General features: G+C 62.8%; 41 protein-coding genes and 1 tRNA gene (1 of these 42 running past the window's edge). 21 read left to right on the top strand and 21 right to left on the bottom strand.

Going from position 1 to position 56,742, the window contains the following annotated elements:
• The 4 genes from P0D68_RS27310 to P0D68_RS27295 all read right to left on the bottom strand — a co-directional run.
• The coding region (locus P0D68_RS27310) for a dihydroxy-acid dehydratase domain-containing protein (RefSeq protein WP_408301676.1) at positions 1–516 on the bottom strand (516 nt) is incomplete at its 3' end.
• A gap of 50 nt (positions 517–566) precedes the next feature.
• Complete coding sequence (locus P0D68_RS27305; protein ID WP_408301678.1) at positions 567–1,283, bottom strand: FadR/GntR family transcriptional regulator; 717 nt, start codon at positions 1,281–1,283, stop codon at positions 567–569.
• A 392-nt stretch (positions 1,284–1,675) separates the two neighbouring features.
• Positions 1,676–1,984 (bottom strand): EthD family reductase, encoded by a 309-nt coding sequence (locus P0D68_RS27300; RefSeq protein ID WP_408301680.1) that lies wholly within the window; start codon positions 1,982–1,984, stop codon positions 1,676–1,678.
• A gap of 207 nt (positions 1,985–2,191) precedes the next feature.
• Complete coding sequence (locus P0D68_RS27295; RefSeq protein ID WP_408301681.1) at positions 2,192–3,604, bottom strand: aminotransferase-like domain-containing protein; 1,413 nt, start codon at positions 3,602–3,604, stop codon at positions 2,192–2,194.
• A gap of 343 nt (positions 3,605–3,947) precedes the next feature.
• Between P0D68_RS27295 and P0D68_RS27290 the strand changes: the two genes are divergently transcribed.
• From P0D68_RS27290 to P0D68_RS27280, 3 genes are all read left to right on the top strand, one after another.
• Positions 3,948–5,195, top strand: coding sequence for an NAD(P)/FAD-dependent oxidoreductase (locus P0D68_RS27290; RefSeq protein WP_408301683.1), 1,248 nt, complete (start codon positions 3,948–3,950; stop codon positions 5,193–5,195).
• A 124-nt stretch (positions 5,196–5,319) separates the two neighbouring features.
• Positions 5,320–6,471 carry a branched-chain amino acid ABC transporter substrate-binding protein gene (locus P0D68_RS27285; RefSeq protein ID WP_091792846.1) on the top strand — a complete coding sequence of 384 codons (1,152 nt, stop codon included), beginning with the start codon at positions 5,320–5,322 and terminating at the stop codon, positions 6,469–6,471.
• 102 nt (positions 6,472–6,573) lie between these two features.
• Positions 6,574–7,107: a hypothetical protein gene (locus tag P0D68_RS27280; RefSeq protein WP_091792847.1), complete on the top strand. Its 534-nt coding sequence runs from the start codon at positions 6,574–6,576 to the stop codon at positions 7,105–7,107.
• Positions 7,108–7,248: 141 nt separating this feature from the next.
• Here P0D68_RS27280 and P0D68_RS27275 read toward each other — a convergent pair whose 3' ends face one another.
• Positions 7,249–7,464 (bottom strand): hypothetical protein, encoded by a 216-nt coding sequence (locus tag P0D68_RS27275; RefSeq protein WP_091792848.1) that lies wholly within the window; start codon positions 7,462–7,464, stop codon positions 7,249–7,251.
• Positions 7,465–7,691: 227 nt separating this feature from the next.
• Positions 7,692–10,112: a glucose/quinate/shikimate family membrane-bound PQQ-dependent dehydrogenase gene (locus P0D68_RS27270; protein WP_408187241.1), complete on the bottom strand. Its 2,421-nt coding sequence runs from the start codon at positions 10,110–10,112 to the stop codon at positions 7,692–7,694.
• A gap of 502 nt (positions 10,113–10,614) precedes the next feature.
• Between P0D68_RS27270 and P0D68_RS27265 the strand changes: the two genes are divergently transcribed.
• The 4 genes from P0D68_RS27265 (at position 10,615) to P0D68_RS27250 (ending at position 13,212) form a co-directional block, all read left to right on the top strand.
• The gene (locus P0D68_RS27265) at positions 10,615–11,157 is read left to right on the top strand and encodes a helix-turn-helix domain-containing protein (RefSeq protein ID WP_408301686.1); all 543 of its coding nucleotides are present in this window, start codon (positions 10,615–10,617) and stop codon (positions 11,155–11,157) included.
• Entirely contained in the window at positions 11,154–11,570 is a 417-nt protein-coding gene (locus P0D68_RS27260) for a VOC family protein (RefSeq protein ID WP_091792851.1), read from the top strand. Before P0D68_RS27265 ends, P0D68_RS27260 begins: the two co-directional genes overlap by 4 nt.
• A 206-nt stretch (positions 11,571–11,776) precedes the next feature.
• Positions 11,777–12,586, top strand: coding sequence for a hypothetical protein (locus P0D68_RS27255; RefSeq protein WP_408301688.1), 810 nt, complete (start codon positions 11,777–11,779; stop codon positions 12,584–12,586).
• A gap of 137 nt (positions 12,587–12,723) precedes the next feature.
• Positions 12,724–13,212, top strand: a complete 489-nt coding sequence (locus P0D68_RS27250; protein WP_408301690.1) for a metallophosphoesterase family protein — start codon at positions 12,724–12,726, stop codon at positions 13,210–13,212.
• 72 nt (positions 13,213–13,284) lie between these two features.
• On the opposite strand, the gene proP is transcribed toward P0D68_RS27250, so the two are convergent.
• The 3 genes from proP to argA all read right to left on the bottom strand — a co-directional run bounded on the left by proP (position 13,285) and on the right by argA (position 17,285).
• Positions 13,285–14,787, bottom strand: a complete 1,503-nt coding sequence (gene proP / locus P0D68_RS27245; RefSeq protein WP_286162033.1) for a glycine betaine/L-proline transporter ProP — start codon at positions 14,785–14,787, stop codon at positions 13,285–13,287.
• A 727-nt stretch (positions 14,788–15,514) separates the two neighbouring features.
• Positions 15,515–15,787, bottom strand: a complete 273-nt coding sequence (locus P0D68_RS27240; RefSeq protein WP_007181244.1) for an oxidative damage protection protein — start codon at positions 15,785–15,787, stop codon at positions 15,515–15,517.
• A gap of 109 nt (positions 15,788–15,896) precedes the next feature.
• A complete protein-coding gene (argA, locus tag P0D68_RS27235; protein ID WP_408301692.1) occupies positions 15,897–17,285 on the bottom strand; it encodes an amino-acid N-acetyltransferase in 1,389 nt (462 codons plus the stop codon).
• A 23-nt stretch (positions 17,286–17,308) separates the two neighbouring features.
• Between argA and hrpA the strand changes: the two genes are divergently transcribed.
• Positions 17,309–21,703 (top strand): ATP-dependent RNA helicase HrpA, encoded by a 4,395-nt coding sequence (hrpA, locus tag P0D68_RS27230; RefSeq protein ID WP_408301694.1) that lies wholly within the window; start codon positions 17,309–17,311, stop codon positions 21,701–21,703.
• A gap of 260 nt (positions 21,704–21,963) precedes the next feature.
• Here the strand turns inward: hrpA and P0D68_RS27225 are convergent, their stop codons facing one another.
• A complete protein-coding gene (locus P0D68_RS27225) occupies positions 21,964–24,819 on the bottom strand; it encodes a YadA-like family protein (RefSeq protein WP_408301696.1) in 2,856 nt (951 codons plus the stop codon).
• Between the two features lie 592 nt (positions 24,820–25,411).
• Here P0D68_RS27225 and P0D68_RS27220 point away from each other — a divergent pair.
• From P0D68_RS27220 to P0D68_RS27205, 4 genes are all read left to right on the top strand, one after another.
• Positions 25,412–26,431 (top strand): YVTN family beta-propeller repeat protein, encoded by a 1,020-nt coding sequence (locus P0D68_RS27220; RefSeq protein ID WP_408301698.1) that lies wholly within the window; start codon positions 25,412–25,414, stop codon positions 26,429–26,431.
• Between the two features lie 58 nt (positions 26,432–26,489).
• Positions 26,490–27,488, top strand: a complete 999-nt coding sequence (locus P0D68_RS27215; RefSeq protein ID WP_091792857.1) for a sterol desaturase family protein — start codon at positions 26,490–26,492, stop codon at positions 27,486–27,488.
• A gap of 201 nt (positions 27,489–27,689) precedes the next feature.
• Complete coding sequence (locus P0D68_RS27210) at positions 27,690–28,523, top strand: EI24 domain-containing protein (RefSeq protein WP_091792858.1); 834 nt, start codon at positions 27,690–27,692, stop codon at positions 28,521–28,523.
• Positions 28,524–28,553: 30 nt separating this feature from the next.
• Positions 28,554–29,390: a competence/damage-inducible protein A gene (locus tag P0D68_RS27205; protein ID WP_408187248.1), complete on the top strand. Its 837-nt coding sequence runs from the start codon at positions 28,554–28,556 to the stop codon at positions 29,388–29,390.
• Between the two features lie 263 nt (positions 29,391–29,653).
• Here P0D68_RS27205 and P0D68_RS27200 read toward each other — a convergent pair whose 3' ends face one another.
• Complete coding sequence (locus P0D68_RS27200) at positions 29,654–30,118, bottom strand: rhodanese-like domain-containing protein (RefSeq protein WP_091792860.1); 465 nt, start codon at positions 30,116–30,118, stop codon at positions 29,654–29,656.
• A gap of 441 nt (positions 30,119–30,559) precedes the next feature.
• Between P0D68_RS27200 and glnA the strand changes: the two genes are divergently transcribed.
• The 4 genes from glnA to P0D68_RS27180 all read left to right on the top strand — a co-directional run bounded on the left by glnA (position 30,560) and on the right by P0D68_RS27180 (position 37,103).
• On the top strand, positions 30,560–31,975 hold the full coding sequence (gene glnA / locus P0D68_RS27195) for a type I glutamate--ammonia ligase (RefSeq protein ID WP_091792861.1): 1,416 nt from the start codon (positions 30,560–30,562) through the stop codon (positions 31,973–31,975).
• 199 nt (positions 31,976–32,174) lie between these two features.
• Positions 32,175–33,317, top strand: a complete 1,143-nt coding sequence (gene glnL / locus P0D68_RS27190; RefSeq protein ID WP_091792862.1) for a nitrogen regulation protein NR(II) — start codon at positions 32,175–32,177, stop codon at positions 33,315–33,317.
• Positions 33,318–33,352: 35 nt separating this feature from the next.
• Positions 33,353–34,867, top strand: a complete 1,515-nt coding sequence (gene ntrC, locus P0D68_RS27185) for a nitrogen regulation protein NR(I) (protein ID WP_091792863.1) — start codon at positions 33,353–33,355, stop codon at positions 34,865–34,867.
• A gap of 154 nt (positions 34,868–35,021) precedes the next feature.
• On the top strand, positions 35,022–37,103 hold the full coding sequence (locus P0D68_RS27180) for a prolyl oligopeptidase family serine peptidase (RefSeq protein WP_408301702.1): 2,082 nt from the start codon (positions 35,022–35,024) through the stop codon (positions 37,101–37,103).
• Positions 37,104–37,148: 45 nt separating this feature from the next.
• On the opposite strand, the gene xth is transcribed toward P0D68_RS27180, so the two are convergent.
• Entirely contained in the window at positions 37,149–37,925 is a 777-nt protein-coding gene (xth, locus tag P0D68_RS27175) for an exodeoxyribonuclease III (RefSeq protein WP_408301704.1), read from the bottom strand.
• A 171-nt stretch (positions 37,926–38,096) separates the two neighbouring features.
• Between xth and P0D68_RS27170 the strand changes: the two genes are divergently transcribed.
• On the top strand, positions 38,097–38,384 hold the full coding sequence (locus P0D68_RS27170; RefSeq protein WP_091792866.1) for a hypothetical protein: 288 nt from the start codon (positions 38,097–38,099) through the stop codon (positions 38,382–38,384).
• Positions 38,385–38,462: 78 nt separating this feature from the next.
• Positions 38,463–38,539: transfer RNA gene (locus P0D68_RS27165), tRNA-Met, on the top strand.
• 383 nt (positions 38,540–38,922) lie between these two features.
• Here the strand turns inward: P0D68_RS27165 and P0D68_RS27160 are convergent.
• The 4 genes from P0D68_RS27160 to tssF all read right to left on the bottom strand — a co-directional run bounded on the left by P0D68_RS27160 (position 38,923) and on the right by tssF (position 45,826).
• Positions 38,923–39,669, bottom strand: coding sequence for a hypothetical protein (locus P0D68_RS27160; protein WP_408301706.1), 747 nt, complete (start codon positions 39,667–39,669; stop codon positions 38,923–38,925).
• Positions 39,653–41,053, bottom strand: coding sequence for an N-acetylmuramidase family protein (locus P0D68_RS27155; protein ID WP_408301708.1), 1,401 nt, complete (start codon positions 41,051–41,053; stop codon positions 39,653–39,655). The genes P0D68_RS27160 and P0D68_RS27155 overlap by 17 nt, the downstream gene beginning before the upstream one ends.
• Positions 41,054–41,091: 38 nt before the next feature.
• A complete protein-coding gene (locus P0D68_RS27150; protein ID WP_408301710.1) occupies positions 41,092–43,851 on the bottom strand; it encodes a type VI secretion system Vgr family protein in 2,760 nt (919 codons plus the stop codon).
• An 88-nt stretch (positions 43,852–43,939) separates the two neighbouring features.
• Complete coding sequence (gene tssF, locus P0D68_RS27145) at positions 43,940–45,826, bottom strand: type VI secretion system baseplate subunit TssF (RefSeq protein ID WP_408301712.1); 1,887 nt, start codon at positions 45,824–45,826, stop codon at positions 43,940–43,942.
• A gap of 871 nt (positions 45,827–46,697) precedes the next feature.
• Here tssF and P0D68_RS27140 point away from each other — a divergent pair.
• Complete coding sequence (locus tag P0D68_RS27140) at positions 46,698–48,083, top strand: hypothetical protein (RefSeq protein WP_408301714.1); 1,386 nt, start codon at positions 46,698–46,700, stop codon at positions 48,081–48,083.
• Positions 48,084–48,271: 188 nt separating this feature from the next.
• Here the strand turns inward: P0D68_RS27140 and P0D68_RS27135 are convergent, their stop codons facing one another.
• Positions 48,272–48,970 carry an aspartate/glutamate racemase family protein gene (locus P0D68_RS27135; RefSeq protein WP_408301716.1) on the bottom strand — a complete coding sequence of 233 codons (699 nt, stop codon included), beginning with the start codon at positions 48,968–48,970 and terminating at the stop codon, positions 48,272–48,274.
• Positions 48,971–49,183: 213 nt separating this feature from the next.
• Between P0D68_RS27135 and P0D68_RS27130 the strand changes: the two genes are divergently transcribed.
• Positions 49,184–50,476 carry an amidohydrolase family protein gene (locus P0D68_RS27130; RefSeq protein WP_408301718.1) on the top strand — a complete coding sequence of 431 codons (1,293 nt, stop codon included), beginning with the start codon at positions 49,184–49,186 and terminating at the stop codon, positions 50,474–50,476.
• 99 nt (positions 50,477–50,575) lie between these two features.
• Here the strand turns inward: P0D68_RS27130 and P0D68_RS27125 are convergent, their stop codons facing one another.
• A complete protein-coding gene (locus tag P0D68_RS27125) occupies positions 50,576–52,684 on the bottom strand; it encodes a M3 family metallopeptidase (RefSeq protein ID WP_408187439.1) in 2,109 nt (702 codons plus the stop codon).
• A 334-nt stretch (positions 52,685–53,018) separates the two neighbouring features.
• Between P0D68_RS27125 and P0D68_RS27120 the strand changes: the two genes are divergently transcribed.
• Positions 53,019–54,134: an acyltransferase family protein gene (locus P0D68_RS27120; protein ID WP_408301720.1), complete on the top strand. Its 1,116-nt coding sequence runs from the start codon at positions 53,019–53,021 to the stop codon at positions 54,132–54,134.
• 212 nt (positions 54,135–54,346) lie between these two features.
• Here the strand turns inward: P0D68_RS27120 and folD are convergent, their stop codons facing one another.
• The 3 genes from folD to P0D68_RS27105 all read right to left on the bottom strand — a co-directional run.
• Positions 54,347–55,207, bottom strand: a complete 861-nt coding sequence (gene folD / locus P0D68_RS27115; RefSeq protein ID WP_091792876.1) for a bifunctional methylenetetrahydrofolate dehydrogenase/methenyltetrahydrofolate cyclohydrolase FolD — start codon at positions 55,205–55,207, stop codon at positions 54,347–54,349.
• Between the two features lie 242 nt (positions 55,208–55,449).
• A complete protein-coding gene (locus P0D68_RS27110) occupies positions 55,450–56,391 on the bottom strand; it encodes a DUF2950 domain-containing protein (RefSeq protein ID WP_408301722.1) in 942 nt (313 codons plus the stop codon).
• A gap of 18 nt (positions 56,392–56,409) precedes the next feature.
• Positions 56,410–56,742, bottom strand: partial view of a DUF3300 domain-containing protein gene (locus tag P0D68_RS27105; RefSeq protein ID WP_408301724.1) — the final stretch only. 1,113 nt of this gene lie beyond the right edge of the window; only the last 333 of its 1,446 coding nucleotides appear in the window; its start codon lies off the right edge, out of view — the gene reads right to left on this strand; it ends in the stop codon at positions 56,410–56,412.

The raw sequence follows: 56,742 nt of genomic DNA, 5'->3' as shown, positions 1-56,742 counted from the left end.
ACCGGCGCGCACTTCCTCGGACATCTGCCACACGCCCGTGCCGGAGCCGATGTTCTTGCCGCGAAAGCGGCCGTTCAACATCGGTCCGCCGGAAACCGCCAGTGCGGGTAGATTGCACGAAGCCGCGCCCATCAGCAGGGCCGGCGTGGTCTTGTCACAGCCGACCAGCAGGATCACGCCGTCCATCGGATTGCCGCGAATCGACTCCTCGACATCCATGGAAGCGAGGTTGCGAAACAGCATTGCGGTGGGCCGCAGATTCGATTCGCCGAGCGACATCACCGGGAATTCCAGCGGCAGGCCGCCCGCTTCATGCACGCCTTTCTTCACGTACTCCGCCAGCTCACGAAAGTGCGCATTGCAAGGCGTCAGTTCGGACCACGTATTACAGATGCCGATGACCGGACGTCCGTCGAATTCGTCGTGCGGAATGCCCTGGTTCTTCATCCATGAACGGTGTATGAAACTATCCTTGTCGTTTCTGCCGAACCAGCTTTGCGAGCGGAGTTTGCGCATGTCGTCTCCCTATCCATTTGTTGGGTGCCGTTTGATATTCAGTTAGCTGCTTATTGTCTCGGGCGGAATTTGCCGTCGCGATTCAATGCGTCAAGCTCGCGCTGTGTCGAGATGAGCAGCCAGGTCATCGCGGCATGCGCCTCGGTGGGCTGATGCCGGCGAATCGCTTCAAAGACGTTCCGGTGCAGTTGCAAGGATTCCTTAGGGGACGCCGCGTACTGACCCGTCACGCGGATCTCGGCGGCAAGCGCAGCTCCGATTGTCACGATCAGCTGCCGCAAAACCCAGTTCCCCGTTGCGTCGATGATTGAGGTGTGGAACGCCAGATCCGCAATCCGCCAACCAGGACCCCGCGTTCCTTCGGCCTCGGCCTCCATTGAAGCGAGTGCGGCTCCGATCCGTTCGAGATCCCGATCGTTCGCGCGTTGTGCGGCGAGTTCCGCGGCACGCGGTTCAATCAGCAGGCGTACCTCGATGAGGGACTGGAAAAAGTCGACGTCCGTAGCATATGTAATGGCCGCGTCGAGTACGGTCGGGTCCAGCAGATTCCAGTTGCTGCGTGGCAGCACGCTGGCCCCCTTGCGTCGACGCACTTCGATCAGGCCGAGGGACTGCAGCTTTTGCATGGCTTCACGGGCTGCAGTGCGGCTGACCCCTCGCGCCTGGGCCAGATCGATCTCGTTCGGTAGGGAGGCGCCCGGCGCGTGCCGCCCTGACACGATGGCCTCGATCATTTCCGTCACGATCGGCTCATGAAGCTTCAGCATCTTCTTTCCATGCTAGATATGTATTACATATCCTGGCACAAAATGGCGAACCGTTCAAATTGACCTTGGTTATGCCACTATTTGGCATTTAATTGACATACATATTCAGGCCGAAAGGTGGGGTTTGATATCGCCGATGGCAGCGCATCGGACTTGGGCAAAGGATAGGCGGACGTGCAGTGACCAGTGTCGAATGACAGCCGCCAGCGTGGTTCGGTGTTTGAATCGCGAGGGATGGATAATCCGGCGAGGACGGCGAGTCCTTCTTATCGAGCGTCGTCCCGAGGGCGCCTGCGGTTAGCTAGCGACGGCAGTGCTCATCCACCGCCGCGCTTTGCCAAAATTCATGCTGGCCGCGATGCTTCGCGCGCAGCCTGCTCACCGGCCCGTGTTTAAACGTCTTTAGTGTCGAATACGAGAAGCTCGACACCGGCTTGTGCGAAATTGGCCAGATCGCCCGCTGTCGCTCTACCTTCAGGTGAACTGAGTGCCTGTTGCAGGGATTCCATCGAATCAAAACTCAGGATTGCCGCGAGATGATACGGGGAGCCGCCTTGCGGGGTCGCGACCGGCCCGGTACTCACTTCGTAGCGCTGAAGTCCGGATATCGTCTTGGCCAGAGGCACATGTTTCGAGAAGTAGTGTGCGTCGAACGCCTCGGTGTTTGACGGCGTCTTGTATAGCGCGACGAGCTTTGCCATGGTCATGTCTCCTTGTGCACCCGGCAAGATCGGTGCACGGCGGAATGAGCGTCTCGCGCTTCAACCCGCCGGCGGCCGGGATCGTGTCAGACTGATACGGAGTCGGGTGTACAACCACTTTACCCGGTCGAGAAATGCAGCTTGGATTCTACGCCGGCTGTGAATTCGCATCGAAGCTTTCACGTGTCTTCGCATTGATGACCCGCCTCAGATCGTCCCAAACAACGCCCTCGGTCGATCCTTCAGCGTTCCAGCCAGCAAGCGCAACGCACTAACGAGCTGATCGCGGCTCGACGCGCAAGCAAGGTTGATCCGCACACCGTGCTCGATCTCCGAGCGATCCACCGCGAACGCCGAAGAAGGCATCACCACCACCCCGCGCGCCTTTGCATTGGCGGCGAAATCATCGGCGCGCCAGGGCGGCGGCAACTTGAGCCAGACGAACATGCACGCCGGATCGGAGCGCAGTAACGCCTGCGGCAACAACTCCCGTGCGAGCGCGTGGCGCGCGCGAATCTCGGCGAGTTGCGCGTCCATGATGTGGCGCGCAGTGCCGTCCTCGATCCAGATCGACGCGATCAGCATCGACATTGGCGCAGGCATCCAGGCGGTCGTGCGCACGGCCTCCGCGCACAGCGCCGAACTGTCCGGCGGACTCGACAGGTAGCCGAGCCGCAGCCCAGGCGCGAGAATCTTCGAGGTCGCCGCGATATGGAAGGTCAGTTCCGGACAAAGACTTGCGATCGTCGGCAAACGCTGCGATACCAGCGGCCCATACACGTCATCCTCGATGATCGCGACGCCGTGCCGGCGAGCGATATCCACGAGCGCCATGCGGCGTTCGAGACTCATTGTCGTGACAGTCGGATTCTGCAGATTGGGCACCGTGAAGATCGCCTTCACGGGCATGCGCCGGCACGCGGCGTCGACTTCATCGGTCAGCAGTCCATCGCCGTCGCTCGGAATGCCGACGATCTCGAACTGAAACACGGGCGCGAGCGCTTTCAACCCATAGTAGGTGAGGCGGTCGGCGAGGATCACACCGTCCGTGCCGATCAGGCTGTTCAGCACCGCATACAAACCGTGCTGCGCGCCGCTCGTCACGACCACCTGGCCGGCATCCGGCGTGAAGCCGGGCGCGGCCATCCAGCGGGCGCCAGCGGCGCGCGCCCATTCGGGGCCCTGCGGCGGCTGGTATTCCTGCAATTGCGCAAAGCGCGGATCGCGCGGTAACTCGGCCAACGTGCGTGCCAGACACGCGAGAAATTCGCCCGTCGCCGGCCGGTTCACGGTGAGGTCGATCAAGCCATTGCTCGCCGATTGCGCGGATTGCGCCGGTTCGACACTCGGCATCGCCCCGCCCGTCACGAGCGACCCGCGCCGTTTGCTGCCGATCACCAGCCCGCGCAACTGCAATTCCTTGTACGCGCGCGACACCGTCGAAACGTTGATGCCCAGATCAGTCGCCAGTTGCCGCTGCGGCGGCAGTCGGCTGCCGGGCGGATAGATGCCGCTGCGGATGTCCTTCTCGATCGAACTGGACACCTCAATGTAAGTCGAGCGCTTCGCCGGATCCGGCGTGCCGTTGGCGGCGCGGGTTGCGTCTTTGCCAGAAGCCATAAGATCAACTGTCTCCATACAAACTGGCTTTGTCCGCAATTGTGCGGAGGTGTGGCGATTCTATACCACGCCCGTGCGACTGCGAGGCTTCCGCGAGTTTCCCGCTGAACCGCCGGCAGGTGGCGAAGAGCATGCCTGGGACCCTCCAGGGAAAATGCTATGACCACACAATATGTTTTTTGATTGCACACAAAAATTTATTGTGTGATTCTAGATGCCAGAGTTTGTCTGGTGGCGGACATGCAGCAACGACGCCGGGCAGTGCCCAGGAATCTGTCAGCGGGAGTGTTGCAATGCGCGTTTTGTCTTCGTGGCTGTCGTATGCGATGGAAGGGCGCAAGTAATGTCGGAGATCGCTATTGTCGGAGCGGGATTCATCGGCCTCGCCAGCGCGGCGTCGTTGATGCGCGACGGGCATCGGGTCACGCTGTTCGATCCGTCCGGCGTCGGACAGGGCGCGTCGTTCGGCAACGCGGGAACGTTTGCTCACTACGCGTGCATTCCGGTGAACAACCCGTCTGTGTTCCGCGACTTGCCGCGCTACCTGTTTTCTGGCGAGAGTCCATTCAGGCTGCGCTATCAGTATCTGCCGCACCTCGTGCCATGGCTCGCGCGCTTCATGATGAGTTCGCTGCCGCGCAATTACAAGGCCAGTGCCGGCGCACTCGCTGCATTGCTCGCGCAAGCGCAGGAGAGTTACGCGCCGTTGCTGGCAAACGCCGGCCTGGCACGTTTTGTACGGCGGCGCGAGTGTCTCTATCTCTATTCGAGCGCGGCGTCGTTCGACGCGGCGAGCCCCGCACTCGGTTTGCGTAAGCAACTCGGCGTCGCCTTCGACGTGCTGGGCGCCAACGACATTCGCACGCTCGAACCGTCGCTGGCGCCGATATTCGAGCGCGGCGTGCTGTTCAGCGACAGTTGGCATTTCTCCGATCCGCAAGGCTTCCTGCAAACGCTTTACGAGCAGCTCGTGGCGCAAGGGCTGACGCTGCAGCGATCGACGGTCAGCGCGGTGCAGCCTGCGGCCGATGGCGCGAGTGTGACAGCCGACGGCGTTACGCGGCGCTTTAGCCATGTGATCGTCGCGACGGGCGCGCGTTCTGCGCAGTTTGCGCGGCAATGCGGCGACAGCGTGCCGCTCGACACCGAGCGTGGCTATCACGTGCGTTATCCGGGCGCGCAGCAACTGATTTCACGGCCGGTCGGCTGGGCCGAGCGAGGCTTTTACATGACGCCGATGAGCGACGGTATCCGCGTCGCAGGAACGGTCGAACTGGGCGGCTTTAGCGACTCGCGCAACCGCTCGCTGATCGACTTGCTGACGTTTTCATCCAGACGCGCGTTGCCCGCGCTCACTACGCCCGACAGCAGTTGGCTCGGATTTCGCCCGACCTTGCCGGACGGCGTGCCGGTGCTCGCGCGTTCACGCGCGAGCGAACGCGTGATCTATGCATTCGGTCACCAGCATCTCGGGGTGACACTCGCCGGCATAAGCGCGCGCATCGTTGCGGATCTGGTCGCACGGCGCGCGCCTGCGCTCGATCTCGCGCCGTACGCGGCGACGCGTTTCGGCGCTGGGCGAAAGGCATAACGGCGAACATCGTGGCACCAGGTTTCAGTTTCATCCACCTCCACGTAGGACGGTTTCGACGCGTCGCGCATCGAGCCGCTCATTCGACATAACGCGCGACGTAACAACTCGCAAGGAGCGCATCATGAATCGCCGCAATTGGCTGTTGAGTTTTACCGTTTGTCTGATCGGTGCGCACGCACCGTTCGCGTGGGCAGCCGACCCTGAAGTCGTCAGGATCGGTTTTGTCGGACCGTTGACGGGTCCCGTTGCACGCGTGGGGAAAGACCTGCAGTACGGCGCGCAACTGGCGCTCGATGAAGAAAACGCGCGGCATCCCACTGTCGACGGTAAGCCGGTGAAATTTGTGCTCGACGTGCAGGACGACCAGGCCGATCCGCGCGTGGCGATTCAGGTGGCACAGAAGCTGGTCGACGACGGCGTGGTCGGCGTGATCGGCCATTACAACTCGGGTTGCAGCATTCCGGCCTCGACGGTTTATCACCAGGCGAACGTCGCGATGATTACGCCCGGTTCGACCAATCCGCAATTGACCAAACAGGGCTACAAGAACGTGTTTCGCACGATGGGCCACGACGGTATCGGCGGCGTGGTGGCGGGGCACTTCGTGGTCGAGCAGATGAAGGCGAAGCGCATCGGCATCATCGACGACCGCACGGCGTTCGGACAAGGACTGGCGGATGCGTTCGAAAAAGGCGCGAAAGAAGCGAATGGCAACATCGTCGATCGCGAGTTCACCAACGACAAGGCGGTCGATTTCCGCGCCGTCCTTACGACGCTGAAGAGTAAGAATGTCGATCTGATTTTCTTCGGCGGCCTGGATGAACAGGGGGCGATGCTGATCAAACAGATGCGCTCGCTCGGCATGACGGCTCAACTGTTCGGCGCGGGCGCGTTGAAGAGCAATGCGTTCCTGCAGATCGCGGGTACGGCGGGCGACGGCACGCAGGATCTGGAGCCGGGCCCCGCGCTCGACAAGCTGCCGGCGGCCGTGGAGTTCGGCAAGCGCTACAAGGCGCGCTTCAATCAGGACGTGGAACTGTATGCGCCGTTCGCGTACGACGCAGCGCTCGCCATGCTCAAGGCGATCCACACGGCGAACTCACTGGACCGCGCGAAGATCGTCGATAGTCTGTCCAAGGTCAGCGTCACGGGCGTGACGGGACAGATCACGTTCGACCCTTACGGCGATCTGATCAAGCCGCCGTACACGCTGTTTCAGGTTCAGCAGGGTCAGTGGAAGAGTATGAAGACGGTTGGAGGGAGCGGCGCCTGATTTTCGCGAGCACGGCGTCCATGCGCAACGTAGGGTCATCACTATCCGGGCAGAAGCATCGCGTAGACTCGGCGCGAAACAACTTTGCTCCATGGATCCAGGATGACCCTGTTACGGCAGTCGATCGAAACTTACCTTCTTGCGAAGGACGGCAACCGCCCGCATCTCATGTCCCGCGCATTCGCTGCCGATGCGGAGCTCGTGATGGAGGTCAAGACTGACGAGATATCGTTTCCTTCAACGGTGAAAGGCCTGAAGGGCATATCGGAGACGCTGGTAAGTCAGTTCGCGCAACGTTACGAAAATATCTATACCTTTTGCATGGAGGTTCCGCCGGACCACGCGAGCGCATTTAGTTGCAAGTGGCTCGTTTGCATGACGGAAAAAGTTTCGGGCGCAGTGCGTTTGGGTTTCGGGAGCTACGCATGGTTGAGTCGAGATGATTCTGGACTGGTTGCGAAGCTTGAAATCACCATTGAAGAGATGAAAACGCTGCCAGGTGAACTCGGAGATTCGATCCTGGGATGGGTAAGCTCACTTCCTTATCCATGGTGTCCACTCGATCTGCTGGTGCGAAGCGCCCCGAACATCCGGGCAGTTGAGGAGGTTGCGAGGAATCTTGCGCGTAGCCAGTAAAGAAGATCAGAGGGTGATGCGATAGTCCACTAACGGCCAGGTGAAGGGCGTGGTCATTGACCGCCTGGATGAGTACTTCGGAGAGCGGCCGTGCCGGATGCTTCGGCATGGGCCGCTCGCGTTGGATCCTCGCGAGACCGGTCAAAATCCGTGGTTGCGCTCACAACCGATCGCGCACGCGATCGTGCCGACAGCGCCAATCACGCCTACGCCGATGCCCAATCCAGCCCCTAATCCAAACGTTTCGAGCGTAGTCGAGCAACCTTGCAATCCGCTGGTTCCCGCGAGCGCGGCGATCAACAGCAGCCACCTCACATTTGCTCCTGATACCGGGATCTGGCGTACGCGACGATTCATGTTCTGGTTTCCTTTCTTGTCCCACTCTTAATATCAAAACGACAAAGCAGCCTTGCTGCGCATGTTAGAGCTCGAGTCCCGGTTGCCAAAACGGGATTAGATAGCCTTAAGGCGAAGCGCTTACTAAAGCTTTCTTGCCGGGTTGATATCTGCCTGTCAGCGCAAAGGCATGATGTGTTCTTCAAAGGGCGCGGATCGCGATTCTGACCCGCGCCCGACCTCCTGCGCTACTGCGGCAGCGCGTACGCGATCACATAATCGCCAAGCTTGGTGCCGAACGACCCGTGGCCACCCGCGGCGATCAGGATGTACTGACGGCCGTCGATCGAATAGCTCATCGGCGTGGCCTGGCCGCCCGCGGGCAGACGCGCGCGCCAGACTTCCTTGCCGTTGTTGACATCGAACCCGCGGATATAGTTGTCCGCGGTCGCACCGATGAACGCGACGCCGCCCGCCGTCACGATCGGCCCGCCGAGCATCGGCATGCCCATCTTGAACGGCAGCGGAATCGGCGAACTGTCGCGCACTGTGCCGATGCGCTTCTTCCACACGATCTCGTTGGTCTTCAGATCGATCGCCGAAATATAGCCCCACGCCGGCTGTTTGCATGGCAGACCGAGCGGCGAGAGGAACGGGTTCAGCGTCACGCCGTACGGCAAGCCATATTGCGGCTGGATGCCCGCTTCCGTGCCGCTGCCTTTTGCGCCCGGCTCCGGCTCCGTCGGATTGCCGGGGCCGCGCGGGATCAGACGGGAGACGAAGGGCAGGGCGATCGGATTGGCGATGGCGAGCTGACGATCGGTGTCGACGGCAATGCCGCCCCATTCGAACATGCCGAGGTTGCCTGGAAACACCAGCGTGCCTTGCAGCGAAGGCGGCGTGAACGTGCCTTCATACCGCAGCTTGTGGAACATCACGCGGCATACGAGCTGGTCGAACATCGTCGCGCCCCACATGTCGGCGTCGGTGAGCAGGTTCTTCGGGCGGAACGTGAGATCGGAGAACGGCTGCGTGGGCGAAACATGATCGCCGGGCGCGGCGCCTTGCGGCACCGGCGTTTCGGGCGCGGGCACGACCAGCGCGCCGGTACGGCGATCCAGCACGAACAGGTTGCCGGTCTTGGCGGGCGCATACACGACCGGTACGGTCTTGCCGTCCTTGCCGGTGATATCGGCGAGCGTGGGCTGCGAGGGCTGGTCCATGTCCCACAGATCGTGGTGCGCGGTCTGGTAGAACCACGCCAGCTTGCCTGTCGATGCATGCAGCGCCAGCAGGCCGCTCGCATAGCGCTCCTGCAAGGCCGTGCGGTTGCCACCCCAGATGTCCGGCGTCGTCACGCCCATCGGCAAATAGATGAGGTCGAGTTTCGCGTCGTAGGCGGAGGGCGCCCACGAGTTCGGCGAATTGATGGTGTAGTTTTCGCCCGCGCCCGGAATCTTGTTCGGGTCTTGCGCGCCCGGATCGAATGCCCACAGCAACTGGCCGGTGCGCACGTCGAAGCCGCGGATCACGCCGGAAGGCTCGCGCGTCGAGAAGTTGTCCTCCACCGCGCCCGCCACGATGATCGCCGTGTTCGTCACGATCGGCGGCGAGGTCGGTTCGTACATGCCCGGCGTCGTGACCGGCTGCGCGTGTTGCAGATCGAGGTCGCCGTTGTTGCCGAAGCCCGCGCAGCGCTCACCCGTCTGTGCATCGAGCGCGTACAGGTGGCCGTCGTTGACAGGCAGATAGATGCGGCGCGTACACGCGCCATTGGCCGCGGACGCCACCGTGGCTGCCGCGGCGGCGTCGCTCGTGGGCGTGGCGGGCTGCACGGTCGTGGCGCTGGCCGAGAGGTCGAGATACGACACGCCGCGACAGGTCACGTGCTGGAACGACGGGTCGGCCCGCAGCTTCGGATCGAACTTCCATTTCTGCTCACCCGTCTTTGCATCGAGCGCGAACAGGATCTGGTGAGGCGAGCACAGATACAGCAGATTGCCGATCTTGATCGGCGTGACTTCATTGGTGATTTCGACGGGGTCGTTCGGACCTTTCATGTCGCCGGTGCGGAAGGTCCAGGCCACCTGCAGGTTCTTGACGTTCTCGGGCGTGATCTGCTGCAGCGGCGAATAGCGCGTGCCTTCCTGGGTGCGGCCATACGCGGGCCAGTCGGACGGATCGATACCGTTCGGGTTGGCCGCGGGCGTCGTGGCCGCCGCGCTCAGCGTGCCGTTGAGCGTCTGCGGATCGTTGAAGCTCGCATAGACGAGCACGCCGGCCCAGATCACGAGCGCGCCGATGAGCGACGTCACGCCGAGCTTGCGCGGCGCGTCGAGGCGCCGGCTCACGAGCAGCAACAGCCACACGCCGAACACGACGAGCACGCCGGAGCGCGGCGCGAGCGCCCAGAAGTCGGGGCCCGACTCCCACAGCGCCCAGACCGCAGTGCCGACTAGCACAAGCGCGTAGAGCGCGAGCGCCGCGGCGCTGCGACGGTACAGCAGCCAGCTCACACCGAGCAGCACGATGCCGGTCACGACGTAATACGCGGAGCCGCCGAGCGAGAGCAGCCATGCCCCGCCTATCAGCAGATAGAGCGCGGTGAGCGCAGTGAACAGCAACGTGATGACGGCGATGAAACCCGGCGATGTCGATTGTCTGTACATGGTGACCTCAATCTTTTTCTTAAGGTGCCGCTTGCATCGCCTGTTACGCGATGCCCGCAGCGCTCATACGCCGACGCGAACGCAAGCGCGGCATCCGGCCGGTTCGCCGCGCTCGTGCAGGGCGGTAAAACAGTCACGCAAACACCTGCATTACCCCAATGTTGGACGGCCCGCGATCCGCAGGCGGCCCGGTTCGATTCCGACGGGGCCGCGAACGCCGCGAAGGTGCGGTGCCCGCCGTCTTTCAACTGCCGTCTTTCAACTGCCGTCTTTCAATTTATGCAACCGTACCGCACAAGGAGGGGCGCGCGTTCAAATTGTAGGTTGTAGGCGGCGAAGTGCATCAAGCATCACGTGGCCGACTCGGCTGGCGATGCGCCGCCGCTTCCTGCCCGGATGCAGCCGACGCCGTGGCTCCAGCACTTCTGCACGCGCCCAAGTTCGCGCCCACGAAGCGCTCGCGCGAGCCTAAACTACGCATTCCGTCAGCCCTCCCGGACTCATGCCTCCTCGCAAAGACCCTCGCGCCCGGCCGCTTGCCTCGTCCCCCGCACCGGGCGGCGCTGACGCGTTGCAAGATCCGGTCCTGCTGCGCCGGCTGCTGCGCGCCAAGGACCGCATGGACGCCGCGTCGCATGAGGCTTGGCCCGTCAAGCGCCTTGCCGAGGTGAGCGGCGTCACGCAAGCTCATTTCGCGCGCTCCTTCAAACGGGCCTTCGGGGTCCCGCCGCACCGCTACCTGCTGACGCGCCGCATCGAGCAGGCCGTCACCCTGTTGCGCGACACCGGGCTCAGCATCACGGAAATTGCCTTTGCCACCGGCTGGGAGAGCCTGGGGACCTTCGGCAGAATCTTCCACGACATCACCGGGAAAAGCCCCAGCGCCATGCGCGTCGAGAGCCAGACCGACATGCCGCGACTCGAGCGCATGCCCGCCTGCGTGGCGAAGGCCGCGCAGCGCCCCGATCTCACCACCGCAGTTTCGGAGAAGCGCCGCCGCGCGGCCGACGATACAGTCTGGCCATCAACCAGGGAGGTGTCATGAACGAGGGTATCAATGTGGTGGGCCTGTACGTCGACAACCAGGACGAAGCGCTCACTTTCTACGTCGACAAGCTCGGATTCCGTGTCCATACGGACGTGCGCAATGGGGCTTATCGCTGGCTCACGGTCCAGCATCCCGATCAGCCCGCGTTTCAGCTCGGGCTGTTCACACCCGGCCCGCCCATCCACGACGAAGCCACCGCGCAAACCTTGCGCGCCATGGTCGCCAAAGGGGCGATGCCGCCTCTGGTTCTCTCCGTGGACGACTGCCGTGCGAGCTACGCCCGCCTGAAAGCGCGCGGCGTGGAATTCACCCAGGAGCCGGTGGACCGCTTCGGCAGCGTCGATGCCGGTTTTCGCGACCCCGCCGGCAATGGCTGGAAGATGATCCAGGCACCGAGGAACTCGACGTGACGCCAGCAGCGGGATCGTCGGTTCGGGTGGCCGGGTATCCATCGGCGTTGCGCTGGCGGATAAGCGCCGGCGCCGTTATTCGCCGGAAACGAGCCTGTGCTGCCGACTCGCATGAGCAGGCGATTGTCTTTGAGAGGGAATGTCGTGAAGGGAATTAGCTTGCCCCGCTTATCTGGAAGCATCGACTACAAGCAGGAAGCATAGGCATGCTGCTCGCGCTCAAACTCGTGCTGGTGCCCGCGTTTCTCGCCGCGCTGACGGTGGCGGGACGCATATGGGGGCCGACGGTGGCGGGGTGGCTCGCGGGGCTGCCGGTCGTTGCCGGGCCGATCGTCTTGCTGCTTGCGCTGGAGCGCGGCTCGACGTTCGCGGCGCACGCGTCGGCGGCCTCGATTGCGGCGATCGCCGCATCGGAAGCGTTCAATTTCGCCTACGCGTGGACCTGCCGGCGCTTTGCATGGCCCCTCGCGCTGGTTGTCGGGATGCTCGGTTGGGTCGGCGTGGCAAATTTGCTGACGCAGCTTCCCGCCGGCCTCGCATGCGCGGCGGTGGCGGCCTGCGTGGCCGTGGCGGTGTCGCAAAGCGGCTTGCCGCGCGTGAGCGGTCACGTACCGGCGGCGCGCCTCGGACTCGGCGACCTCGCTGTGCGCATGCTCGCCGGCGCGCTGCTGACGGTCGCGGTGACCACCCTGTCCGCGTCGATGGGCGCGACATGGAGCGGACTGCTCTCAGTGTTTCCTTTGCTCGGCATCGTGCTCGCGGTCTCGGCGCAGCGCGCGCACGGCGCGGACTTCGTCGCGTTGCTGATGCGCGGCATGGTAATCGGCCGTGCGTCGTTCGCGACATTTTTCGCCGTGACCGCGAGCATGCTGCCTCGATACGGCGTGTGGCTGAGTTTTATGTGCGCGGCGGTGGTTTCGATCCTCGTGCATGGCGCGACGAGGCGGATGCTCAACGCGACGCGGCCGGCGCAGGTTGCGGCGCGTGAGATTGTGGAGCGGCAGGCGGCGGATTGAGCGCGAGGGTTCGCCGAGACTTGCGGCGGGTCATCGCAGTTCTTAGCCGCTCGTTGCGTTCGGAGCGGTTCAAGGCCCACCTCGCATGAGCAAAACGACCGCGCACACGTCTCACCCATTTGCCCGATACTGCCAACATGACTTCGCGCGATCGACCCTCCACCCGCACAAGAATCGGCCTGATTTCCGATACGCACAACCTCGTACGCCCGGAGGCATTGCGCTATCTCGCCGGTTGCGACGCGATCATCCACGCGGGCGATATCTGCAACCCGGCCGTGCTCGAAGCGCTAACGCAAATTGCGCCGGTCACGGCCGTGCGCGGCAACAATGACACCGGCGGCTGGGCCGTGTCGCTGCCGACTCACGTCACGCTCACCGTGCAGCAGGTGGCGATTCTCGTCGTGCACGACATCGCCGATGTGGGCGCCGATCCGCGCAGCCTGGGAATCGGCGTGGTGGTGACGGGCCATTCGCACAAACCGTCGATCAGCGAGCGCGACGGCGTGCTGTTCGTCAATCCGGGCAGCGCCGGGCCACGGCGTTTCAAACTGCCGGTTTCGGCTGCAATCCTGATCGTCGAATGGGCGAGCGCAAGCGCGAGCTTCGATTCGCTGGTGCCATAAAAAACGGGCCGGCAAAGATTTGCCGGCCCGTTCTCACAACTCAGTTTGCGCTAACCGGGGCGCACCGCGTGCTCAGGCACGCGCCGTGGCGGTTGCCGCATAGCCTTCGTCGATCTCCGCGGCTTCACGCTCGCCACGCAGCACGGCATGCGCTTCCGCACGCGTCGCCACGCACGGGCCCGAGCCGAGCAGCGGCTTACGGGCGGTCTCGCGCAGCGCGAGCACCGAGACGACACCGATCAGCGAAGCGCCCATCAGATAGTACGCGGGCATCATCAGATTGCCGGTGCTGTTCACCAGCCACGCCGTGACGAGCGGCGTCGTCCCGCCGAACAGCGACACCGAAACATTGAAGCCGATCGCGAGCGCGCCGTAGCGGATCCTGGTCGGGAACAGCGCCGGCAGCGCCGACGGCATCACGCCGGTAAAGCACGACAGCAGCACGCCGAGAATCATCAGGCCGCCGAACACCGGCAGCACCGTGCCCATGCGGATCAGCAGCAGGGCGGGAATCGACAGCGCGAACAGACCCACGCAACCGAACAGCATGACCGGCTTGCGGCCGATCGTGTCGGACAGGCGGCCGGCGGCGAGCGTCATCGGCATCATCAGCACCATGACGAGCAGCACGAGGAAGAGGCCATGCGTTTCGTTGAAGTGCAGCGTGGCCGACAGATAGCTCGGCAGATACGAAAGCGCCATGTAATCAGTGACGTTGAAGATCAGCACGAGGCCGACGCACAGCAGAAGCGGCTTCCATTGCTGCATGAGCAATTCGCGAAACGACTGCTTGGGCAGCGCCTTGTCTTCGGCTTCACGTTGTTCCGCCTGCTTCTTGAACGCGGGCGTTTCTTCGAGCTTCATCCGGATGTACAGACCCACCAGACCCAGCGGACCCGCGATCAGGAACGGCACGCGCCAGCCCCATGAGAGCAGCGCCTCGTTGGAGAGCGTCGCGGTCAGCACGGCCACCGTGCCCGCGCCGAGCACGTAGCCGATCAGCGTGCCGAACTCCAGGAAGCTGCCCATGAAGCCGCGGCGCTTGTCCGTCGAGAATTCGGCGATGAAGGTCGCCGCGCCGCCGTACTCGCCGCCGGTCGAGAAGCCTTGCACCAGACGCGCCACCAAGAGCAGCACCGGCGCGAAAATGCCGATACTCGTGTAGCTGGGGATCAGGCCGATCGCGAAGGTGCCGAGTGCCATCATGATCATGGTCATCGCCAGCACGCGTTGTCGGCCGATGCGGTCGCCGAGCGGCCCGAACACCATGCCGCCGACCGGCCGCACGAGGAACGCCGCGGCGAACGTGCCGAAGGTGGCGATCAACTGCGCCGCGGGGCTCGCCGACGGAAAGAACACTTTGCCGAGCGTGACAGCGATATAGCTGTACACGCCGAAATCGAACCATTCCATCGCGTTGCCGAGCGCCATGGCGCCGACGGCCCGCTTGAGAAGAGATTTGTCGACGACGGTGATGTCGTCCAGAGAGAGGCGTTGTTCTTCTTTGTGATGTCGCCAGAAGCCGTTGCTGGAAGCGGTCAAGGTGAAAACTCCAATGACTGCGACGAAACTCATGATGCGCATGAACGTTCCGCCACGGTTGCTGGGAAGTGCAGTGTCGCGAGCAAGGCGAAAGGCGTCTTCGTCACCGTCGAAGGGCGACAGAGTTGGGCGCGAAAAAAACACAACGCCCGTGCCTCGCGAGACAGGTCGCGAAAAAACACTCGTCTAGATTGTGCTGACTGTTGCACCTGCGTGGCCGTGGAAGGGGGGCAGATGCATGAGGACGCTGGGTGGCTGAAAGCTGGCCCACGCGCCGCTGGAAGGCTTGAAACGAAAAAGGCCGGTGCTGTATTCGCCGCTCATGCCGAGACATGCGACGGGAAACGACCGACAAGCCTTCTTGTATAAAAACTGTTCAATTCGGAGTGGCAACACATTGCGATACGTACTGTGTATGCACTGCGGGCCAGATTGAAGAGAACGTGAATGAAGGTGAAATGCTGTTGGAACGATGCACATAATAGCACGATAACGGAGGATCGTGCAAACCGGGTGTCCGCGAGGGACCTCGGTGGGGGCGTTCAATCCCTTGCGGGGCGGGGGATTGGGCGGATCCTGGCGGTCTGAAGAAGCGGCTTAAAAATGGCCTGAAATGTACCGTTTGGAGAATTTTGCCGCTTCGTTCGAGCGATCAAACGAACGTTGCGTGATGGAGCAGATTTGCAGCGGCGCGGACGAAAAAAATCCGCGCACGCGGCGCGGATTTCGGTGATGCGGCCTGAAGTGCGAGAGAGCGCGATTACGCCGAAGGCGGCACGTAACCTTGCGCCGTATCCGCGCCTTCGCCGAAGAAGAACTTTTCGGTCTGCTTCATCAGGTATTGGCGTGCGCGCGGATCAGCCATGTTCAGGCGGTTTTCGTTGATCAGCATGGTTTGCTGCTTCAACCAGGCCTGCCAGGCTTCCTTCGAAATGCTTTCGTAGATCCGCTTGCCAAGTTCGCCCGGCAGCGGCGGGAAATCGAGGCCTTCGGCTTCCTTGCCGAGCTTCGCGCATTGAACCATACGAGTCATGCTGTGCTTCTCCTTTGTCGACCGGGTGAGTGCTTCAGCACTGACTCCGGTCCCGTAAAAATGGGTTGATGTGTCGATGCCGGGACAGGCAGTCGCTATATAGGGCCGCTCAGAGCTGTTTCATCAGCACGAGCGACTTGCGCTGCCAGTTATAGAGTCTGCGGCGGTCTTCCGGCAAATCGTCGACGGTGACCTTGACAAAACCGCGCTTGAGGAACCAATGCTCGGTACGCGTGGTGAGCACGAAAATGCGCGTCAGGCCGCGCGCCCGCGCGCGCTGCTCGATGCGCTTCAACAGGCGCTCGCCGTCGCCGGTGCCTTGCGCTTCGGGCGAGACCGTGAGGCACGCCATTTCGCCGATGCGTTCGGACGTGTACGGATACAGCGCCGCACAGCCGAACAGCACGCCATCGTGCTCGATCACCGAGAAATGGTCGATGTCGCGTTCGATCTGGTGACGGCCGCGCCGCACCAGCGTGCCGTCCGATTCGAGCGGCTCGATCAGCGCGAGAATGCCGCCGACGTCGTCCGGCGTGGCTTCGCGCAGGCTTTCCAGATTCTCGTACGAGATCATCGTGCCCACGCCGTCGTGCAGGAACAGTTCGAGCAGCAGGCTGCCGTCGAGCGCGTAAGGGATGATGTGCGCCCGCGCCACGCCGCCGCGACAGGCGCGAATCGAGTGCTTCAGATAGAAGCCGGCGTCGCCGGTGACCTCGCCGCTTTCATGCAGCTTGTAGGCGTCGTCGAGCGAGAGTTCGCGCACCAGTACGGGGCCGTCTTCGCCGGCTTCCATCAGGCCCGGCGTCTCGGTCAGGAACACGATCTTGTCGGCGCGCAGCGCGATCGCCGCGGCGGACGCGACGTCTTCCATGGCCAGATTGAAGGCCTCGCCGGTGGGCGAGAAGCCGAGCGGCGAGAGCAGCACCAGCTTGCGGCTCGCGAGCGAGTGACGGATCGAATCGGCGTCGATCTTGCGCACCACGCCGGTGTGGGCGAAATCGACACCATCCAGAATGCCGACCGGGCGCGCTGTCACAAAATTGCCCGATACGACGCTGATGTGCGCGTGCGCCATTGGGGTATTCGGCAGACCCTGGCTGATCGCGGCCTCGATATCCAGACGCACTTCGCCGGCCGCTTCTTTCGCGGACTCCAAAGCGCGCGCGTCGGTAATGCGCATGCCGTGCGAAAACTCGGACTCCACGCCGTGCAGGCTCATCTGCTCTTCGACCTGCGGCCGCGAGCCGTGCACCAGCACGATCTGGATGCCCATGGCTTGCAGCAGCGCGATATCGGACACGAGCGCATTCAGGAGCCCCTGATGCACCACCTCGCCGCCGAAACCGACAACAAACGTCTTGTTACGGAACGCATGGATGTAAGGGGCGACTGAGCGCATCCAGTCGACGAATTGCGCGTGCTGTGCGAGGTTTTCCGTTGCTCCGGCGGGGGCCGGAACGCTCGCGGGCGCGGGGACGAGGTCGGTTTGGGAATTCATGCCGGGGATTATAATGCGCCCCCATGTCGAATGTACCCAAAAGTCCCGCTGCGGCGAACGAGAATCCGGCGCCGGCCGCCGATCAACCGAAGGCCGGCGACGCCGCACGCCGCACAGCACCGGACGCCGAACCGAACGCGCCGCACACGGCGCGCGAGCCGCGGCGCGCCGCGGAAAATGCGCAAGCGTCGGCGCAGAGAAATCATCCGCGCCGCGAAGCCCGCAATCAGGAAAGTGGCGAGGAGGCGAAACCCGCTGAAAGTGGCGAGTCGCAGCCGCGTGAGGGCAAGGAAGGCCGAAGGTCAGACCACAGCCCCGGGCGTGCGCGGCAGCAGAGCGCGTCCGGCGCGAACCAGCAGAAAAGCGCCGCTCGTGGCGACCAGCCACGTCAAGCGGACTCGCGAGACGGCGGGTCGCGCCGCGAGCAAGCGCCGCCCCGCGCCGCGCGCGCACCGCGTGTCGTCGAGCCCAATCCGATTCCGCCGATCACCTATCCGGAAGCGTTGCCCGTATCGGGCCGCCGCGAGGAAATCGCCAAGGCGATCGCACAGAATCAGGTCGTGATCGTCTGCGGCGAGACCGGCTCCGGCAAAACCACCCAGCTGCCGAAGATCTGCCTCGAACTCGGCCGCGGGCTCGGTGCGGGCGGCTCCGGTCTGATCGGCCACACGCAGCCGCGCCGGATCGCCGCTTCGGCGACGGGCCGCCGCATCGCCGAAGAACTCGGCACGCCGTTCGGCGAGGTGGTCGGCTACAAGGTGCGCTTTACCGACAATCTGTCGCCGGGCGCCTCCGTCAAGCTGATGACCGACGGTATCCTGCTCGCCGAAACGCAGACCGATCCGTTGCTGAAAGCGTATGACACGCTGATCATCGACGAGGCGCACGAGCGCAGCCTGAACATCGACTTTCTGCTCGGCTATCTGAAGGAAATTCTCGTCAAGCGTCCCGATCTGAAGCTGATCGTGACCTCGGCGACGATCGACGCGGACCGTTTCGCGCGCCACTTCGGCAGCGAAGAGAAGCCCGCGCCGGTCATCGAAGTGAGCGGGCGGCTTTATCCGGTCGAGGTGCGCTACCGGCCCGTCGCGGAAGACAGCCCCGCGGTGAAGGCCGCCGAAGGCAACGCGTCTTCCTCCGCGCCGCGAGGCGAGCGGCCGAAAACCCAGCGCGAAACCGATCGCGATCTGATGGAAGCCATCGTCGACGCCGTCGACGAACTCTGCCGCGAAGGTCCGGGCGACGTGCTCGTGTTCCTGCCCGGTGAGCGCGAAATTCGCGACGCCGCCGAGGCGCTGCGCAAGCACCATCCGCCGCACACAGAAATTCTGCCGCTGTTCGCCCGTCTTTCCGCGGCCGAACAGGAGCGCGTGTTCCGCACGTCGAACGCGCGGCGTATCGTGCTGGCCACCAACGTCGCCGAAACCTCGCTGACGGTGCCGGGCATTCGCTACGTGGTCGACACCGGGCTCGCGCGGGTGAAGCGCTACTCGTATCGCAACAAGGTCGAGCAGTTGCAGGTCGAGTCGATCTCGCAGGCCGCCGCCAATCAGCGGGCCGGGCGTTGCGGCCGGGTCGCCGACGGCATCTGCATTCGCCTGTACGAAGAAAGCGACTACCAGGGCCGCGTGCGTTTCACGGATCCGGAAATTCTGCGCTCGTCGCTGGCCTCGGTGATTTTACGGATGAAGTCGCTGCATCTGACGGCGATCGAGACGTTCCCGTTCATCGAATCGCCGCCGGGCCGCGCCATCGCCGACGGTTATCAGCTGCTCAACGAACTCGGCGCCGTCGACGACGACAACCAGCTCACGCCGCTCGGCCGCGAACTCGCGCGCTTGCCGCTCGACCCGCGCGTCGGCCGGATGATTCTGGCCGCCCGCGACCAGCAGGCGCTGAAGGAAGTGTTGATCATCGCCAGCGCCTTGTCCGTGCAGGATCCGCGCGACCGGCCGATCGAAGCGCAGGAGCAGGCCGATCAGGCGCATCGCCGGTTCGCCGACGAGCGTTCGGAATTCCTGCAATGGCTGAAAATCTGGAACTGGTTCGAAGAAGCGATCGCGCACAAGAAGTCGAACAAACAGTTGCACGAGGAGTGCCGCAAGAACTTCCTGTCGCAGCTGCGTCTTCGCGAGTGGCGCGATGTGCACTCGCAACTGCTCACGGTGGTGCGTGAGCACGGCTGGCGCTTGAACGAAGCGGAAGCGACCTTCGAGCAGATCCATCTCGCGCTGCTGACCGGTTTGCTCGGCAACATCGGCCTGAAAGCCGACGACGAACCGTATTACCTCGGCGCGCGCAGCATCAAGTTTTATCTGTGGCCGGGCTCGGCGCTGGTGAAGAAAGCCGGTAAGTGGGTGATGGCCGCCGAACTGGTCGAGACGAGCCGGCTGTACGCGCGGTGCATCGCGAAGATCGAGCCGGAGTGGATCGAGAAGATCGGCTCGCATCTGTTGAAGAAGTCGCTTTCCGAGCCGCATTGGGAAAAGCGCGCGGCGCAGGTCTCGGCATTCGAGCGCGCGGTGCTGTATGGCCTGCCGATCTATCACCGGCGGCGCGTGAGCTTCGGCAAACAGGATCCGGCGCGCGCCCGCGAGCTGTTCATTCGCGGCGCGCTGGTGGAAGGCGAGTTCGATACGAAGCTCGCGTTCTTCGCGCACAACCGCAAGTTGCTTGCCGATATCGAGCAGCTCGAACACAAGTCGCGCCGTCAGGACGTGCTGGTCGACGACGAGCTGATTTTTGCCTACTACGATCAGGCGTTGCCGAAGGGCATTTATACCGGCGCGTCGTTCGAGCGCTGGTATCGCGACGAGGTGAAAAAGAGCGGTCAACTGGAAGACAAGTTGCGCCTGCTGTACCTGTCTCGCGACGATCTGATGCGGCACGAAGCCGCCGGCGTGACCACCGACCTGTTCCCGAAACGGATGACGATGGCGGGCGTCGAGATGGCGCTCACCTATCACTTCGAACCGGGTTCGCCGCGCGACGGCGTCACGCTCGCCATGCCGCTGTATGCGCTGAACCAGGTCGACGCGCGCCGCTGCGAATGGCTCGTGCCCGGCATGCTGAAGGAGAAGACGCAGCTGCTGCTGAAGTCCCTGCCGCAGAAGCTGCGCCGTCATTGCGTGCCGCTGCCTGAGTTCGCGGCGGGTTTCGTCGAACGGCATAGTGGTCCGCGCTTCGGCGCGGGCGGCTTGCTCGAGTCGCTGATCGCCGATATTCGCGAGCAGACCCAGGTCGCGATGAAGCAGTCGGACTTCAAGCTGGAGACCTTGCCGCCGCATCTGTTCATGAACTTCAAGGTCGTCGACGAGCATGGGCGTCAGCTCGCGATGGGCCGCAACCTGTCGCAACTGCGCGCCGAACTCGGCGGCCAGGCGCAGCAGCATTTCCAGAAGATCGCTTCGAGCGCGGCGGGCGCGGCGTTGGCGGACGCGGGCGGCGGCAGTGTCGCGACGCCGTCGCAAGCGTCTGGCCTGGCAAACGCCGCGGCGCAGCGCGGTAAGGGCGCTCCGGCGTCGGGTCCGCAGACCGCGTCGCGAGACGGTGCGCAGGGCACGGCGTTGTACGAAAAGCTGACGACCTGGAACTTCGGCAAGCTCCCCGAGCTGCTTGAAATCCGGCGCGGCGGCCAGACGCTATTCGGTTATCCGGCGCTGGTGGATCGCGGCACGCATTGCGACGTGGAAGTGTTCGATTCGCCCGACGAAGCCGCGCGGATCCATCGCGCGGGATTGCGCCGGCTGTTCGCGTTGCAGTTGAAGGAACCGATCAAGTATCTGGAAAAGAATCTGCCGGGCTTGCGCGAAATGGCGATGCAGTTCATGCCGCGCGGCACTCAGGAAGAGTTGCGCGATCAATTGATCGACACCGCGCTCGACCGTGCCTGCCTGCAAGACCCGTTGCCCGACGACGACGTCACTTTCCACACGCGCCGTGACGAGGGCCGCAGCCGCCTGACATTGCTGGCTCAGGAAATTGCCCGGCTGGTCGGACAGATTCTCAGCGAATACGCGACGGTGACCAAGAAGCTGGTGCAGGCGAAGTCGTTCACGGCGGCGCATGCGGACCTGCACAATCAGCTCGACGGACTGATCGGCAAGCGCTTCGTGGTCGATACGCCGTACACGCAACTGGCGCATTTCCCGCGCTATCTGAAAGGGATCGCGCTGCGCATCGACAAGCTGAAAGCGGACCCCGCGCGCGACGCCCGTCAGTACGCCGAGTTCCAGCCGCTGTTGCAGAACTATCAGCGCGCGGTGGCGCAGCGTGGCGGCGTGCTGGATCCGCGTCTGTCGGAATTCCGCTGGCTGTTGGAGGAGTTGCGGATCTCCCTGTTTGCTCAGGAATTGCGCACGCCGATGCCGGTGTCGGTGAAGCGCCTTCATAAGGTGTGGGAGTCGATGCAGCGCTGATCGCCGCGACTAGCGGGGCGGGGCGCCATGCCTGCTCCGCCTCGCGGACGTCTCGCGGGCGGCTGAGGTGGCGGCTCACGTGGCGCCGGCACGCGGTCGCGGCACGGATAAAAAGGCGCGCGACGCCATGCCTTTTGAGAATGACGTCACGCGCAAAAGGCGCGGGCCTTTGTTCGAACCCGCGCCTGAGACACCCGCTAGATCGATCCCCGGCCCATGGCCGCCATGAGCTTTGACCGGACTCGTCCTGCCGGTTTGGCCTACCAGTGCATGCCGGCGCCGATCGACGCGCCGAACTGGCCGCGCGAATCCGTGGTGCCTTGCAGCTTGTAGACCCACTTGCCCGTTTCCGAGAGCTGCGATACGCCAATGGCGAACGCCGACTGGCCGGCATAGGTGCCGCCGGCCATGGCGACCATGCCGTGACCCGGTAGCACAGCCTGCGGCAAACCGGCCATCGCCATGGCGGATGCCGTGCCGCCGTAGGCGTCGCGGCGAGCCGAGCGGATCTGGTCGTCGGTATAGCTGTTCGCCTGGCTGACCGCGCCACTGGTGCTTTGCTGCAACTGGCTGACGTTGACGGCGTCGGTCGCTTGCACGCCGGCTGCGACCTGGGTGATCTGACGCTCCTGCCCCGCCGCACCGACCGACACCGTGTTCGCCCGATCGGCGACCGAGCCCTGGCCTAGCGCGACGGAGTTGTCGGCGCCGGCATTCGCCGCCGCCCCGAGCGCGGTGGCGTTGCTGCCGCTGGCAACCGAGCTTGCGCCGATGGCGACCGCGTTGGCGCCGGTGGCCTGAGCGCTCGCACCCATGGCGATGGCGTTGGACCCGATGGCCTGCGCGCTGGCACCCATGGCGACGGCGTTGGCGGCGGTGGCCTGAGCGCTCGCGCCCATGGCGACGGCGTGCGCGCCGGATGACACGGCGGCTTCGGTATCGCGATTGCCTTGCGCGCTGAAGAACGGATCGGCGGCATCGACCACGGCGTTGTTGACGGCGCCCGAGATGGCCGCGTTCAGCTGATCCACGTTGACCGCGTCGGTCCCGGCGACGCCCGCCGCGAGGTTGTGAATCATGGTGCCGCCGCTCGCCGCGTTCAGACCTGCCGCGAAGCTGGTGGGCACGGTGCCGCCACCCGAGTTGTCGCCGCCGAGCGTGACGCTGTTGCGGTTCACGCTGCCGTCGGGGTTCTTGTCGTACATCACCGCGCCGTCGAGCTTCGCGGCGGTGGCCGCGCCTTGGGCGCTCACGGCTTTCAATTGCGCGACATTGACGGCGTCGGTGTCGGCGGCACCCGCCGCGACGTTCGTAATCTGGCGCTCCTGGCCGGCGGCGCCCACGGAGACGGTGCGCGCCCGGTCGGCTATCGAGCCCTGGCCGAGTGCGACGGAGTTGGCGGCTACCGCGCTGGATTGATAGCCGAGCGCGGTGGAATTCGCGGCTGAGGCGGTGGCTTGATAGCCAAGTGCGGTGGAGTTGGTGGCTGAGGCCATGGCTTGATAACCAAGCGCGGTGGAATTGACTGCTGAGGCCGTGGCTTGATAACCAAGCGCGCTGGAGTTGGCCGCCATTGCGCTCGCCTGATTGCCAATAGAAGTGGAACCGTCCGCCTGAGCGGTGGCGAAGCCGCCGATTGCCGTGCTGAAATCGCCGTTTGCCTGCGAACCGGTGCCGACGGCAACACTCGCTTGTCCCGCGGCGAGCCCCGCACTGCCGACGGCGACTGCGTTGGCGCCGGTGGCCGATGCGTCGTCGGTTCCGTCGTTCAGGCCGTTTGCCTTGAAATAGCGTGACGCGTTTGCGCTAACGGCTTGCAGTTGGCTCAGGTTGACGGCGTCGGTCGCCTGGGTGCCGGCTGCGACGTTCGTGACCTGCCGTTCGTTGCCTGCGGAGCCGACTGAGACGGTATTGGCGCGGTCGGCCAGCGAACCCTGGCCCAAGGCGACCGAACCGTCCGCCGAAGCATGCGCGTCACGGCCGAGCGCAATCGAGTCGGCGTTGTTGGCAACGGCGGCGTAACCAATCGCGATGCTGCCGGCCGACGCTGCGGATGCGTAGGAGCCGAGCGCGGCCGCGCCTGTTCCCGCGGCTGCGGAATTGGCGCCGAGTGCTGCCGCGCCTGCTCCTGAGGCAGAGGAATTGGCGCCGAGCGCGGCCGAGCCTGCTCCTGAGGCAGAGGAATTAACCCCGAGCGCAGCTGAGCCTGGTCCTGAGGCAGAGGAATTGGCGCCGAGTGCTGCCGCGCCTGCTCCTGAGGCTGCGGAATTGGCGCCGAGCGCGGCCGAGCCTGTTCCTGAGGCAGAGGCATTAACCCCGAGCGCAACTGAGCCGGTTCCCGAGGCACTCGAACTGGCGCCGAGCGCGGTGGCATTCTCGCCGGTCGCTTGCGCGAACGCGCCCAATGCCATCGCCCCCACGCCGTTCGCGAAGGCCTGATTGCCGATCGCCGTGCTGTAGTCAGCCGCCGCCAGCGCCAGATTGCCGCCCGCGAAGGCACTCGTGCCGAGCGCGGTCGACAGGTAGCCGATCGCGACAGAACTCGTGCCGATCGCCCTTGCTTGCGCGCCGGTCGCGACCGAATTGTCGCCCTCGGCATCGGCCTGAAGGCCTGTTGCGCTCGATTTGTCGCCCAGCGCACTCGCTTGCACGCCTGCCGCAATCGAGCCGAAGCCCTGCGCGTTCGACTGCACGCCCGTCGCCATCGAGAAAGCGGCTGCCGCCGTGGCCTGAAAGCCCATTGCAATCGAGCTTTCGTTCAGCGCTTGCGAGCCCGCGCCGAGTGCTGCCGAATGGCTGCCGCCCGCGTTCGCCTGCATGCCGTAGGCAATGGAATAGGGGCCCACCGACTGTGCCGCGATACCCGCTGCAATCGAGCCTGCACCGATGGCCATCGCATTCGTGTCCGTAGCGGGATTGAACGGCGCCGCCGCGAAATAGATGGTGGCGGCATGCGCCGCCGGCGCGCCCGCTGCCAATACCGTCAGCAGCAGTACTGCCTGGGCAATCGCTTTCTTCCGGGCCGTTACTCGCTTTGTCTTCGATCTTGCCGGCGCCGGTGCCGCCAGCGACGTTTGCGTCGCGTCACACCAGGTCAATGGGTTATTGCAATTCATTGTTTTAGAAACTCCGCGGTATTGCGTAAGTGGACGGCGCATCAACGCGGGGGAGCCAATTAAGGATTCATCGCCCTGATAAATTGCACAAAAAATAAAGGCCAGCAGGTTTCGGTTTTCCTGGCAATGCCTTGAGTTTTTGCGCGCACGAAACGCCCGCGACATGCCTGCGCGTCCACCGGGCTGATTGCGTGGGCGATGAGGCTGCGGGATTGTCCAATCCGGCGGTGCGGCGAGAATTCAGTTAAATCCGAAGGCAGCGAGGAAAAATCCTTTTGTGTGTTTAACGCTTGATTCGCTGGTGTGGGAAAATAAATTAAACAAGGAATGGTCGCATTCGATCTGATAATTATTTTTATAATCTGAGTGTGTTCTTGTATTTATGTGTCTTTCGTGAGATTCGAAATCTCAAGCGCGCTACTCATTGAAGGCCATTTCAGAATGGCTTGAGCGCCCATTGCGATGGCGCCCGGCGAGCGGCGGTAGGCGGCATCGCGCCCCCGATTTCTCTTGTGCGCGGATAGCGACCTACGTCAACCGCTGGCCCTGGCAAACGTTCTACAATGATGGCTGTTCTCCGAAGTGAGTTTTCATGCGCAAATTTTTTCTTCCCGGCTTGACTGCCACGTTCGCCGCGGCTACGGCGCTAGTCGCTGCCGCAGGTTTTTTTTCTCCGGCGGCCCACGCCAACAACGTGATCGTGCTCAACTCCGGCGAAGCCACGCTGAGCCTGATCGACGAGACCAGCCGCCAGGTCATCGGCACCGTGCCCACGGGCAAGGAACCGCACCACCTGATGGCCACGCCGGACAATTCGTCACTAATCGTCGCGAATTCGGTGTCGAACAATCTGATGTTCGTCGATCCGAAAACCGGCCAGGTGCAACGGTGGGTCGAAAACATCGAAGATCCCTATCAGATCGGCTTCTCGCCTGACCGCAAATGGCTGGTCACCACCGGCCTGCGTCTGGACCGTCTCGATATCTATCACTACGACGGCCAGAAGAACCAGATGACGCTGGCCTCGCGCCTGCCGCTCGCGGTCATGCCGAGCCATATGGCGTTCACGGCCGACAGCAAGACGGTCTTCGTCACGCTGCAGGTTTCGGGCGAACTGGCCGCGATCGACCTGGCCACGCAAACAGTCAAGTGGAAGATGAAGGTCGGCAAGGTGCCGGCGGGCCTGTGGATGACGCCGGGCGAGAAATACCTGCTGATCGGTATGACCGGCGCGGATTACGTCGCGGTAGTCGACTGGCGCAACCAGAAGATCGTCAAGACGATCCACACGGGCAACGGCGCGCATAACTTCCGTTCGCTGGCCGACGGCAAGCACGTCGCGGTGTCGAACCGCGTGGCGAGCACCATCAGCATCATCGACGAAGACTCGCTTACCAACGTCGGCGACATCACCGGCTTGATGCCCGGACCCGACGACATGGAACTTTCCGCCGACAAACGCTATCTGTGGGTTACGTTCCGCTTCGCCAGGCACGTCGGCATCATCGACCTGACAACGCGTAAGCTGATCCAGACGATTGCCGTAGGCCGCTCGCCGCACGGCATCTATTTCTTCAATCGCGCGCCGATCACGGCGCCGAACGGCGCCTGATGCAGGGGCTTATGCCGCACCAGGCGAACCGACACGGATGAAGTAACAGGCCAGCACCATGTTCCATCTGATTTTTTCTTCTCTCGACAGCTTCGTCTCGGCCGTGCAGACGTTGCTGTACGTCGACGTGGTGCAGCCGCTGCTGTTCCGCTTCAACCTGATGGACTACGACGAAGACACCTACGACAGCCTGTATTGGGTGATCGTGGGCGTTTTCGAAGTGCTGGCCATGTACGCGATCCTGCGCCCGCTCGAAGCGCTGCGTCCGGTGGAGCAGTGGGAGAGCCGCAAGGCGGTGCGCGTCGACGTGATCTACACGTGGATCGCCAAGCTCGGCATTCTCAACCTGTTCTTTTTCTTCGCGCTGCAGCCGTTCTTCGACAACGTGCAGGCGTGGCTGCGGCTGCACAACATCTCGAATATCGAGTTCGACAATCTGTGGCCGGGCGTCACCACGCAACCGCTCGTCACGTTCGTGATGTATCTGCTCGTGCTCGACTTCGCCGGTTACTGGTATCACCGCTGGGAACACCGGATCGGCGTGTGGTGGGAACTGCACGCGGTGCACCACAGCCAGCAGCAGATGTCGCTGTGGTCCGACGACCGTAACCATCTGCTCGACGGTCTGCTGCAGGCCTCGTTCTTCGCGGTGATCGCGCTGGTGATCGGCGTGCCGCCGTCGCAGTTCGTCGTGCTGGTGGCTATCACGAATCTCGCGCAGAGCGTCCAGCATGCGAACATCCGTCTGTATTTCGGCTGGCTCGGCGAGCGTCTGCTGGTCAGTCCGACCTTCCATCGCCGTCACCATGCCATCGGCTACGGTCATGAAGGCTTGAAATACGGTTGCAACTTCGGCGTGCTGTTTCCGTGGTGGGACATGCTGTTTCGCAGCGTGTCCTGGAGCCGCGAGATGGAGCCGACGGGCATCAGCGATCAGCTCGAAGGCCGCCGCTATGGCGACGGTTTCTGGGCGCAGCACTGGCTCGCCTTTGTGCGCATCGCCGGGCGTCTTTCGCCGAAGCGCCGCACCGAAAGTAACGACGCCGCCGCCGTTTGAGCGCGCCTCTTCCCACGCCGCCGGTTTCCCCGGCGGCGCGTCACGTGGTTTATCCTGTTCACGTTTGCGCACGTCCCGCGGTAAATCCCCTCGAGGGCCGCGCCACGGGATGTCCCTGCGTGGGGCGAGCGGCGGGCCGCATGGCCGGTTCGTCGCGCGGTTCTCTTTGGTCCACTGTTTCGCTCACCGGCACTGGCTCGCATGAATGATCTGTTGCGCTCGTTCGGGCGCGCGCTCGCAAGCGCGCTCCACCCGCGCATGCTCTGGCTGACCTTCATGCCGTTTCTCGCGGCAACGGTCGGGTGGGGCGTGATCCTGTGGTTTTCCTGGCAGACGCTGATCGGCGCGACCCGCACCTGGCTCGAAGGTTGGTCGTTCACGCTCACGCTTTATCATCTGTTCGACTGGCTGGGTTTTGCGGCGCTGCACACGGCGATCGCGCCGTTTATCGTGATCGCGATGGCGATTCCGCTGATCGTCGTCACCGTGCTGTTGCTGATCGCCACGCTGTCGATGCCCTCGGTGATCCGCTTCCTGTCCGCGCGCCAATTCCCCAGCCTGGAAATGCGTCGCGGCGGAACGTGGTACGGTAGCCTCGCTCAGGCGTTATGGACCACGCTGGTGTGTCTGGTGCTGCTGATCGTCACGCTGCCGCTGTGGCTCGTGCCGCCGTTCTTCGCGCTGATTCCGCCGCTGCTGTGGGGCTGGCTCACGTATCGTGTGATGACCTACGACGCGCTCGCGCTGCATGCCACGCGCGACGAGCGGCGCGCGCTGGTGCGGCGATTCCGCCTGCCGCTGCTGCTGATCGGCATTGCGAGCGGTTTGCTGGGTTCGCTGCCCACGCTGCTGTGGGCGTCGTCGGTCTGGCTGATCGTGCTGTTCCCGGTGATCACGGCCGTGACGATCTGGATCTATGCGTTCATCCTCGTCTTCTCGGCGCTGTGGTTCGGCTACTACTGTTTGCGCGCGCTGCAACGCATGCGCGCGGAAGAGCACGGCGGCGTGCGGCACGCGGCGCCGGTTCCTTACTGATCAATTACTGACTAAGCAAAAGAGGCGGCAATGGCATTTGGCGTCATCATCATCGGCGATGAAATCCTGTCCGGCAGGCGTATCGACAAGCATCTGCCGAAGGTCATCGAATTGCTCGGCGCGCGTGGGCTGTCGCTCGGCTGGGCGGAATACATCGGCGACGACCCCGAGCGCATCACGGCGACGCTGCGGCGCACGTTCGCTTCGGGCGATATCGTGTTCTCCACGGGCGGCATCGGTGCCACGCCGGACGACCACACGCGCCAATGCGCGGCGGCCGCGCTCGGTGTGCCGCTCGAACTGCACCCGGAGGCCGCGAGGCTGATTCAGGAGCGCATCCGCGACATGCATCCGGCTAACTCGGCGGCGCCGCTCGATCTGCAGTCGCCGGAGAACCTGCATCGTCTGAATATGGGCACTTATCCGCAGGGCGCGTCGATCATTCCGAACGGCTACAACAAGATCCCGGGCTTTTCGATTCGCCAGCATCACTTCGTGCCGGGCTTTCCGGTCATGGCGTGGCCGATGATCGAATGGGTGCTGGATACGCAGTACGCGCATCTGCATCACGCCATGCCGCACGCGGAGAAGTCGCTACTGGTGTTCGAGTTGCCGGAGTCGCGCCTCACGCCGCTGATGGAAAAGATCGAACACGATTTCCCGGGCGTGCGCGTCTTCAGCCTGCCGAGCGTGGGCGATGCGGAACGCGGCGGCGTGTACGCGCGGCATCACATCGATCTGGGTGTGAAGGGCGAGCCCGAGGCGGTAGCGGCGGCGTTCGTCAAGCTGCGCGAGGGGGTGCACCTGCTGGGCGGCGATATCGTCGAACCCGAGGCGGCGGCTGCGGCGGCGAAACCGCGCGCCTGAGCCGCGCGGCATTTTTCAGGTGGGTTCGGGCGCTGCGGCGCCCGTTTTTCACCGCGCGCGTCTTCGATTCGAGCGCGGCTTGAGCGCATCATCGGCCTGTCACATTCGGCGCAGACGATGTGCCTGTTCTCACAGGCGCGCCCGCATCAAGGCGGTATTGCACCGGCCTCGACGAACCTCGGCAACAGCCAGGGATCAGGCAACACCTGCGCGAACACTTCAGGCAAAAACGAGGCCGCAATCGCGGTGCGACATCCCGTCATTCATGCGCCGATCCACGGCAACCCGCGAAAGCACCAGCCCGACACTGTCTTACGATGCCCTTGGCCGTCCTTGTCGCCTTCGAAGCCTTCCAGCAGGTCGTATGCCTTGTTGAAGCCGGCTTGCGTGGCGGCAATCGCGGCGAGCTTGGAGCGCGCCGCGCTGCGGCACAGGAACAGCACCGGCGTATCGGGCGTGGCCACCTGATTCAATTGCTGGAGGAACTCCTGATTCGGCACCGCGCCCGGATAACGTGTCCATTCGACATGCGCGTATTGTCCGTCGCCGATAACCGGCCGGCCGACCCAATCGAGTTCGGCGCGGGTACGCACGTCGACGAGGCGGGCGCGCGGATCGAGCTGCAACAGTTCGAATGCTTCCGCCGGCGACACTGCGCCCGCGTACGGCAACTGGTTCTCGTTGCGGCGCTTGTCCGCGACTGCGTACAACTGTTCGAGCGAGCTCATGAGCGCAAATCTCCTTCGGACCAAATAATCATTCTAGCGCGCGGCAAGGTCGCGCATGCATGGCTCGAACGGCGCAGAACGGCGTGATCGTCGCGACGGGAGGTGCGCGCGAACTTGGTGCAAATTTCCGTGCATGCACCAAAATAAAGAAGATGAATGTTGCCGATTTGGCGAATGCACGTATTTGGTGCGACGCAGAGCCCAAAGTTTTTAGGGCTGCATGTGGCGCGGTGCGCCCATTCCCCGCAAACGCGCGCGTGGTGTGGTTTTGCGCCGGGTTGGCGCATACATGGCACAGAAGCTGCTTTATTGGTGCCGATCGATTTGTCCGAGCATAGTTTTATATTCATCCTGAGGCATTGAGGGGTGGACGTGCCGGGACGGGTCAGCTAGATTGGGCGGCGGCTGAATCCGCCGAATTCGTTAATCAGGAGATAGGTTATGAGTAAATCCGTGGCCGACGTCGTTCAACTCGTCAAAGACGAAGACGTCAAGTTTGTCGACTTCCGTTTCACCGACACGCGCGGCAAAGAGCAACACGTTTCGGTGCCGGTGTCGGCATTCGATGAAGACAAGTTCGAAAGCGGCCATGCGTTTGACGGTTCGTCGATTGCCGGCTGGAAAGGCATCGAAGCATCGGACATGTTGCTGGTCCCGGACGCGAACACGGCCTTCATCGACCCGTTCTACGAAGAATCGACCCTCGTGCTGACCTGCGACGTCGTCGAACCGGCGGACGGCAAGGGCTATGAGCGCGACCCGCGCTCGCTGGCAAAGCGCGCTGAAGCGTATCTGAAGAGCACGGGCCTCGGCGACACGGCATTCTTCGGTCCGGAACCCGAATTCTTCATTTTCGACTCGATCAAGTGGGGCACGGATCAGTCGGGCACGTTCGTCAAGATCGGTTCGGAAGAAGCACCGTGGTCGTCGTCGATGGACTTCGAAGGCGGCAACACCGGCCACCGTCCGGGCACGAAGGGCGGCTATTTTCCGGTCGCTCCGGTCGACACGTTCCAGGACATCCGTTCGGAAATGTGTCTGCTGCTCGAACAGATCGGCATTCCGGTCGAAGTGCACCACCACGAAGTCGCGGGCCAAGGCCAGAACGAAATCGGCACGAAGTTCTCGACGCTGGTGCAACGCGCTGACTGGCTGCAGCAAATGAAGTACATCATCCACAACGTCGCGCACACGTACGGCAAGACGGCAACGTTCATGCCGAAGCCGGTGGTCGGTGACAACGGTTCGGGCATGCACGTTCACCAGTCGATCTGGAAAGACGGCACGAACCTGTTCGCAGGCAACGGTTACGCAGGTCTGTCGGAATTCGCGCTGTTCTACATCGGCGGCATCATCAAGCATGCTCGCGCGCTGAACGCGATCACGAACCCGTCGACGAACTCGTACAAGCGCCTCGTGCCGCACTTCGAAGCACCGGTCAAGCTGGCTTACTCGGCACGCAACCGTTCGGCGTCGATCCGCATTCCGCACGTGTCGAACCCGAAGGGCCGCCGTATCGAAACGCGTTTCCCGGATCCGATGGCGAATCCGTACCTGTGCTTCTCCGCGCTGATGATGGCGGGTCTGGACGGCGTGCAGAACAAGATTCACCCGGGCGAAGCCGCCGACAAGAACCTGTACGACCTGCCGCCGGAAGAGGATGCAAAGATCCCGACCGTGTGCGCCGGCCTCGACCAGGCTCTGGACGCGCTGGACGGCGACCGCGAGTTCCTGACGCGCGGTGGCGTGTTCACGGATTCGATGCTCGACGCGTACATCGAACTGAAGACGGGCGAGCTGCAACGCTATCGTCAGTCGGTGCACCCGATCGAATTCGAAATGTACTACTCGCTGTAAGCGGCAATGGCGCTTCGCCCTTCACACGGCGAAGCGCTTTGCCCGACGCTCGCGATCGGTCACGAAGGGACGGCGGCGCCGTCCCTTTTTTGTTAGGCCGAGCACAACGTTTGCGGCGTACGGGCGTGGTAGAGGTATCGAGCAAGGCAACACGCGGACTACCTGATTTATCACCATCTCCTATCGGCCAGACTGCAAGATGGTTCTAAAGAATCTGATCAAGGCAAGGAAAGGGCACGAGCAGACGCTCTCGGACGACGCTCAACTCGTCAGCTCCGGATTGCTGCCCGGCTTCGAGGCGTTGCCGACGGTTGTGCTGGTGCTCGAAAAGCGCACGCTGCGCGTCGCGTTTGCGAATCCGTCAGCGGAGTCGATGCTGGATCTCTCGCGCCGGCAACTCACGCAGATGGCGTGGCCGGACATCTTTTCGAATGCCGACGAACTGGTCGCGACCATTTCCGCGATCGCCGCCCACCGTTTTCACGCGACGCATCTGGACGCCGTGCTCGAACGTCCGGGCCACGAGCCGCTGCATGTGCATGCGATCGTCGGCTTTCTGGAAAGCGCGCAAGACTATGTGCTGCTCGAACTGTTCGAGAACGAGCGGCATTTACGCACCGACCGTGAGGAGCGCATCAACGACCTCACGGCGGTCAACAAGCAACTGATCCGCAATCTCGCGCACGAAATCAAGAATCCGCTGGGCGGGATTCGCGGTGCGGCGCAACTGCTCGAGTTCGAACTCGGCGAGCGTCAGCGCGATGAGTTGCGCGAGTACACGCAGGTCATCATCAAGGAATCGGATCGGCTGCAAACGCTGGTCGACCGTTTGCTCGAACCGCACCGCCATCCGCATATCGTCGGCGACGTGAACATTCACGAGGTGTGCGAGCGCGTGCGCCAGGTGATTCTCGCGGAGTTTCCGCGCGGCCTCACCATCGAGCGCGATTACGACGTGAGCGTGCCGGACCTGCGCGGCGACAAGGAGCAACTGATCCAGGCGCTCCTGAACATCGTGCGCAACGCGGCCGAAGCATTGCGCGAACGGATTTCGCAAGGCGATGCGCGGATCGAATTGCGCACTCGCGTGGCCCGCAAGATCACCGTGTCGAAACGTTTATGTAAGCTGGCATTGGACTTGCGTATTACTGACAACGGCCCAGGCATTCCCGAAGAAATCCGTGACCGCATTTTCTATCCGCTCGTGTCGGGGCGCGAGGACGGCAGTGGTCTCGGACTGACGCTCGCGCAGACATTCGTGCAGCAGCACGACGGTTTGATCGAAGTGGATAGCCGCCCGGGCCATACCGAGTTTCAGATTCTGCTGCCGCTCGACTGCTAACACGATATGTATCTCAAGACTTCTGACCGACCCATATGAAGCCGATCTGGATAGTAGACGACGATCAATCGATTCGCTGGGTGCTCGAAAAAGCACTGGCTCGCGAAAACTTCGCGACCCGCAGCTTCGCGAACGTGCGCGAAGCGTCGGCCGCGCTCGATCACGACAGCCCGCAGGTGCTGGTTTCCGATATCCGGATGCCTGGCGGCTCGGGCCTCGAATTGCTGCAAACCGTCCGTGACAAGGTGCCGGGCTTACCCGTCATCATCATGACGGCATTCTCCGATCTGGATAGCGCGGTCGCCGCATTCCAGGGCGGCGCGTTCGAATACCTCGCCAAACCTTTCGACGTCGACAAGGCGGTCGAACTGATTCGCCGCGCGGTGGACGAAAGCATGCGCGGCGAACAGACGTGGGACGAGCGCGTCACCGAAACACCGGAAATGCTCGGCCAGGCGCCGGCCATGCAGGACATGTTTCGCGCGATCGGCCGACTGTCCCATTCTGCCGCAACCGTGCTCATTACCGGCGAATCAGGCACCGGGAAGGAACTGGTCGCGCGTGCGTTGCACCGACATAGCCCACGCGCGAACGGTCCCTTCATCGCGCTGAACACCGCGGCCATTCCAAAGGATCTGTTGGAATCCGAATTGTTCGGTCATGAGCGGGGCGCTTTCACCGGCGCGCAGGCCATGCGCCAGGGGCGCTTCGAGCAGGCTGAGAACGGCACGCTCTTTCTCGACGAAATCGGCGACATGCCGTTCGATTTGCAGACGCGGTTGTTGCGCGTGCTGTCGGACGGTCAGTTTTATCGCGTCGGCGGCCACAATCCGCTGCGCGCCAATGTGCGCGTGATCGCGGCGACGCACCAGAATCTCGAATCGCGTGTTCGTCAGGGTCTGTTTCGGGAAGACTTGTATCACCGTCTCAATGTGATCCGCTTGCGTTTGCCGGCCTTGCGCGAACGTAGCGAAGACATTCCGCTCCTCACGCGCCACTTCCTGCAAAAGAGCGCGCGCGATCTCGGCGTCGAGCCGAAGCGCGTGTCCGAAGAGGCGCTGGCCTATCTCGCTTCGCTGCCGTTTCCGGGCAACGTGCGTCAGTTGGAGAACCTCGCCAACTGGCTGACGGTGATGGCGCCCGCGCAGACGATCGAGATCAAGGACTTGCCGCCCGACCTCGGACCCGCGCAAGCAGGCGTGACCGATCTGGCTGGTGGTGGCGGCGCGATCGGTGCGGGGGAGGCGAGCCTGGCCGGCGGCGCGCCGGTCAACGGCGCGAGCGCTGCGGTGCATCCGGCCGCGGCGGGCGGATTGCCGGTTGCGAGTCCTGTCAGCGCCTGGGAAGGTGGCTTGCGCACCGAAGTCGCGCGCATGTTGCGCGAGAACGCGGCGGACGTCATGGACGAACTCGCGCGCCGGTTCGAAGCAGCGGTGATTCGCGAGGCGCTGGACTTCACGCGCGGCCGCAAGGTGGAAGCGGCCGAGCGTCTTGGCATCGGCCGCAATACGATTACTCGCAAGATTCAGGAACTGAATCTCGAGCCTTAAGGGGATTGCCTGGTCGGTAATCCTATCTATTCTGAACGTGATGCCTGGCACCATGGGCGCTTTGGCGCGCATGGTGCGGCACGATGTCGCCTTAACGAGTTCACCCGCAGAGCGGGCCGCATAATCGGTTCTCCTTTCTATTTCGGGAGCCGTTATGTCGACGCCGTTTTCCTGGCCTCTTTCGCCCGACACCTTCCTCGCACTCGAAGCGCTCGACGATCCGGTGGTGCTCGATTGGGTGGAGCGGCAGAACGCGCGTACGCTTGCGGCATGGGGGAGCGGGGCGCGCTTTGGCGCGTCCAAAGACCGGCTCGCCGCGATTTACTTGCGTGACGATCGCCCGGTCATCCCCGGGCGATGGCGGGATTGGGCTTACGATCTCTGGCAGGACGAACACAATCCCCGAGGTATCTGGCGCCGCACTTTATGGGCGAATTGGCGTGCAGGCCAATCCGACTGGCAGACATTACTCGATCTCGATCTGCTTTGCGAAGAAGAGCAGATGCCGTGGGTGTGCGTCGACGAGAAGATTCTCGATCCGGATGGCGACCGGGCGCTGATTTTCCTCTCGGCCGGTGGGTCGGATGCGCTCGTCGTGCGCGAGTTCGATCTGGAAACACTGCGTTTCGTCGACGATGGATTCGCGCTTCCCGGACCAGGCAAGCATTCGATTTTCTGGATCGACCGTGACACTGTCTATGTTGCTTGGGACAACGGCGGCGCGAGTCTGACGCGTTCCGGCTACCCGCGCGAAGTGCGGCGCTGGGCGCGCGACACACCGATAACGGACGCACCGGTCGTGTTCCGCGCAGAATTCGACGATGTCTCGGTTTGCGCCTTTTACGATCACGTCGATCGGCGCCACGCGCTGTCCGTCGCCGTCGATTCATTTGATTCGGAGACCTACTATCTTTCCGCTTCGCAGGAGTGGCAGCGTTTCGACGCGCCGACGCACGTCGCAATCGAGGCGTGGGCCGGCTGGCTGCTGCTTCAACCGCGCCTTCCCTGGGATTGCGGCGGGGTGGTCTATGCCGGCGGGACATTGCTCGCCGTTCGCGAGGCGGCATTCTTGCGCGGCGAGCGCGATTGCGTGCCACTCTTCGTGCCCACGCCGACAACTTCGGGCTGCGGCTACTCGATCACGCAGCACCAGCTGATCGTTTCATATCTCGACGACGTGCAGCAGCGCACGGTTCTGTGGCATGCAAGACCGTCGGGCGATGCGTCCTGGGAGTGGATATCGCGCGAGTTTCCATTGCAGGAGAACGTGCAGGTCGGTGTTTCGCCGATCGAGTCGACCATCGGCGACGAGGCGTATGTCAGTGTGGAGGACTATCTTCAGCCGGGTGGTTGCTGGATTGTCGATCTCGCGCAGGATGATCTCTCGCAGTGGCAATTGATTGACCGATACCCTGCCAGTTTCGATGCCACGCCTTTCGCGGTGACGCGCGCTCATGCGGTGTCGGCGGACGGCACCCGGGTGCCCTATACCGTGATCGGGCCGCGAGAGCGCACAGAGCAACCGCGGCCGTGTTTGCTGAACGGGTATGGCGGCTTCGCGATTTCGCTGACGCCGGGCTACATGAGCGGGGTCGGTCTCGGTTGGTTGGAGGCCGGCGGTGTCTACGTGGTGGCGAATACGCGTGGTGGCGGGGAGTTCGGCCCTGCCTGGCATACCGCGGCGGTGGGTCCCAACCGGCAGCGCGCGTTCGACGACTTCATCGCTGTCGCGCAGGCGCTCATTGACACCGGGGTGACGACGCCTGCGCAACTGGGCATTCAGGGCGGTAGCAACGGTGGCCTGCTGGTGGCGGCGTGCATGGTGCAACGGCCCGAGTTGTTCGGTGCCGTGGTCAGTCAGATGCCGCTGCTGGACATGAGCCGCTACCATCTTCTGCACGCAGGGGCATCATGGCTCGAAGAATACGGCGATCCGGATGTTCCTGAGGACGCGAGCGTGCTCGCCGCGTATTCGCCTTACCATCGGGTGTCGGCTGACCTGCAGTACCCGCCCGTGCTGTTCATGACATCCACCGACGACGACCGCGTGCACCCCGGCCATGCCCGCAAGATGGCCGCACGAATGCAGGCGCTCGGCGCCGTGCAGGTCTGGTACTTCGAGGACACGCAGGGCGGCCACGCAGCCGCGGACGGGCTGCAAATGGCGGAGCAGGACGCTCTTGTCCTCGAGTTCTTGTGGTCGTGCCTGGGTGACGGCGAGCGGCGCGCCACCTGAGCGCCTTGCGGGCGCGTGAGGTCCAGTCAGTCGGCCAGGCGAGCGTCAGCCGAGTTGCGCGACAACCGGCGCGTGGTCCGACGGCTGATCCCACTTGCGGGGCACCTTGTCGATGTCGCATGACGAGCACACTTCAGCCAGCGCCTTCGACAGCAGAATGTGATCGATGCGCAACCCGGCGTTACGGCGAAACGCCATCATCCGGTAGTCCCACCACGAGTAGAGCTTCTCCGGCTGCTCGAACTGGCGGAATGCGTCGACGAGGCCAAGTTCGATCAGGCGCACGAACTCCGCGCGCTCCTCGGGCGACACCAGATTCTGGCCCTCCCACGCTTTCGGATCGTGCACGTCGCGATCTTCCGGCGCGATGTTGTAGTCGCCGAGCAGCGCGAGCCTCGGATGCAATGCCATCTCGCTCGCGATCCAGTCGTGCAGTGCGGCGAGCCAGCGCAGCTTGTAGGCGAACTTGTCGGTGCCCGGTGCCTGGCCGTTCGGGAAGTAGGCGGAGATAACGCGCGTGCCTTCAATGGTCGCTGCAATTACGCGTTGCTGCGGATCCTCGAACCCGGGAATGTTGCGCACGACGCTGTCTTCGTCGACCGTCAGGCCGTCGCGCACCAGAATGCCGACGCCGTTGTAAGTCTTCTGACCGGCAAACCAGCTCCGGTAACCTTTCTCCGCGAGTTCGGCGCGGGGAAATTTTTCGTCCGGCAACTTCAGTTCCTGAAGGCACAACACGTCGGTGCCGCTGGTTTCGAGCCAGTCGATCACATGCTGCTGGCGGACTTTGAGGGAGTTGACGTTCCAGGTGGCGATTTTCATGACATTCTCACAAGCTTGCGTGATTCCGATAGTCCCGCATCTTATCGCGCGGAAGAGGGGGCGGTGAAAATGGCCCTGGCGCGGCAACGAAAATAAAAGGGCGGTGCCGTCCCGCTGCGGCGTATAGTGGGATCACACACACTCGCATTCTTGCGCATCGGGGGAGGCATCATGGCTGAACTTTATCCGGCTCTTTATAAGGACTTCGAAGTGCACCCGTTGGTGTTTTCGCGGACGTTCGACAAGTTCGATGGCCACAAGCGTCATGCCGAAGGTTACGACGTTGCGGTACGCGTTTGCCGGCCCGGCGCGATTAGCGGCTCGACGGCGAGCCGCGTGTTTCGTCTCGTGCGGCCGTCCACGTTTTCCGATTTTGGCGTGGCCAAGCGTAGCGCGAGCCAGTACGGCGCTGATATCATCGACGGCAAGGTGGAAGGCGCGACGGTCCAGGATCTGTGAGTCGTTTCGCGAGCGCGAAATAATTCGCGCGTTTGTTTGACGTATTGGGAACATCTCTATACAATTCGTTTTCTCTGACGCGGGGTGGAGCAGTCTGGCAGCTCGTCGGGCTCATAACCCGAAGGTCGTAGGTTCAAATCCTACCCCCGCAACCAAAGCCCAGTAGTGAGTGTTGCGATAGCTGGGTGGCATGCAAAAGGTTCATTGCTTGCAGGGCAATCGTCATGTAGTTCAGGCGTGAGTGTCCAAAAAAATCGCAAGATATCGCAAAACATCAAACCCGCTACGGCGGGTTTTTTGTTTTCCGCATCTGACCTATTGAGACCCGCTGGCTAACGCATTCGACAACTGCTCGTGCGAAAGTGCGTGCATTGCAACCATTCGCGGCAGCGGGCTTGCAAAGGAAGGGATATCACTTGATCGTCGTGAGCGATCTCAACGCGCTACACCACCGCGCGCCAGACGCGGGCGCGGATTAACGCAAATTCGCGCCGTACGCTGCGTTCGCGATGGATGGCGTCACCTGAGCCGCACCAGCTCAATCATTGTCCTGTCTCCCTATCTTGGTCGTTCGTACCGACTCGCTTGCCGCGGAAGCAGGGAAGGGGTTGGTCAAGTCGCGGTTGCGAAGCCATCCGGTCACGATCTTACGAGAGTCTGTTTCGTCAATCGACATATCGGGACTCACGTATCGCGCGTACGAGTAACCTTCGCGCCGGCTAAGTAATGTGACGAGATCTCCTGGCAAAATATACTGTCGCCGTTTGCCGATGCCCGGTTTTTCATAGAAATAGGTCTTGTTGGTGGAAACGGCGATACCAACGGCGTCGAATCGTTCAGTCGCCGAATACTGACTTGCGCCACGTTCTCCGGGCGCCGCATTAAACAAGCCCGCTGCACTCTGACACCCCGCGTGCGGACGATCTGTTTTTAGCGCGATTTCATTGTCGTGCAGATACAGCGTGCCGTCGATTTCCGCCCGTGGGTCGCGTTGAGCATAGGAGAACACTCCTTTATAGGGAATGAAGTCGAACGTCTTCATTCGCAACACCTCTGTTCCGTCCGCGCTTTTGACTCCCTCATCTCTGTTCGCCATGAACAGGAACCCGCATGAGAATGGGGTTTCCTGGGCGCGGTAATAGCCGACGATATCCTCTCCCGACTGATACGTTACGAAACTCAGTTCGTCGTATGTCGTGGCGACACCGGCGGTGGCGATTTGGCAGGCCAACATAAGGAAGCAGGATGCAATCGCTTTGAAAAGCCCTCTATTTGAATTTTTCATAAAATTTTCTCATCGAGTCAGGATATTTTTGAGGGTAATGCTGGCCGTTGTAATAATATGCAAAAGACTCCCAGTTCTTGTCTTGCAGGGCTTTTTTTGCTGAACTGTTCATGTTGACGTAGGCGACAAAAAGATCAAATTGCTCGTCAACGCCCTGCATTTCGAGGTTGGCTAACTCGATGGGACTTGCGTAGCCCATTTCTTCGTAGAAAAAGGCCAACACCTGGAATGCTCCCCATGAGCAGGCCATTATTGCGGCGTCACGATTCAGCGCGCATGCCTGAACAAACCGCTCGTATTGGTGCATGACTTTTTCATCGCTGTGCGACCAGCCATGGTCGTCAGTTTCGCCAGCCGTGTATCCGCCTTGAATCGGCAGGCAAAGATTAGGAAATGCCGGGAAAGGATTCGGCTGCTTTTTTAATAAAGCCGGCTTTTCATTTCTCTTGTCCTTCGGCAAGAGGGATCGAAAGAAGACATGACGTTCGTAGCGAATTTTTGGCAAGCCGTTGTCACAGAATCCCACCCCATCGCTTTCGGTCATCGCGACCGCCTTGATGGCAGCCGTCTCACAGCCGAGAGTCTTCGCCGCCTCAGCGTATTTCTTCTCGCTTATTTCGAGCGTTTTGGGATAGTTGAGCTTCGATCCGAGCACGTTAAATGCGACAGTGGTCGGCTTGCCGGTATCGACAATCGTATAGTGGTGGTCAATGGTCACGGTCGTCTTTTCCTTTTTCGTCTTGTCGTCGATCGTGGTTTCCTTATGACGTGTCGGCGTATCCTTTTTGACTTTGCCTTGCTCAGTGACTTTCTGCGACCAACCGATATAAGGCCCAAACTCGCCCACGAGCCGCTCGATGGTCATGACTTCACCGTGTTTCACGACAGGAAGATTCAACTCCTGCTCGAATTCCTCCTTTGGCGTGAGCTTCGTCGTGGCTTCCAGGTGGTATTCGGGGCTGGTGACCGTAAATACGCTGATGTCTTTCTTCGGTGTGACCGTGGCCTTCCAGACGAACTCGCCTCGACGGTTCTTCACCAGCACGTCAATCGGCTGGTTGCGTGCGGCATTGCGAATCGTGATCGCGTAGCCGTCTTTGTCCGTTGTCGCTTCAATGGTGTTTGCAATTGCAGGCGGAGGAGGCGCGGTAGCCGCGGAGGCGACAGCGGGAGCGGACGTGGCTAGCGGTGCCGATGCGTCGACAGCGTCGGTCTGCGCGCCTGTTGCCCATTGCGGAGCGGGCCGCGCGCCCGCACCCGCCTTGATCTGCACGGAGAGTCCTTCAATGGGCTTCTGCAGGACGTCACGAAAGACAAGGGTAGCTTGCACGTAGGGCGCAGCCGATGCCTTCGGCTGACTTGCTGGATGCTTGTGATGAGCCATAGGTTCTTGCAGGTTCGTTGTTCGTTTGCACACACGACTCACGCCGACGCGTCGCTATCGTCGGACTCGTCATGGTCGTACGCGTCTTCCGCGACGCGCCAGTCGCCCGCGCCAACTTCGCACTGCACTTGTGTCGATGCCGGCGTGGTGACGGTGAGCGTGGCCCCGTTCGTCAACATCCCCTGCTGCTGGATAGTGCCGTCGGGCAGATAAATTCGATAAGACTGGTCTGCCAGCCTTAGGCCGACGCCATGATTCCTGGCGACGGTACTCACGTCGAACGTCTGGGTGTAAATGCCGGCCGGATTCTGAACGAGCGGGGCGAGCGGAAGGACGGGCAGTGGCGCGCGCATCGACGATGCGTCCGGTTTGCCCCAGTAAGGGGTCTTTTCGAGAATGGGCCCGGGTGAGCCGTTGACGATGCCGCCCGCGCTGATCTGGATGTACGAACCGCCCGCGCCAATCCAGACCTCCTTCGCGGCGGTGAGAACGATCTTGCCGTCTGTGCTGCCAATGGTGATGTCCTTGAGAGCGGCAAGCGCCAGTTCATCGCTTTGCGCCTGGATGTCTATCCTGCCTTTCGCCGCGATCAGCTTCATGCCGAGCGCGTAGGCGAACATGGAGATCGCACCGCGCACCGAGGCGAGTAAAGACCTCCCTGATGACACGCTCACGTCGCGGCCCGCCGTGACCGCATGATCATTTGCGCTCGCCATGTGCGTGCCGTCGGCCGCCGAGGTCGCGATGCCCGCGCTACTCGCCAGCAGCAAATCGGGGCGCGTCATTTCCGGTGACGGGTTCTCGCAGGTTCTTGCGCCGCCGTTGAGCGCGTTGTTCTGCGCGCCGATCGAGCGGGCTGCGTCGTTCTGGTTTGCTTCGATGGGTTGGGCGTTGTGCCGCTGCGCAAGCTGCGCGAGGTCTTCATGCTGTTCGCGCGCCCGCGTTAGACGCTGCACCGTTTCACCCATGTCCTTGACGGGCGACATTGCCCCGGCCCGTGGTTCGGTCGTCACCAGCATGCCCTGGTTTGCACGCACCACGCCGTGCGCCTGCGTTGCCAGTTCGAAGCCTTCACCGCGCGCCTCGTCGCGTCCTTGGTGTCCGTCGATACGCGTGTTAAAGCCAAGCACGAGCCGCGACTGCGCGTGGTCACTTGCAACCTGAACCTGCAACTGTCCAGGAGTGTCGTCCGTCACGACGCTGTTGGCCGAGTGGCCTTTCAGTTCCCGGCTGCGCCAGCCCGACAGCGTATCGTTCTTCGGCAAGGCCCACGGAGCCTGGTGAAGCTCTGTCGTATGCTCGGACATGATGTAGGGCCGGTCCGGGTCGCTGTCGTAGTAGCCCACCAGAACGTGGTGTCCGACGCGCGGCAGCCACATGGCGCCGTGTTCGGCGCCATGCCAGGGCGACGCGACCCGCAGCCAGCAGCTTGCGTCCTGGTCGGTCGGCCCGATCCTGTCCCAGACAAAATGAGCTTTGACGCGCCCGTACTGGTCACAATAAGTTGACTCTTCTCCGTACCCCGTGATGACGGCCGCTTCGGCGTAAGCGCGGGGCTTCTTCGCTTTTTGCGGCGCACGGTAGAACGTAGCGGCGGGCACGGCCATAAACTTCGTTTCACAACTGTACGGGCGCATGAGACTGCCGTGCTGCGAGACGGTGTCGTTGTTGACGATTTCGGTATGGGTGGACACGACTAGGTATTCGCCGTCGCCGGGCGTCAGCGGATAGCCCTGGAGGGCAAACGTATAGCCCGTCATCAGTCCGCGCAGGTTGCCTTTGCCTTTCGCGCGCAGACTCTTCGAACGGTGTGCTTCGACTTTCACGCGTGCGAGGTGCTTGCTGTCGAAGTCGGGATCATTGCGCCACGAAGGATCGACACCGTTCGGTCCTTCCATGGGCTGCGAGTAGTCGCCCCACGCATATTCCTCGGCGTTGTCGCATGAGCGCTGACTGTGGTCCGCCTGTTCGACCGTCAGCGCCGCAAGTGACTGCGTGTAGTCGTAGTCGACCAGCGTCACCTGGCCCGTCGTCAGTTGCCGGGCAACGCGAAACGCGTGGATATGTTCTTCGTCGATGCGCTGGCCGTCGCGGTCGAGAAAGCGCAGCGTCTGATAAGCGGGCGGGTGCTTCTGATAGGCGCCAGGCGAGTCGCACAACACCAGCGTGCTCTCGTTGAAGAAGAACGTAATGCCCCATTCCTGCCACAGCCGGGACAGCCACGCGAAATCCGACTCCCACCACTGCCGCTGATACTCGCGCTTCGGATAGGGGCGGCGCGCAGCGCCGGGACCGGCGAGGCGCATGTCGAACGGGTACGGGTATTTCTGCAGTACCTCGCGCGTTATCTCGGTCACGTCCTTGTCTTGCAGGATCCGGCTATCACGGTTCAACGTGGCGAGATATAACCAGGGGCGAATGTTAAGGCGGTAGTACGCACGCCGCTCATCCGCGCCGACGCACTTCGCCGAGACGATCAGCCCTGTCAGCTTGCGCACGTCCGCGCCGCAGTTCGCTGCCGTGCCCGAGCGGCCCGGATCTGAGGCGCCACTGCCCTCGATAGCGATGTTGACGGTGACTTCCTTGCCGATCAGCGAGTCGACGTCGACTAGCCGCTGCGCCTCGACAACGCTCAGCCGCGCGTCATCCATCGTGCTGACATCGACATCGTAGTCGTACAGACGGCCGAGCTTCTCTTTCCCCGCCAGCCGGCCAACGACGAACAGTGATTCGCCTGCCCATTGCGGCAGCGCCTTGCCGCTCATTTCCAGCGTGCGCGGCTGTTTAAACCAGGACATCGGCGACTCCGATCATCAGCAACTCCCTTGGCGAGCAACTCAGATAGGGTGGTAAATCAGGCACTGGAAAATGAGATCGTCACGCTGCTCAAACCGCGTCGCGCGTGCCGGCGCGCGGTGGCCAGCGTCCAATGCGTCCGCGCTGCTTCGAGCGCAGTACGGTCGTGGTGAACGAACGAGGCGACACATGGCGTGCCACGTAGCGTTCCAGCACGAGCGCAAGTGTGTACGGGCTCACGCCACCGAACTCCGTTTCGTCGAAAGTCAGCTCGCATTCAATCCCGCGGCCGAACATGTGATCGCCGTCGAGCGCCAGACGACGGTTGACAGGCGTGGCGGTTGCGCCCACGAGCCCGGCCACGTGACGCCGCAATTCAGGAGACTCGGTGCCCAGGTACAGGTCCATCAGCGTGCGCAGTGCGTCGCCGGCGCACGGTTGATCCGGCCGGCCGTCGAACGCCCTGTAGGTGAAGCTCAGTTGTCCGATCAACTGCCATGCGCGCTTACCGAACGCAAGCGGCGGCCGTGGGGTTGTCGGCGCGCGTAGCAGGCCAATGCTCTTTTGGGGAATCGAGCTCGCCACAGACAGGTCGGACACTCCGTTGAGCGGCACCACGCACGGGAGGTCACGATTGGTCAGGAGCGCTTCGAGCGACACATTGCGAATGCCTTCGGCATCCGGCATTCCGTTCTGGTCCAACAGCGAGAGGAACGTGCGTGTTTCCGTGAACGGCCGGCGGCTGCCGTAGTGGCGGGAGTCATCAGCCGGGCGGGCCAACTCGCGCCGTATCGTAAAGTAGCGCCCGCTTTGACCATCGCCATCCCGGTAGCGCGCGTGCAGGGGATGGAGTCGCAGCGCTTCCGCGTGTTCCGAAACCTGTCCCCAGGCACCCGATACCGAATACACATCGTAGTCACGCGGAAATTTGGCCACAGGCACGAGCGGGTGGCCAGTCGCCCGAGCGCCGAGCGTCAGCCACTCGGTGCGCCGTGGAAACAGGTTGATGATGGGCGTGCAGAACAGCGCGAAATGCGATGCGTCGACCGTCTCTGCCAGCTCGTCCACGCGGCGGTCGAGCAACACGACGATTTCAGCCTCGTTGCTGCCGATGGCGGACAACCCCTTGCAGAGGCCGGTGAGCGTGAAAAACCAGAAGCGTGCGGGGCAGCTGAAATACTCCTGCAACAGGTTGTGCCCGTGGAACTTGTGAGGGACGGCGGGCAGCAGGCCCTGTTCCGGCTCGAGTGCATCATGCACGACCGCATTCTCGGTGACGACATGCAGCGTGCCGGTCGTGAACTCGCCGGGTACGCCCGTGATGGTGGCCACGCCGGCCGCGTGAACCAGTTCGAACAGGTGCGAGGCGCTCGCTTCGTCGCCGGCCAGACAGACCGTCAGCCGGTCGAGCTCCGCGAGACTTGAGATCGGCGCGCCGTTGATCGTTCGCAGAAGAAGCCGCAACGCGCCCTGTATCTGCACGTCTTGGGCGACGTAGCGGCCGAGCCCCGGAATGTCGGGCGGAATGCCGGTTAGCCGTGCCTGCGCGATTTCCAGTGGATACAGCGTCACGTCCTGGCTGCTGCGGAACTCACAGGCCGTCAACTCACCGTCTGGCACGCGTGACATGAAGGCGGTGCCGCGCGGCACCACGGTTGCGTTGGCGAACTGCTTTCCTCGTACGAGCGGGAACACACGCGCGACAGCCATTGAGGGAGTCTGGCTGACATAGTTCGGATAGAGGGTTTGCAGCAGCGGCTGGGTGAACTCCGCGAAGGTTTCATCGAGGCGCATCTGCATGCGCGCGGTCGAGAAGGCCGATGACTGGAGCAAGCGCTCGACGAAGGGATCGCCGACTTCGCCCGCCTGCATGCCGAGTCGCTTCGCGATCTTCGGATGCGCGTTGGCAAACTCCTGCGCCAGTTCGTGCATGTAGAGCAGTTCGGCGTTGTAGTGCTCAAGAAGTCGCGGATGCATCTGTGCACATTATCTCGGGCAGCGCCTTGGCAAGGCAAACGGAAGGGTGCGTCCGTTGCAGGGGTGGACACGCGTGTCCTCTACATATCTCATCGCTATGTCATCCTTATTATTTGAGTTGAAAGACAGACCAGAACCGTCATTGAATCGTAAGCCGGCCCATCCTGCCATCGGAAAATTCACAAAAGGGCGGGAGATATTTCCCTTAGCGCGCACGCGTCGAACACAGTGCGAATTGGCTGCACGAGGTCAGCGCGCACTGCTTTCCTGATCGGTCCCATTAGCGTCGCAATGATTTGCCTTGCGTCGTTGGTCGAGTCAGCGGTTACGGCCTCTCCAGGCTCCTGTGTTTTGCCGTGACCCGTTGCGACACTTCGTCAAACCGGCCGTCGACAATCTGGGTTCGTGCCGTTTAAATATGACGTGTACGACGCAGATGAATCAGCAAAGCGATGCTGTCGCCGTGAGCGCTGTGAGAACCTGCATGATTCGCGATGAGCGAAATCTGATCGCTACCTTCGATAGCGGCACGGTGATTCTTATCCTGCGGCGCACAGCGAGGCTGCAAAGCTAGCCGGGAACCGAATCACGTCGTGACGGCATCCGGCCATGTCCGTTGCCGCTGCGGACAAGCCACCACCGTTCAGCAAGACAATCCATTTGCCAACTAAGGTGTTCGTCAACGGCCTTGTTCCGAGTCGTGCACATGCCGGCCAGGTGTTGGGAAGCGAAGCGGGTGAGCAAACACCACCCGTGCGAGAAACAGATCGGCACACTCCATCTTGTCGCGCCAGGCGCACGGCCCTCTCGCGCTACGTGCACAGGCAAGCGGATCGCGAGAGGCTCCTCAATGGCTAACGGATGGATGGATATGGCATCGAACTTGAGTGTGGGAACGAACGTGGTCACTGGTCAGGAATCCTACTTTGGTGAAGTGAAGCTGACACCCGAGCAGATCAGGCTCGTCAATGCGAGCCCCCAGTTTCGATCTCAATTATTCGATTATGGCAGTGACGTGAGTTCGGGCAATATGGATCCGATGAGCAGGGGCAAAGACATCGCCACGTATTTCGACGGCAGGCACATCGTAGTCGGTCAATATCAACACTCGACGATGTCTGACGCTTCCGTGCTGGGTCATTTGTCGCATGAAATTGGCCACTACGAGAATCGCGCGAACGATAAAGCGTTCAAGTCGCAGTATGCCGTCAATCCGCGCGATCCCCAGGCCTATAACGTGGCGGCGCTAACCGGTGCTCATCAAGAAGGGGAGGCGGTCGCGAATAACTTTCAGATTCAACAGGAAATCCAGAAAAGCACGGCCACTGAGAACGCGCCCGGAACCCAGATCGAAGTTAGCGGACTCCCGGGCCTCCAGGAAAAACTCGATGCCCTGCACGCAGTCGATGTGGGCGCAGGCAAGTCGAGCGCGGAGGATCGCAATAATCTTATCGTTGCCGGGATGAACGCCTATGTTAATGCAAATCCTTCCACCGCGACCGGTAAGTCCTACTACCAATACTACGGGGAGGGCAGTCGCGCGCCGGCACCTGAAACCGGCAGTATCAAGCAGGTCGAGTTCACCGGCGATGAGCAGGGTGACATTAATTCGATGATTGAGCATTGGGCGTCCGGCGATGTCGGCACGCAGACGTTCTCAAGAGGCAAAATCCAGACTGCAGAGCTCTCGGATGCTCACGGCGAATTAACCTCGACAGCGGCCTATAGTTACGCAAAGGACGGTGCCTATTCGGTCGACGTCAGGAACGGCGCCGGGCGTGAAACTGAGCGTGCCGAGTTCAATGCGGACAGGTCAGGAACAGTGCGCGATTATGCGAGCGATAACTCGTCTCAAGCCACTTCGTTCGATGTGAAAAGCCGCAACACCCAGATTGCCCAATTCGACAGCCAAGGAGAGAAAATCGAAGCGAATTACATCGTTCCAGAAACGGGAAAATTCGCCGTTCAGGATCGCAAGTCAACGGACGGCGGGCGTACGGTGTCCAACTATGATGCAGAAGGACGTGTTCGGGCGCAGTTCCAGTACGATCGCGATGGACAGCCCGTATTGTCGCGTGACCTTGACGAGAATGGTAAGGATACGTTCCTGGTGGAGTACCACAAAGACGGTAGCCGGACAGTCGCGACTGTCAATGCCGACGGTTCCGAGACTGCCCATATAGTTGACAGGAACGGCATGCGTGGCAAGGACGTCACGTTGCAGCCGCCAAAGGAAGCAGGCGCGGCTAAAGCCTGACGGTTTTTCTGACCCGCTTGCGGGGCAGCCGAGTCGCAGCCCCGCACGCAGGGCAATCAAACCGTTCGCCCGGGTAATAGGAAGATCTTGCCGTCCGCGCCGCGAAATGGTCATGTGCCTTGAGCACCGCCAGGGGCAGCTGGGCGCGGACGCGTGCGCCGAAGTCTTCCGCTCCGCCCGTGCTGCCCTCACTCCTCACCAATCGCCCACTCCACCGCCGCCTGCGCATGCAACGCGGTCGTATCGAACACGGGCAACACCGAGTCTTCCGGCTTGATCAGCAACGTAATTTCCGTGCAGCCGAGAATCACCGCCTGCGCGCCACGCGCGGCCAGCGCCTCGATCACACGCCGATACACCGCGCGTGAAGCGTCATTCACCTTACCGTGGCACAGCTCGTCGTAGATGATGCGGTGCACCTCGGCACGTTCGGCTTCATCCGGAACCAGTGTCGTCAGGCCATAGCGCTCGCGCAGGCGCCCTGTGTAGAAAGTCTGCTCCATCGTATAGCGCGTGCCGAGCAAACCCACTCGCTCGACGCCGGCCGCGCGCAACGCGTTGCCGGTCGGGTCGGCGATATGCAGGAACGGCACGTCGATCGCCGCTTCGATCGATTCATACACGCGATGCATCGTATTGGTTGCGAGCAGCACCAGATCGGCGCCGCCGCGTTCGAGTTGGCGCGCGGCATCGGCCAACTGTCGGCCAAGCGTGTCCCAGTCGCCCGTGCGCTGGAGCGCTTCGACCGGCGCGAAGTCGACGGTGAGCATCAGGCTGCGGGCGTTGTGGTGGCCGCCCAGGCGCGCTTTGGCGTGGCGGTTCAGGAGCCTGTAATACTCGGTGGACGATTCCCAACTCATCCCGCCGATCACCCCAATTGTTTTCATGTGCCTGCTCCCTGAGTGAATGACGGCGCGGCATCGACCGTCTGTCCGGCGAGTATAGGCGGGCGGCGGGACGCGCAGCCGGTACGCATCGCGCGCCGCTCGCCGGTACGGCCAGATGAAAAAACGCGGAAAAAACGCCGGATAAACGTCGCCACACGCTTTCTGACGCCGATAAAATCGTGATCAATCAGGAAGGGCCAAAGGGAGCGATACATGGATCTGATCATCCGCCGCGCGACGTTGCCACCGGGCGCCGCGCCGCAGCACAAGGAGCCGGTCGACATCGGCATCGAAGCGGGCCGCATCGTCGCCGTCGAACCGAATCTGGCCGCGAGCGCGCGCGAAGAAATCGATGCCGCCGGTTCACTTGTCACGCCGCCGTTCGTCGATCCACATTTCCATATGGACGCGACGCTCTCGTACGGATTGCCACGCGTGAACGCATCGGGCACGCTGCTGGAGGGCATCGCGCTATGGGGCGAACTGAAGCCGGACCTCACGCAGGAGGCGCTGATCGAGCGCGCGTTGCAGTATTGCGACTGGGCCGTCGCGCGCGGGCTGCTGGCCATCCGCAGCCACGTGGATGTGTGTGATCCGCGCCTGCTCGCGGTCGAAGCCCTGGTCGAAGTGAAGCGCCGCGTCGCGCCGTATCTCGACCTGCAACTGGTGGCCTTTCCACAAGACGGCGTGTTGCGCAGCGCGGGCGCTTTCGAGAATCTCAAACGGTCGATCGCGATGGGCGTGGATGTGGTCGGCGGCATTCCGCATTTCGAGCGCACCATGGCCGACGGCGCGCAGTCCGTGCGTCTCTTGTGCGAGTACGCGGCGGAGCAGGGCTTGCGCGTGGACATGCATTGCGATGAATCGGACGACCCCATGTCGCGTCACATCGAGACGCTCGCGGCCGAAACGCATCGGCTCGGCTTGCAGGGGCGCGTGACCGGCTCGCATCTGACCTCGATGCATTCCATGGACAACTACTATGTCAGCAAACTCCTGCCGCTAATGCGCGAGGCGGGCGTCGCGGCGATTGCGAATCCGCTGATCAACATCACGCTGCAAGGCCGCAGCGACACCTATCCGAAACGTCGCGGTATGACACGCGTGCCGGAAATGATGGCAGCGGGCATCAACGTCGCGTTCGGCCACGATTGCGTGATGGACCCGTGGTACAGCCTCGGCTCGGGCGACATGCTGGAAGTCGCGCACATGGGTTTGCATGTGGCGCAGATGACGGGTGTCGAAGGCATGCGCGCCTGCTTCGACGCGGTGACGGTGAACGCCGCGCGCATTCTCGGCCTCGAAGGCTACGGCATCGCGCCGGGCTGCGCGGCCAATCTCGTGTTGCTCGACGCGCGCGATCCGGTGGAAGCAATCCGCTTGCGCGCGGCGCGTCTTGCTGTGGTGAGTCGCGGCAAGGTGGTGAGCCGCGCGCCGGCTGCGCGTGCCGCGTTGTCGCTCGAAGGGCGGCCATCGGAAGTGGATTTCAAACTGCATCGCGCCTAGTTGCGCGTTCAGCGCTGACAAAGAAAAAGCCGGTGCTTGCGTTAAGCAAGTCACCGGCTTTCATCGGGCGACGCAAGCGCCGACGCTCGCATTAACCCCTCAATGCGCCGCGCCCGGCGTCATGCCGTTGTGACGCAGCAGTGCGTCGATATTCGGCTCGCGGCCGCGGAATGCCTTGAACGATTCCATCGCCGGACGGCTGCCGCCCACTTCCAGAATCTCCTTGCGATAACGCATGCCGGTCGCCTGATCGAGCACGCTGCCGCTCGCCGCTTGCGCCGCTTCTTCAAATGCCGCGTAGGCGTCGGCAGAGAGCACTTCAGCCCATTTGTAGCTGTAGTAGCCCGCCGCATAGCCGCCCGCGAAAATATGGCTGAACGTATTCGGCCAGCGCGAGAACGGTGCTTGCGGCACGACGTGGAAGCGCTCGTTGATTTCGCTCGCGAGTTCGGTGGCGTTCTTGGTGCCGGAGGCGTCGAAGCCGGTATGCAGTTGCATGTCGAACATCGAGAAGACGATCTGGCGCAGCGTGCCCAGACCGCTCTGGAAGTTCTTCGCGGCGAGCATCTTGTCGAACAGTTCGCGCGGCAACGGCTTGGCGGTTTCGACGTGCGAAGTCATGTCGCTCAGCACGTCCCACTCCCAGCAGAAATTCTCCATGAATTGCGACGGCAGTTCGACCGCGTCCCACTCCACGCCGTTGATGCCCGACACGCCCAGCTCATCCACACGCGTGAGCATGTGATGCAAGCCGTGACCGAACTCGTGGAACAGCGTGATCACTTCGTCGTGCGTGAAGCAGGCGGGCTTGCCACCGACCGGCGCCGAGAAGTTGCAGGTCAGATATGCGACCGGTGTTTGCACGCTGCCATGCGTGTGCTTGTGACGGCCGCGCGCGTCGTCCATCCAGGCGCCGCCGCGTTTGCCTTCGCGCGCATACAGATCGAGGTAGAACTGCGCGACGAGGCCGCCGTCCTGATTCTCGACGCGGAAAAAGCGCACGTCCGGGTGCCACACGGCCGCTTCGTCGCGGCGGATGCGCACGCCGAACAGCGTTTCCGTGACCTTGAAAAGACCCTTGAAAACGGCGTCTTCCGGAAAGTACTGTTTGACCTCGTTCTCGGAGAACGAATAGCGCTTCTGACGCAGACGCTCCGCGGCAAACGTCATGTCCCACGGTTGCAGTTCGCTCATGCCGAGTTCGTTCGCGGCGAATTCGCGCAGCTCCTTCCAGTCCTGCTCCGCATGCGGGCGCGCACGCGTGGCGAGGTCTTCGAGGAAGCTCATGACCTGGGCGGGCGACTCGGCCATTTTCGGCGCGAGCGAGACTTCGGCGAAGTTGTTGAAGCCGAGCATGTGCGCTTCTTCGGCGCGCAGCTTCAACTGCTCGGCGAGCACCGCGGTGTTGTCCCACTCGGGCTTGCCGTTGCCGTATTGCGGGCCAAGCTCGGAAGCGCGCGTCACGTACGCGCGATACATCGCCTCGCGCATGGGGCGATTTTCCGAGTACTGCATCACCGGGAAATACGACGGGAAATGCAGCGTGAATTTGTAGCCGGTTTTGCCTTCGCGCTCGGCCGCTTCCCTGGCGGCTTCGACCACGTCTTCGGGCAGGCCGGCCAGTTGCGCTTCATTGCCGGCTTCGACGATATACGCATACGCATTGGTCGCGTCGAGCACGTGATCCGAAAACGCTTTCGAGAGCGCCGCCTGACGTTCCTGCAATTCGGCGAAATGCGGCTTCTGGTCTTCCGGCAATTCCGCGCCGGACAGGCGGAAATCGCGCAGCGCATTGCCGAGGATCTTCTTGCGTTCGCCGGTCAGCGAGGCGAAATCGCTACTGGCATGCAGCGCCTTGTACTTCTCGTACAGCGCGAGATTCTGTCCAACGCTCGACCAGAATTCGGTGACACGCGGCAGATTCTCGCCATACACGGCGCGCAACTCGGGCGTATCGGCGACGGCGTTCAGATGGCCGACCACGCTCCAGGCGCGCGACAGCGGTTCGGTCGCGCGCTCGACCGGTTCGACCACGTCGGCCCACGAGGCGGGCGTGATCGGCTGGGCGGCGCGCTCGACGGCGGCGGCAGCGTCGGCGAGCAGCACATCGAGGGCGGGCGTGACGTGTTCGGGACGGATTTGGCCAAAGCGCGGCAGGTCGGAGAAATCGAGGAGCGGATTGTCGTGATTCGAGGCGGTAGTGGACATGAGGCTTCCTGTCTGACGCGGGTGAACGGGTAATCGGTGCATGGACGGGTGTCCCTTTGGGCAACGCCCTTCGGGGCGCGCGCGACGACGCCCTGTCGCAGCCGATACAGACATTATTGGGGCAGGGCGCGCCGATTCCAATCCGTCGGTAGTCAAATTATCAGATGTCGCCGCGCCGTGTGGGTTGCAGCGCAAGCGGGACAAGCGGCACAAGCGCGGCGCGGGGGAAAAGCGCCGCTGTGCTTTGTGCGAAAACGAACGGTTCCAATTGCTGCTATGCGGCAAGGTGGGGTGTCGCTACCGGTCAGCGGCGTTTTTCGTAAAAGAGGTATGGATGAACCCGCTTTCGGATGCGTTATCGCGCAAGGGCAACAACTTTGATCTCGTGCGGCTGCTGGCCGCTATCGCCGTCGTCTACGGTCATTCCTATCTGCTCCAGGCGCCCGACGGCACCACGGATTGGGTCCAGAACGCGCTCGGTTTCGACGGTTTTGGCGCGCTCGGCGTCTACGCCTTTTTCCTCTTGAGCGGCATGCTGGTCACCGCCAGCTTCGACCGGCAGCGCTCGGTGCCGCGCTTCGCCGTCTTGCGCATCGCGCGCCTGTGGCCGGCGGTCGCGGCCGGTTCGCTGGTGACGGTGTTCATCGTCGGCCCGCTGTTTACGACGCTGCCGCTGCGCGAGTATTTCGCCTCCGGCATGACGTGGGCCAACCTCGACAATTTCTCGACCATCGTGCTGAAAACCGGCTGGGCGCTGCCTGGCGTGTTCGAGCACAACCGCTTTCCCGTCGACGTCTGCGCGCCGCTCTGGACGCTGCCGCTCGAAGTAAGGTGCTATCTGATCGTGCTCGTGACTGGCATGGTCGGACTGCTGTCCAGTTCGCGCGGCGTGGCGCTCGCTGCCGCGCTGGGTTGCGCCGCGTTCGTACTGCGCGTGAATCTGTCGCATTGGCAGGTCGGCTTGCGCGATTTCAGCGAAACGCCCGGCGGATATTCATTCTGGCCGGAGCCGTTTTTCATGCTGGGCATGCTGCTGTACGGCTGGCGTGAACGCATCGACATCAACGGTCTGACGGCGCTGGCGCTCACGATGGTGTTTCTGGTGTTCCGCGACACGGCCGGCGCGCAGCCGCTGTTTTATCTGGCCTTCGTGTATGGCGTGCTGTGGGTCGGAACGGCGCCGTTGTTGCGACGCCTCGTGCCGCGTCACGATTACTCGTACGGCATCTATCTGTACGGCTTCATGGTGCAGCAATGCGTTGCGAATCTCGCGCCGCAGTTGAGCCATGTGGCGGCGCTCCTGATCGCCGCGCCGTTCATCCTGCTGTGCGCGGCGCTGTCGTGGCACTTCGTGGAACGGCCCGTGCTGAAGTGGTGCCGCGGGCGTCTGGCGCGCCGCTCGACGCCGCTAGCGACGGGTATGCCGGCAAGCGATCAAGCCGTGCGCTGAAAGATGCGGCGCGTGTGGGGCGGGTATGTGGCGCGAAGGTGGCGCGGTGTGGCGCCGGTCATGGTCGATGCCTGGCGCGAGGCCAGGGCCTGCAAGGTTTCGATGCCGGCGGAGCGGCTCTGCGCTCTGCCGGCTTTCCGCCCGACGTCCACCGCCTGAGGTTCTCCGCCGGAGGTTCACCGCCCGACGTTCTCCGCCTGACGTTCTCCGCTTTACGCGCTCGCTGCCGCTTCGCGCTCGGCGGCTTCGATCGTGTTGACGAGCAGCATGGTGATGGTCATCGGGCCGACGCCGCCCGGCACCGGCGTGATATAGCCGGCCACTTCCTTGACACCCGCGAAGTCGACGTCACCGCACAGTTTGCCGGCTTCGTCGCGGTTCATGCCCACGTCGATCACCGCCGCGCCGGGCTTCACCATGTCGGCCGTGAGAATGTTGCGCAAACCTGTGGCGGCGACCACCACGTCGGCGTTGCGCGTGTGGGCGGCCAGGTCGCGCGTCTTGCTGTGGCAGATCGTCACGGTCGCGCCGGCTTCGAGCAGCAGCAGCGCCATTGGCTTGCCGACGATGTTCGAGCGGCCGATCACCACCGCGTTCGCGCCCTGCAGCGGAATCTCGTAGGCCGCGAGCATTTTCATGACGCCGTACGGCGTGCACGGGCGAAACAGCGGCTGACCGGTCATCAACGCGCCGGCGTTGGCGACGTGAAAGCCGTCCACGTCCTTTTCCGGCGCGATCGCCTCGATCACCTTATGGCTGTCGATGTGCGGCGGCAGCGGCAGCTGCACCAGAATGCCGTGGATGCGCGGGTCGTGATTCAGTTCGTCGATGCGCGCGAGCAGTTCGGCTTCCGGCAGGTCGGCCGGATAACGGTCGAACGACGAGCCGAGGCCATTGTCGTGGCACGCCTTGACCTTGTTGCGCACGTACACTTCGCTAGCCGGATTGTCGCCGACCAGCACCACGGCGAGGCCTGGCTGATGGCCGCGGGCGGTGAGGGCGGCGGCGCGTGCGGCGACGTCGGCGCGCAGGGTCTTGGAAAGGGCGAGGCCGTCGATCAGTTTGGCAGTCATGGTCGGGTCGAGATGGGCAGTTTGGAAAGCGGGGCAGGGCGCAGACGCTCGAGCGGGCCACGCGCGATGGCGCTTTTCAGCGGGAATGGGTCGGCACGTGAAAAGCGCGCGGCGCGAATCGGGGTTAAGCGGCGCTGCAAAGTCCGACATTATACCGGCCCTGCCTCGTGCGCCGCGCACGGATGGCCGGTTGCATCCCGGCGTTGCGGCGGGTGAGACGCGTACGACGTCGCGCCGGCTCGCTATGGCAGGACCGCTTGCCAACCCGAGTCCGGATCGAACGTCTTGATCGCCGCCGCCGCACGCGTGGTTTGCGGCCCGAGGTTCTTCTGATACACCTGCCCCTCCTGGTTGACGATGAAACTCATCACGCCGGTCTTGCCGTATTCGGCCGGCGAGGCGATCAGCCCGAAGCCTTTGGACAGCACGCCGTGTTCGAAGTAGTTCTGCGCGCCACCCTTCGCGTGCGGCCCTTGCGCCGTGAGGATGCGGTAGTGATAACCGTGATAGGCCTCCTGAGGCAGCGTGCCGTTCGGCATGGTGGCGGCGAGCGGTCCAAACGGGCTTTCCGGTTCGCCTGGCGCCGTTGTCCAATACAGTCCGTCATGGTGTCCCGGCGTACTGACGAAGCGTTGTGCGTAGCGCTGGGTCAGATTGCGATAGTCGTATTGCGCATCCAGGTAGGCGAGCGAAGTCAGGATCGCGGCGCGCTCATTGCGGCCGATGCGGCGCGTCAGCATCTCGTCGCGTGCCGCCGGCAGGTCGAAGCGCCAACCGTTGCCTGCCTGCACGAGCGGAATCGGCAGGTTCCAGCCACTGTAGCCCACTGTCAGATGCGCGGTGACGCGCCCCCTGTCGATAGCCGGCTCCTCGATGATCTGATGGTTTTTCGACCATTCGCCGAGGAACTGGTAGATGTCGTCCTCGCCGATGCCTTCGGTGGGAATGACACGTTGAAAGTCGCTGCCGAGCACGTGCTTGAGCGCGTCCTCGTCGTTACGGGCGAGCGCTTCGACGAATGCGTTGGCGGCGTCGTTGGCGCTAGGGTAGATCGCCTGGGCATGGGCCGGGATCGTGCTGATCAGCAGCACCGGAGCAAGGAGCAGCGTGGCAGTGGTGCCGAGAGCGACCGCCACTGTCAGGACGTTGGCGCGCAGCGTGCGCGTTGAGAATAGACGCATCATCAGAGACTCCTTTTTTGTTCAACGGCCGCGGCCGAAGTGGTGCTCACCTGCGCCGCCGCCGCCCAATCCGCCGCTCCAATTGCCGATTCCGCTGCCATGCTGACCGCTGCCGTTTGCACCGAGACTTGCCGACGTGCGCTGCTGGCCGCTGCCGTTTGCACCGAGACTTGCCGACGCGCGCTGCTGGCCGCCGCCGTTTGCGCCGAGACCTGCCGACGCGTGCTGCTGGCCGCCGCCGTTTGCACCGGGCGCGGCGTGCGAGTGTTGCAGGCCGCCCGCGTTCGCACCGCGATCTCCTGCCGCGTACTGCTGGCCATTGCGGTTGGCGAGCGCGTCGCGGCTTGTCTGACC

The organism is Paraburkholderia sp. RL17-380-BIE-A, from assembly GCF_046028085.1.
Classification (GTDB): Bacteria; Pseudomonadota; Gammaproteobacteria; order Burkholderiales; family Burkholderiaceae; genus Paraburkholderia.
The sequence above is the reverse complement of the archived record's forward strand: the minus strand, read 5'-3'. Positions and strand labels throughout refer to the sequence as shown.

What these genes read in the sequence shown, in the direction of transcription:
- P0D68_RS27305 (WP_408301678.1), bottom strand. Translation starts at nt 1,283, where the DNA reads ATGCTGAAGCTTCATGAGCCGATCGTGACGGAAATGATCGAGGCCATC.
- P0D68_RS27300 (WP_408301680.1), bottom strand. Translation starts at nt 1,984, where the DNA reads ATGGCAAAGCTCGTCGCGCTATACAAGACGCCGTCAAACACCGAGGCG.
- P0D68_RS27295 (WP_408301681.1), bottom strand. Translation starts at nt 3,604, where the DNA reads ATGGCTTCTGGCAAAGACGCAACCCGCGCCGCCAACGGCACGCCGGAT.
- P0D68_RS27290 (WP_408301683.1), top strand. Translation starts at nt 3,948, where the DNA reads ATGTCGGAGATCGCTATTGTCGGAGCGGGATTCATCGGCCTCGCCAGC.
- P0D68_RS27285 (WP_091792846.1), top strand. Translation starts at nt 5,320, where the DNA reads ATGAATCGCCGCAATTGGCTGTTGAGTTTTACCGTTTGTCTGATCGGT.
- P0D68_RS27280 (WP_091792847.1), top strand. Translation starts at nt 6,574, where the DNA reads ATGACCCTGTTACGGCAGTCGATCGAAACTTACCTTCTTGCGAAGGAC.
- P0D68_RS27275 (WP_091792848.1), bottom strand. Translation starts at nt 7,464, where the DNA reads ATGAATCGTCGCGTACGCCAGATCCCGGTATCAGGAGCAAATGTGAGG.
- P0D68_RS27270 (WP_408187241.1), bottom strand. Translation starts at nt 10,112, where the DNA reads ATGTACAGACAATCGACATCGCCGGGTTTCATCGCCGTCATCACGTTG.
- P0D68_RS27265 (WP_408301686.1), top strand. Translation starts at nt 10,615, where the DNA reads ATGCCTCCTCGCAAAGACCCTCGCGCCCGGCCGCTTGCCTCGTCCCCC.
- P0D68_RS27260 (WP_091792851.1), top strand. Translation starts at nt 11,154, where the DNA reads ATGAACGAGGGTATCAATGTGGTGGGCCTGTACGTCGACAACCAGGAC.
- P0D68_RS27255 (WP_408301688.1), top strand. Translation starts at nt 11,777, where the DNA reads ATGCTGCTCGCGCTCAAACTCGTGCTGGTGCCCGCGTTTCTCGCCGCG.
- P0D68_RS27250 (WP_408301690.1), top strand. Translation starts at nt 12,724, where the DNA reads ATGACTTCGCGCGATCGACCCTCCACCCGCACAAGAATCGGCCTGATT.
- proP (WP_286162033.1), bottom strand. Translation starts at nt 14,787, where the DNA reads ATGAGTTTCGTCGCAGTCATTGGAGTTTTCACCTTGACCGCTTCCAGC.
- P0D68_RS27240 (WP_007181244.1), bottom strand. Translation starts at nt 15,787, where the DNA reads ATGACTCGTATGGTTCAATGCGCGAAGCTCGGCAAGGAAGCCGAAGGC.
- argA (WP_408301692.1), bottom strand. Translation starts at nt 17,285, where the DNA reads ATGAATTCCCAAACCGACCTCGTCCCCGCGCCCGCGAGCGTTCCGGCC.
- hrpA (WP_408301694.1), top strand. Translation starts at nt 17,309, where the DNA reads ATGTCGAATGTACCCAAAAGTCCCGCTGCGGCGAACGAGAATCCGGCG.
- P0D68_RS27225 (WP_408301696.1), bottom strand. Translation starts at nt 24,819, where the DNA reads ATGAATTGCAATAACCCATTGACCTGGTGTGACGCGACGCAAACGTCG.
- P0D68_RS27220 (WP_408301698.1), top strand. Translation starts at nt 25,412, where the DNA reads ATGCGCAAATTTTTTCTTCCCGGCTTGACTGCCACGTTCGCCGCGGCT.
- P0D68_RS27215 (WP_091792857.1), top strand. Translation starts at nt 26,490, where the DNA reads ATGTTCCATCTGATTTTTTCTTCTCTCGACAGCTTCGTCTCGGCCGTG.
- P0D68_RS27210 (WP_091792858.1), top strand. Translation starts at nt 27,690, where the DNA reads ATGAATGATCTGTTGCGCTCGTTCGGGCGCGCGCTCGCAAGCGCGCTC.
- P0D68_RS27205 (WP_408187248.1), top strand. Translation starts at nt 28,554, where the DNA reads ATGGCATTTGGCGTCATCATCATCGGCGATGAAATCCTGTCCGGCAGG.
- P0D68_RS27200 (WP_091792860.1), bottom strand. Translation starts at nt 30,118, where the DNA reads ATGAGCTCGCTCGAACAGTTGTACGCAGTCGCGGACAAGCGCCGCAAC.
- glnA (WP_091792861.1), top strand. Translation starts at nt 30,560, where the DNA reads ATGAGTAAATCCGTGGCCGACGTCGTTCAACTCGTCAAAGACGAAGAC.
- glnL (WP_091792862.1), top strand. Translation starts at nt 32,175, where the DNA reads ATGGTTCTAAAGAATCTGATCAAGGCAAGGAAAGGGCACGAGCAGACG.
- ntrC (WP_091792863.1), top strand. Translation starts at nt 33,353, where the DNA reads ATGAAGCCGATCTGGATAGTAGACGACGATCAATCGATTCGCTGGGTG.
- P0D68_RS27180 (WP_408301702.1), top strand. Translation starts at nt 35,022, where the DNA reads ATGTCGACGCCGTTTTCCTGGCCTCTTTCGCCCGACACCTTCCTCGCA.
- xth (WP_408301704.1), bottom strand. Translation starts at nt 37,925, where the DNA reads ATGAAAATCGCCACCTGGAACGTCAACTCCCTCAAAGTCCGCCAGCAG.
- P0D68_RS27170 (WP_091792866.1), top strand. Translation starts at nt 38,097, where the DNA reads ATGGCTGAACTTTATCCGGCTCTTTATAAGGACTTCGAAGTGCACCCG.
- P0D68_RS27160 (WP_408301706.1), bottom strand. Translation starts at nt 39,669, where the DNA reads ATGAAAAATTCAAATAGAGGGCTTTTCAAAGCGATTGCATCCTGCTTC.
- P0D68_RS27155 (WP_408301708.1), bottom strand. Translation starts at nt 41,053, where the DNA reads ATGGCTCATCACAAGCATCCAGCAAGTCAGCCGAAGGCATCGGCTGCG.
- P0D68_RS27150 (WP_408301710.1), bottom strand. Translation starts at nt 43,851, where the DNA reads ATGTCCTGGTTTAAACAGCCGCGCACGCTGGAAATGAGCGGCAAGGCG.
- tssF (WP_408301712.1), bottom strand. Translation starts at nt 45,826, where the DNA reads ATGCATCCGCGACTTCTTGAGCACTACAACGCCGAACTGCTCTACATG.
- P0D68_RS27140 (WP_408301714.1), top strand. Translation starts at nt 46,698, where the DNA reads ATGGCATCGAACTTGAGTGTGGGAACGAACGTGGTCACTGGTCAGGAA.
- P0D68_RS27135 (WP_408301716.1), bottom strand. Translation starts at nt 48,970, where the DNA reads ATGAAAACAATTGGGGTGATCGGCGGGATGAGTTGGGAATCGTCCACC.
- P0D68_RS27130 (WP_408301718.1), top strand. Translation starts at nt 49,184, where the DNA reads ATGGATCTGATCATCCGCCGCGCGACGTTGCCACCGGGCGCCGCGCCG.
- P0D68_RS27125 (WP_408187439.1), bottom strand. Translation starts at nt 52,684, where the DNA reads ATGTCCACTACCGCCTCGAATCACGACAATCCGCTCCTCGATTTCTCC.
- P0D68_RS27120 (WP_408301720.1), top strand. Translation starts at nt 53,019, where the DNA reads ATGAACCCGCTTTCGGATGCGTTATCGCGCAAGGGCAACAACTTTGAT.
- folD (WP_091792876.1), bottom strand. Translation starts at nt 55,207, where the DNA reads ATGACTGCCAAACTGATCGACGGCCTCGCCCTTTCCAAGACCCTGCGC.
- P0D68_RS27110 (WP_408301722.1), bottom strand. Translation starts at nt 56,391, where the DNA reads ATGATGCGTCTATTCTCAACGCGCACGCTGCGCGCCAACGTCCTGACA.